The organism is uncultured Amnibacterium sp., from assembly GCF_964250715.1.
In the GTDB taxonomy this organism is placed as follows: Bacteria; Actinomycetota; Actinomycetes; order Actinomycetales; family Microbacteriaceae; genus Amnibacterium.
Genome location: NZ_CAXUGX010000010.1, coordinates 1 through 54496, shown reverse-complemented (window position 1 = coordinate 54496; position 54496 = coordinate 1). Strand labels below are relative to the sequence as shown.

Here is a 54496-nt window from a genome sequence, read left to right as displayed (position 1 = left end):
GGTCGTCCGGGGCCGCTAGCGGCGGTACTACTTGATCGTCTTGGCGGCGGCCTCGGCCTTGGCCAGGAGCGCGCCGGTCATCGGCGCGGACTTCGCCGTGTCGGCGGCGGCCTGCTGGCCGTCGGTGCTCGTCAGGTACTGCGCGTAGGCCGAGACGAGCGCGCCCGTGGTCGCGTCCGTGTAGGTCTGGCAGGCGATCAGGTAGCTGACCAGCGTGATCGGGTACTCACCCGAGTCCGTGGTCGTGCGGTTGATCTTCACGACCACGTCGTTGCCTGTGTGGGTCGTGTCGAGTGGCGACGTCTCGGCGGTCTTGGATGCGACCTCCGCGGACGGCGCCACGTACGTGCTGCCGACCTTGATCTTCGCCACCGACAGCGTGCCCGCGGAGGAGTTGTCCACGTACCCGATCGTGCCCTTGCCGGCGGTGACCGCTGCAACGACGCCGGAGCCCTTGGCGGCGCCCTCACCGGTCTTGTACGGGAACACGTCCGCGGATTCGGGGGTCCAGTCGGACGCCGCGGCCTGGTGCAGATAGTCGGTGAAGTTCGCGGTCGTGCCGGACTTGTCAGAGCGATACACGGGCGTGATGGCCGTGCTGGGCAGCTTCGCGTCCTTGTTGAGGGCCACGATCGCGGAGTCGTTCCACTTCGTGATCTTGCCCGAGAAGATCTTCGCGAGCGTCGACGCGTCGAGGTTCAGGGTCGTGACGCCGGCGAGGTTGTACACCAGCGCGACCGGCGAGATGTACACCGGGATGTCGATGCCTTTGGTACCCGACTTGCAGAGCTTGAAGTCGCCCGAGAGCTCGGTGGACGGGAGGGCCGAGTCGCTGCCGGCGAACTGCGCTCCGCCGCCTTCGAATGCCGTGCGGCCGGCGCCGGACCCGGAGGGGTTGTAGTTGACGGTGACGCCGCTGTTCGTGGTCTGGAAGCCCTTGGCCCACGCGGTCTGCGCGTTCGACTGGGCGGAGGAGCCGACGCCGTTCAGCGTTCCGTTCAGGGTCGCGGCGGCCGACGACGCGCCCGCACTCGATCCGGCGGAGGCCGACGGGGCGGCGGGCTCGTTGGAGGCACACGAGGTGAGGGCCAGGGCCGCGGTGACGGCGGCGCCGATGGCGACGCCTGCGCGAAGGTGGTTCAAGGGGATCCCATCGTCGAGAAATGCTGTGAGGTACGGACATCCGGGCAGGACAAGAGGTGCCTCCCCCGGAACGGGGCTCACGGTAGGGACGCTGTGTGTCCGGGTCCGGGCACGCAGGTGAACGCCAGGTGAACGGGCCGGCCCCAGGTTCCGGCGACGATCAGACGGGTGCGGCGTACGTCTCCATGGCGAGGATCGAGTGCGGCTCCGCGGCGGAGAGATGCACGACCGTGTATTCGGCGGTCGCCAGGATGCCGGCCCTGGTCGTCCGGTTGCCGTTCGGGCTGTGCGTCACCCGCGCGATCTGCTCCAGCAGTTCCGGCAGCACCGGCGCATGGCTGCAGAGGACCGTCGTGCGGCCCTTGCCCACCCGCCGCTGGATCAGCTCACGGATCGCCTTCGGATCGTGGCCTGCCGCCTCCCACCCGTCCTGACTGATCGCGATGTTCTTCTTGACGTTCTTCTCCAGGGCCTTCGCGGTCGCTGCGACGGTGTCGACGCAGCGCGTCGCCGGGCTGCTGATCACGGTGTGCGGCCCCCAGGCGAGCAGTCCCGGCACCACGGCCTTGGCCTGCTCTTCGCCGCGGGCGGTCAGCTTGCGATCCGCATCCCGGCCGGATGCGGAGTCGAACGCCGCCTTGGCGTGCCTCAGCACGATCAGCCGAAAGCTGTCCAGGTCGCCCGACGCCGCAGCAGTCGCGAACCGCTGCAGCACCTCCGCGTCGCGCTCGTAGCTGAGCAGCCGGCGCGCCTTGGCGATGCTGACCCAGTCGAGCCGGTCCACCTCGTCGTTCGGCCGGAACCGGCCCCGCGCCAACTCGGCCAGCGGCACCTCCGCGGCCCAGTAGTACACGGTCTTGTCGCGCCCGTTGGGAAGCACGTACTCGGTCACGCCCAGGGGCAACCCCAGGTGGACGCCGAATCCGGTCTCCTCGCGGATCTCGCGCACGGCGGCCTCGGGCAGCGACTCCGTCTCCTCCACCTTGCCCTTCGGCAGGCTGACGTCCTTGTGCCGGGGGCGCGAGATCACGAGCACCTCGGTGACCCGGCCGCGGCGGCGCCAGCAGACCGCGCCCGCCGCGAGCACCGGAGCGGTCAGGTCAACGGTCATCGGCCGCGCTTGCGGGATCCGGCCGCCTGCAGCTCCACGGTCTGCACGTCGCGGAGCGGCGTGCCGTCCGCGTCCTGCGCCGCACGGGTCCAGGCGCCGTCCGCGGCGAGGTGCCACGAACTGGTCTCGTCGCTCATCGCCAGGTCGAAGAGCGCGTGCAACTCCGCCACGTGCGCCGGCGCCACCAGGCGCACGAGCGCCTCGACCCTGCGGTCCAGGTTGCGGTGCATCATGTCGGCGCTGCCGATGAACACCTGCGGCTCGCCGTCGTTGTCGAACGCGAAGATGCGCGAATGCTCCAGGTAGCGGCCGAGCGTGGAGCGCACCGTGATGGTCTCGCTGAGGCCGGGCACGCCGGGCTTCAGGCTGCAGATGCCGCGCACCCACACCTCCACCGGTACTCCGGCCTGGCTGGCGCGGTACAGGGCGTCGATGATCGTCTCGTCCACCATCGAATTGACCTTGATGCGGATGTGGGCACGCTTGCCGTTCAGCGCGGCCTGCCGCTCCGCCTCGATGCGCTTCAGCAGCCCCTTGCGCAGGTGCAGCGGAGCGACCAGCATGCGGCGGAACTTCTTCTCGATGGCGTACCCGGACAGCTCGTTGAACAGGCGGGTCAGGTCGCGGCCCACCTGGTCGTCGGCGGTGAACAGCCCGAAGTCCTCATAGATGCGGCTGGTCTTCGGGTTGTAGTTGCCCGTGCCGATGTGGCAGTAGTTGCGCAGCCTGCCGTCGGCCTCGCGGCGCACGACCAGGGCCAGCTTGCAGTGGGTCTTCAGCCCCACCATGCCGTAGACCACGTGGGCGCCGGCCCGCTCCAGTTTGCGCGCCCAGTCGATGTTCGCCTGCTCGTCGAACCGCGCCTTGATCTCGACGATCGCCAGCACCTGCTTGCCGGCCTCCGCGGCGTCGATCAGCGCCTCGACGATCGGGCTGTCACCGGAGGTGCGGTACAGGGTCTGCTTGATCGCCAGCACATCGGGGTCCGCCGCGGCCTGTTCCAGGAATGCCTGCACGCTCGTGGCGAAGGACTCGTACGGGTGGTGCACCAGCACCTCGCCCTTGCCGATCGCGCTGAACAGGTCGGGCTTGGCGTTCGGCTCGCCCGGCTGGAAGGCCGGCGGCGTGGTCGGCACCGCGTTCGGGTAGTGCAGGCCGGGCCGGTCGAGCTTGCCGAGCGCGAAGAGGCCGGCCAGATCGAGCGGACCGGGCAGTCGGTACACCTCGTCGTTCGTGATGCCCAGCTCGCCGACCAGCAGCTCCAGGGTCACGTCGTCCATGTCCTCGGTGATCTCCAGGCGGATGGGCGGGCCGAAGCGGCGGCGCAGCAGCTCCTTCTCCAGCGCCTGAATCAGGCTCTCCGTCTCGTCCTCGTCGATCTCGACGTCCTCGTTGCGGGTGAGCCGGAAGATGTGGTGCTCCAGCACCTCCATGCCCGGGAACAGCTCGCCCAGGTGGTGCGCAATCAGGTCCTCGAGCAGCACGTACGACGCCGACTCCGAGGTCTCGGGCTCGGTGGGCACCAGGCGCGGCAACAGGCCGGCCGGCACCTTGAGGCGGGCGAACTCGACCCGGCCGACCTTGGGGTTGCGCACCCGCACCGCGAGGTTCAGCGACAGGCCGCTGATATAGGGGAACGGATGCGCCGGGTCGACCGCCAGCGGCATCAGCACCGGGAAGATCTGGGTGGAGAAGACCTCGTTCAGGCGCTCCTGCGCATCCGTCGGCAGGTCGTCCAGGGCGACGATGCGGATGCCCGCGTCGGCGAGCGCGGGGCGCACGTGCCCGCGGAACACCTCGGCGTGCTCCAACTGCATGCGGTGGGCCGCCTCGTTGATGTCCGACAGCACCTGCGTCGCCGGGCGACCGACGTTGGTCGGCACGGCCAGCCCGGTCAGGATGCGCCGCTTCAGTCCGGCGACCCGGACCATGAAGAACTCGTCCAGGTTGGTGGCGAAGATCGCCAGGAAGTTGGAGCGCTCCAGCACGGGCAGCCGCTCGTCCTCGGCCAGATCGAGCACGCGCCGGTTGAAGGCCAGCCAGCTGAGTTCGCGGTCCAGGTAGCGGTCGCCGGGCAACTCGGCCTCAGCGGTGCCTTCGGACTCCTCGACCTCGGCGGCGCTATCGGGTTCGGCGCTGTCGGGTTCGGCGCTGTCCGGTTCGTCGAGCACGTCGGTGATCGTGCCGGGGGAGTCGATGGTCCCGTTGCCGTCCATATGGCCAGTCTTCCACCGCAGGGTGAACCGTGGACGAACGCGCCGACGCCGACGGCATGCGCGGATGGGGTCAGCGCACGGCGGTGAGCCGCTCGCCCTCCTCCTCGTACACGTTGAAGCGGTAGCCCACGTTGCGCACGGTGCCGATCAGGCTCTCCAGGTCGCCGAGCTTGGCCCGTAGTCGCCGCACGTGCACGTCGACGGTGCGGGTCCCACCGAAGTAGTCGTAGCCCCACACCTCGCTGAGCAGCTGCTCGCGGGTGAAGACGCGCGAGGGGTGCGAGGCGAAGAACCGCAGCAGCTCGAACTCCTTAAATGTGAGGTCGAGCGGCCGGCCATGCACCTTCGCGGAGTAGCTGGCCTCGTCGATCACGACGCCGGAGGTCTGGATCTTCGACGCGTTCTCGGCCTGCGCCATGCGCCCGATCACCAGGCGTACGCGGGCGTCCACCTCCGCCGGTCCGGCCGTGGCAAGTATGACGTCGTTCACGCCCCAGTCGGCGCTGACCGCGGTCAGGCCGCCTTCGGTCAGGATCAGGATGAGGGGGACCGTGATGCCGGTCGTCTGCAGGATCTTGCAGAGGGACTTGGCGCTGGCCAGGTCGTGGCGCGCGTCGACCAGGATCAGGTCGGACGGCGGGGCGTTGATCAGCTGCGCCGGTTCCGCCGGAATGGAACGCACCTTGTGGCTGAGCAGCCCGAGCGCGGGCAACACGTCGGTCTCGACCGCGGAGGTCAGGATCAACAGCTGCGCCACGAATCCTCCTCGAGGGGCTGGATTCGCTCATTGTAGGGGCGAGGAACAGGCCGGGGCGAAGTCGGCCACGACGGAAGCCCTGACCTCGGGCAGAATCGGCTGTCGTGGGTGGGCACTGGTGGTCGGTCGTCACGGTGTGGGTCGCGACCCTGGCCGCGGCACTGGCGCTGGCCCTCGGCGGTCCGGCCGGTGCAAGGCCGGAGCTGGCCACGCTCGTGCTGGCGGTCGCGGTGGTGGTCGCCTTCGTGCTGCAGCTGGTCGTCGCCGACCGGGTCGGATTCGTCGCGCGGCTGACGGCCAGCGTGTGCGGGTCGTTCGTGATCGTGGTGGTGACGACCGCACTCGGCCTGCTGCGCTGACCGCGTGCGGCGGCGCCCGCCTTTAGACTGGCGCGGTGCTGCTGCCGCTCGAGATCTTCTACCTCGGGCTGCTCGGCCTCGCCTCGCTCGCCATCGCGTTCATCTCCGTGGTCGTGCTGTACAACCTCTTCCGCGGCCAGCGCTGACCCGACCCGCCGCCGTCACAGGGCACACGGACTCATGATCGACATCCCCATCGGTTTGCCCGCCGAACTCGTCCCACTCTCCTGGCTCATCGGGGTGTGGGAGGGCACCGGCCTCGTCGAATACGACATCGGCGACACGCTGCGGCGTCACGAGTTCGGTCAGCGCATCAGTTTCAGCCACGACTCGCTGCCGTACCTCAACTACTCCTCCTTCACGTGGCTGTTCGGCGAGCAGCGCGGCACGCCGGAGGAGGGGGCGACGATCCCGCTGGTCAGCGAGTCGGGATACTGGCGGCTCAGCCGGCCGCCGACCGAGGGCGATCCCGGACCGGGCATGCTGCCCGGGCTGGGGCCGCGGCCGTTCGGTACCGCCACCAGCGTCGAGGTCCTGCGCAACGCCTCCGACGGCTTCGACGTGGAGGTGTCGCTGGTGCATCCCACCGGCGTGACCGAGCTGTACCTCGGCCGGGTCAAAGGCCCGCGGGTCGACCTGGCGACGGATGCGGTGCTGCGCACCGAGAGCGCGAAGGAGTACTCGGCGGCGACCCGGCTCTACGGCCTGGTCGAGGGCGACCTGCTGTGGGCGTGGGACATCGCCGCGCTCGGCCAGGAGTTGAAGACGCACGCCTCCGGCCGCCTGCGTCGCGTCGACTGACGGCCGGCGGCGCGTACGGTTGATCACCGGAGAGTGACACCATGACCACAGGTCCGGTACAGACTCAGCAAGCGCCGGCTGACCCGGCGACTGAGGTGCCCATGACCGCGGCGCCCGAGCCGAGCCCGCTGCTCGGGCTGCCCGGTGCCGTCGCCGGCAGGGATGCGGATGCGGGTGTCGCCGCCCACTACGGCGACCCGGTCCGCGAGCAGCGCACCATCGCCGCGGCCGACGCGGTCGTCGACCTGTCCCATCGGGGCGTCATCGCGGTCACCGGCGCCGACCGAGGCTCCTGGCTCGACTCGCTGCTCAGCCAGCGCCTCGGTCACCTGGCACCCGGCGAGGCCGCGGAGGCGCTGCTGCTCGATCCGGCCGGCCGCGTCGAGCATGCCGCGGCGATCGTCGACGACGGGACCACCACGTGGCTCGTCGTCGAGGGCGGCGAGGCTACGGCGTTCACGTCCTTCCTCGACCGGATGCGGTTCATGCTGCGTGTCGAGGTGGCCGACCGCACCGCCGACACCGCCGTGCTCGGCGCGTTCGGGCCGGTCGCGGCGCTCGACGCCGTGCGGCCGCTGATCTGGCTCGATCCTTGGGCGACCGGCTCGGCGGGCGGCGCGACCGCCGCGCGCGGCGAGCATCCCGGCGCCGAGTGGTCGTTCCGCCTGCTGCTCCTGCCCCGCACGGCCCTCGCGCAGGTGGCCGACCTGGCGCGCGCAGGCCGCGTGCGCGTCGCCGGAACCACGGCACTGGAGTCGCTGCGGATCGCCGCCTGGCGGCCGCGCTTCGCCGCCGAGGTCGACGAGCGGACCATCCCGCACGAACTCGACTGGTTGCGCAGCGCCGTGCACCTGAACAAGGGCTGCTACCGGGGGCAGGAGACGGTCGCGAAGGTGTTCAACCTCGGCCGGCCGCCGCGCCGCCTCGTGCAGCTCGACCTCGACGGTTCCGAGGGTGTGCTGCCGGAGCCCGGTGCACCCGTCCTGCTCGGCGAGACGCAGGTCGGGCGGGTGACGAGCGCCGCGATCCACCACGAGCAGGGTCCGATAGCCCTCGCGGTGATCAAGCGGTCGGTGCCGGCCGACGCGGCGCTCACCGTGCAGGCGACCGACGCGCTCGTCGCCGCCGCGCAGATCGCGATCGTGCCGTCGGACGCAGGGCCGGCCGTCGCCGTCCCGCGGCTGCCGCGGCTCGGCGTCGTCAGCCGCTGAGCTCCGCCCCCACTACCCGTTTCGCGACGTCCTCTGCCGCGCGGTGACTCGTCGAGCAGCCGTCAGCCCGCGGGCGCGCTGGGAGCGACCGCCGACCAGGGGAACGTCAGCTCGCCGAGTCGCACTCGTCTCGCCGTGCTGAGGGTCGGCCAGCCGGCGTCGCGCACCGCATCGGCGGTGGCCTGGAATCGCTGCACGGGTCCGTAGGGCGCGAATGCACTGCTTCGCGTCCACGCCGTATCGAGCGCCCGGAGCAGGTCGTGTACCCGCTCGCCGGGCACGTTGCGGTGGATCAGCGCCTTCGGCAACCGCTCCGCGATCACACCCGGACGTTCCAGGCCGGCCAGCCGCAGTGAGATCGTGAAGCGCTGCGGTCCCCGCCGGTCGACGTCGATCCAGGATGCGATGCGGCCCAGCTCGTCACAGGTGCCGTCGACCAGTACGCCGTGGTCGGTCAGGCGGGAGCCCATCCGCGCCCATGCCCCTGCGACCTCGTGCTCGTCGTACTGGCGCAGCACGTTCATCGCTCGCACGATCGTGACGGGCCGTGCCGTCGCCAGCTCGAACCCGCCGAACTCGAACCGAACGCCCGGTACCGCTTCGCCTGCAGCAGCCGAGACGCGCTCCCGATCGATCTCGAGCCCGAGCACCTCCACGTCCGAGCGGACCGACCGCAGCCGGGCACCGAGTTCCAGCGTCGTCCAGGGGCGGGCGCCGAACCCCAGGTCGACCACCAGCGGGTGCTCGTCCCGCCGCAGCGCCGGCAGGGTCTGCAGGTAGCGGTCGACGCGGCGAAGGCGGTTCACGCCGGTCGTCCCTCGGGTCACTCGGCCCTCCGCCACTCGACCAGGGTAGGTACCGTGCCCCGCCCTACACTGACCCGCATGCCGGCTGAACACTCGCTGATCCTGCTGCGCCACGGGTACTCGGACTGGAACGCGAAGGGCCTCTTCACCGGCTGGGTCGACGTGCGGCTGACCGAGCAGGGCATCGCCGAGGGGCGCCGCGCCGGCAGGATGATCCGCGAGGCCGGGCTGCTGCCCGACGTGGTGCACACCTCCGTGCTGACCCGCGCGATCCAGACCGCCGACGAGGCGCTGCTCGCGGCGGATCTGGCTTGGCTGCCGGTGCAGCGCACCTGGCGGTTGAACGAGCGGCACTACGGCGCCCTGCAGGGCAAGGACAAGGCCGCGACGCTCGACCAGTTCGGACCGGATCAGTTCGTGATCTGGCGCCGGTCGTTCGATGTGCCGCCGCCTCCGATCGAGGCGGACGACGAGTTCTCGCAGGCGGGGGACCCGCGGTACGCATCGCTCGGCTCCGACCTGCCGGCCACCGAGTGCCTGGCCGACGTGATCGAGCGGATGCTGCCGTACTGGCACATCGAGATCGTTCCGCAGCTGCGAGCGGGCAAACGGGTGCTGATCGTGGCGCACGGCAACTCGCTGCGCGCGCTCGTCAAGCATCTGGACGGCATCTCGGATGCCGCTATCGCCGACCTGAACATCCCGACCGGCATTCCGCTGCACTACCGCTTGGACGACCACCTGCGTCCGATCGTCCCTGGCGGCGACTACCTCGACCCGGAAGCCGCCGCGGCGGGTGCCGCCGCGGTAGCAGCCCAGGGCCGCCAGTAGCCCTGCCGAGAGCCGTCCGGCTCAGCCGGCCTGCAGGACCCAGTCGCCGGTCTGCAGGTACTGCACCTTCTTGGAGATGGAGACGGCGTGATCGGCGAACCGCTCGTGGTATCGACTGGCGAGCGTCGCGTCGACGGTGTCGTTGGCGGCACCCTTCCACGTCTCGCCCAGCACCTGGTCGAAGACGCTGAGGTGCAGTTCGTCGATGCGGTCGTCGTCGTTGCGGATCTCTTCGGCCAGCAGCGGATCTTCGCTTTCGAGCAGCCGGGTCAGTTTGCGGGCGATCGCGATGTCGAGCCGGCCCATCTCCTTGAACGTCGGCCGCAGCGATTTGGGGACGACCTTCTCGGGGAACCGGTAGCGCGCGAGCTGTGCGATGTGCTCGGCCATGTCGCCCATCCGCTCGAGGGACGCGCTGATGCGCAGGGCGCTGACGACGATGCGCAGGTCGCGTGCGACGGGCTGCTGGCGGGCCAGGATGTTGATGGCCAGCTCGTCGAGGCCGAGCGCCAATTCGTCGATCAGGTGATCGTCGGCGATCACGGATTCGGCGAGCGCGACATCCTGCGTGGTGAACGCCGTGGTCGCCTTGTCGATGGCGTCGGCGACCAGGTCCGCGACCCGCACCAGCCGGTCCTGCACATCGGCGAGCTCCTGCTGGAACACTTCGCGCATGGCGATCCCTCCACGGTTCAGGAGTCGAGCATCCGACGTCCGGATGAACGGTCGGTTCCGCGGTGCTGAACGATGGGCGAACACGCCGCCTGCAGCCGGCCGACGGGCGCGACCCCCGCGAACCCGCACCCCTAGTGTAAGCGCATGACCCCCGGGCAGCTGGTGCTGGTTGCACTGCTGTTCGGCCTGATCACGGGCGGACTCTTCACCTGGCTGCTGCTCGCTGCGGCGGCGCGGGGCCGGGCCGCCACCGAGATCGCGAGCGACCCGCTGCCCGACGGAGTGACGGCCACGATCGCCGCGCTCGACCTGCCCGCCGTGGTGGTGAACGGCTCGAACGTGGTCCTCGACACGACGCCCGCGGCGCGGGCGCTCGGACTCGTGAACGGCCGCATGCTGGCCCACCGCGACCTGGAGGTGCTGGTCGAGCAGGCCCGACGGGACCACGCGGCCATCGACGGCGACTACCACCTGCACCGCAGTGCAGTCGGGGGCGCGACGCTCGACCTGTTCGCCCGTGCGGCACCCATCGGCGCAGTCACGGTGCTGCTGCTCGTCGAGGACCACTCCGACTCCAGCCGGCTGGAGATCATGCGGCGCGACTTCGTCGCGAACGTGAGCCATGAGCTGAAGACGCCCATCGGTGCCGTCGGCCTGCTGGCCGAGGCGATGGAGAGCGCCGCGGACGATCCCGAGCAGGTGCGCCGCTTCGCAAGCCGCCTGACGGTGGAGGCGGCGCGGTTGGGCACCATCACCCGCGAGATCATCGACTTCTCCCGGGTGCAGTCCGTCGATCCTCTGCTGGAGCCGGAGGTCGTCGCCGTCGAGGGCGTGCTGGCGGCAGCGGTGGAGCAGAACCGCGTGCTCGCCGACGCCCGCGGTGTCGAACTCGTGCTGGCACGCAGCAAGGGACTGCAGGTGCTCGGGGACCGGGTGCTGCTGACCAGCGCCGTGCACAACCTGGTCGCGAACGCTGTGCAGTTCTCGCCCCCGCACGGGCGCGTCGGAGTGGGCGCGCGCGTGCGCGACGACGTGGTCGAGATCGCGGTGACCGATCAGGGGGACGGGATCGGGGCCCAGGACCAGCACCGCGTCTTCGAGCGGTTCTTCCGCGCCGACCAGGCGCGCTCCCGAGCGACCGGCGGGACCGGGCTCGGCCTCAGCATCGTGAAGCACATCACGCAGAACCACGGCGGCGACGTGCGGTTGTGGTCGCAGCCCGGCAACGGCTCGACCTTCACGATCCTGCTCCCGTCCTTTGAATCCAGCGACAGCCCGAAGGCGCCGCGGCGCCGTGAACGAGAGACCGTATGACCCGCATCCTGATCGTCGAGGACGAGCCCGCCATCGCGGAGCCGCTCGCCTTCCTGCTGTCCCGCGAGGGGTACGAGGTGACCACGGTCGCCGACGGCCGTGAGGCGTTGACCGTGTTCGCCAAGCAGGGCAGCGACCTGGTGCTGCTCGATCTGATGTTGCCCGGCATCCCCGGCACCGAGGTGGCCAAGCAGCTGGTCGCCGTCTCGTCGGTGCCGATCATCATGCTGACGGCGAAGGACTCCGAGGTGGACATCGTGGTCGGGCTGGAGCTCGGCGCCGACGACTACGTGACCAAGCCCTACTCGTCGCGCGAGCTGCTGGCCCGCATCCGCGCCGTGCTGCGGCGCCGCAGCGAGGGGGAGCCGGCCGACTCGGACGTGCTCGCCTCCGGGACCGTGCGGCTCGACACGGAGCGGCACGCTGTCTTCGTCCGGGGACGCGAGACGCCCATGCCGCTCAGGGAATTCGAACTGCTCGAGCTGCTGCTGCGCAACGCGGGGCGCGTGCTGACCCGCGGCCAGTTGATCGACCGCATCTGGGGCGCGGACTACTTCGGGGACACCAAGACGCTCGACGTGCACATCAAGCGCATCCGGTCACGGATCGAGGACGACCCGGGCGAGCCGCGCATGCTGCTGACCGTGCGCGGCCTCGGCTACCGCTTCGAGGACCTGCCCGTCGGCTGACCTGCCCGTCGGCTGCCCGGGCCGTTATGGCGTCGGTGTCGGCGTCGGGGTGTCCAGCGGGTCGGCGGTGTCGGTCGGTGAGGGCGACTCACCGTCGCTCGGCTTCTTGGTCTTCGTCGGTGTGGGCGTCGGCGTGGGGCTGGGGGTCAGCGTCGCGTAGCCGGGCAGCGTGTTGTCGAGTACCGGCACACCCAGTTGGTCGCTTGTGCCGCCGGAGGAGAAGAAGACCGGCAGTAGGGAGCCGGTCTTCGCCGTGAGGCCGGAGAAGGTGACCGTCACCGGCTCGCCGGGTCGGACCGCCAGCGATGCGTTGGCCGGCACCACCACGGACTGGGTCGTGACGCCGCTTGCGGAGTTGTACTGCATCGACACCGACCGGGCCGTGGCGGAGGAGTTGATCAGGCTGACGATGAGGCTGGCATCGGTGCCGTCGACCGTGACCAGGAACGCATTGCGGATGTCGACGGGCCCGACGCTGCCGTTCACACCGTCGCTGGCGGAGTAGGAGCGGGTCGTCTGCTGGGGGGCGAAGAACTCGCATCCGGTGAGGCCGGTCACGACCGCGCCGACCAACGCGACGCATGCCGCAGCGCGCATTCTCATCCAGCACTCCTTCACAGGCGGCACGCGGTGCGGCGGACCGGGGGCGCGCTCGCGACGTGCAAACCATAGCGGACGAGCCCCGCTGCGGCTCTGCTGCGGCCCTTCCGTGGCACCCTGCCGGCACTCCCGCGACCCCTCGGGGCTGACCTCGCGGGTCAAGCTGAAGGAGTGCTGTGCTAACCTGGGACCCGCTTTTGAGAGGACCCACATGCTGTTCGAGGTCGGCGAGACGGTCGTTTACCCACACCACGGAGCCGCCACCATCATCGAGGTGAAGAAGCGGACCATTCGGGGCGAGGAGAAGACCTATCTCAAGTTGAACGTCACCCAGGGCGACCTGACCATCGAGGTGCCGGCGGACAACGTCGACCTGGTCGGCGTCCGTGACGTCATCGGCCGCGAGGGTCTGGACCGGGTCTTCTCGGTGCTGCGCACCCCGTTCACGGAGGAGCCGACCAACTGGTCGCGCCGCTATAAGGCCAACCTCGAGAAGCTCGCGTCCGGCGACGTCATCAAGGTGTCCGAGGTCGTCCGCGACCTGTGGCGCCGCGATCAGGACCGCGGGCTCTCCGCCGGCGAGAAGCGCATGCTCGCGAAAGCCCGCCAGATCCTGATCTCGGAGCTGGCGCTGGCCGAGAAGACCGACGAGGAGCGCGCCTCCACCGTGCTCGACGAGGTCCTGGCCTCCTGACCGCTGTCGTCGTCGTCGCAGCCGGCGACGGCATCCGACTCGGGTTCGGCCGGCCCAAAGCGTTCGCGCCACTCGGCCGGAGCACGGTGCTCGAGGTCTGCCTGCAGCAGGTGCTCGCGGCCGACGTCGACTCGGTCATCGTCGCCGCTCCGCCGGCCGCGCTCGACGAGGTCGGCGCCCTGGTCCAGACGCTCCGCGCCCGAGTGACGTCGCCGGTGGTGGTGCAGGTCGTCCCCGGAGGCCCGACCCGGCAGGCATCGGTCGCCGCCGCGCTCGCCGCAGTGCCGACCGGGACACAGGTCGTGCTGGTGCACGATGCCGCCCGGCCCCTCACCCCGTCGACGCAGTTCGACGCGGTGGCGGCGAGCGTGGTGGCGTCCGGCGTGGGAGCGGTTCCGGCCCTGCAACCCGCGGACACGATGAAGGCGATCGACGAGCGGGGCGTGGTCGAGCGGACGCTGGATCGGTCTCGCCTGGCCGCCGTGCAGACGCCGCAGGGCTTCCCGTTCGATGCGCTGGTCCGCGCGTACGAGCGTGCCGCCGCCGAGTACACCGACGACGCGGCGCTCTTCGCCGCCGACGGCGGTGAGGTGGTGGTCGTCCCCGGTGATCCTGCAGCCTTCAAGATCACCACCCGCTGGGACCTGGCGCGGGCCGAAGACCTGCACCGACCCTCCGGCGGCGGCCTGCGCACCGGGATCGGCATCGACGTGCACGCCTTCGATCCCGCGGTCGCCCTGCAACTCGGTGGGCTCGGTTGGCCGGGTCCCGGGCTGGCCGGTCACAGCGACGGCGACGCCGTCTGTCATGCCGTCGCGGATGCCCTGCTCTCCGCCGCCGGGCTCGGCGATATAGGCGGCGTGTTCGGGGTGGACCGGCCCGAGGAGGCGGGACGAGCGGGCCCGGACTTCGTCCGCCGCGTCGTCCAGCTGCTCGCCGAGGCCGGTGCGACGCCGGTCAACGTGGCCGTGCAGATCGTCGCGGTCGCGCCGAAGGTCGCCCCGCGGAGGACGCAGATGCAGCAGGTGCTCTCCGAGGCGGTCGGCGCTCCGGTGACCGTCAGCGGCACCACCACCGACGGTCTCGGCTTCGCGGGCCGCGGCGAGGGACTGACCGCCGTCGCCTCCGCCCTGATCGTGGTCGCCTGATGGCCACGATCTAGCATGGGGGCCGTGGTGCGGCTCTACGACTCCCGCACGCAGCAGATCCGTCCGCTCCAGCCGCTCGTTCCCGGCCGGATCGGCCTCTACGTCTGCGGGCCGACCGTGCAGTCGTCGCCGCACGTCGGCCACCTGCGGTCGGCGCTGTCGTACGACCTGCTGCGCCGCTGGCTGGTCCACCGCGGGTACGCCGTGACCATGGTGCGCAACGTGACGGACATCGACGACAAGGTGCTGTCGGGTGCGACGGAGGCGGAGCCGTGGTGGGCGCTCGCCCATCGCGTGGAGCTGGAGTTCCAGGACGCCTACCGGGCGATCGGCATCCAGCCGCCCACGGTCGAGCCGCGCGCGACCGGCAACGTCGATCGCATGCAGGCGCTGATCGCCGAGCTGATCGAGTCGGGCCACGCGTATGCGGCACCCGACGGCTCCGGCGACGTCTACTTCGACACGGGATCGTGGCCCTCGTACGGCGAGTTGACCCGGCAGCGGCGCGAGGACATGGTGGCCGCCGAGGACGCCGACCCGCGCGGCAAGCGCGACGGGCGCGACTTCGCGCTGTGGAAGGGCATCAAATCGGGGGAGCCGGAGTCGGCGGCGTGGCCGTCGCCCTGGGGTCTCGGGCGGCCGGGCTGGCACATCGAGTGCTCCGCCATGGCCGAGCGGTACCTCGGTGCCACCTTCGACATCCACGGCGGCGGTCTGGACCTGCGCTTTCCGCACCACGAGAACGAGCTCGCCCAGTCGTCGGCGGTGGGCCGACCCTTCGCGCGCCACTGGGTGCACAACGGTCTGGTGACGGTCGACGGTCAGAAGATGTCCAAGTCGCTCGGCAACTCGGTGTTCGCCGCCGACCTGACCGCATCGGCGCGGCCCGCCGCGGTGCGGTACGCGCTGACCGCGGCGCACTACCGCTCGTCGCTGGATCTGCAGTCCGGCAGTCTGGGCGAAGCCGAGGAGGCGCTCGGCCGCATCGAGCGCTTCCGGGCTCGCGCGACGCAGGCGGTCGGCACGGCCGGGCCGCAGGTGCTGCCGGCCGCGTTCGAGGCGGCGATGGACGACGACCTGGCGGTCCCGGTCGCGCTCGCAGTACTGCATGAGACCGTCCGCGCCGGCAACGCCGCCATCGACTCGGCGGATGCCGAGGTCGTCCGCCGGGCGCTCGGCGCGACGGCGGCGATGATCGGTGTACTCGGACTGGACTTCGGCGATCCGGCCGGGGCCGAGTCTGCACGCGCTCAGTCTGCCTACTCGGACACGGGACGCCAGAAGGCGCTGGAGACGCTGGTCGGTGGGCTGGTCGAGCAGCGCGCTGCGGCTCGCGCGAGCCGGGACTGGGCCGGGGCCGATCGCATCCGCGATCTGCTCGCCGACGCCGGTGTGCAGGTGGAGGACACCGCCGGGCCTACCCGGTGGAGCATCGTCGGGAGCGAATGATGGCGGGAACGAACGGACGACCGGGGCGAGCCGGCGGAGCGAAGCGCACCGGCTCGGGGGTCGGCACCGGCGGCCACGGCCGCAAGGCGCTCGAGGGCAAGGGGCCCACGCCCCGCGCGGAGGACCGGGAGTACCACCCGGCCTTCAAGCGCAAGCAGGCCGCCGAACGATTGGCCGCCAAGCGGGGCCAACCGGCGGGGCGGCAGGGCAGCGGCTCCGGCGGCGGCAGCCGGCGCCGCACCGCCGGCGACGAGCAGGTGACCGGACGCAACGCGGTACTGGAGGCATTGCGCGCCCGCATCCCGGCGACGACGCTGCACATCGCGACGCGCATCGAAGTGGACGACCGGGTGCGCGAGATCCTGTCGATCGCGAACCGGCGCGAGATCCCGGTGCTCGAGGTGATGCGTCCGGAGCTCGATCGCCTCACCGGTGGTGATCCGCTGCACCAGGGCCTGGCGCTCGGTGTGCGCGAGTACGAGTACGCCCATCCGCTCGACCTGCTGCAGCGCGCGGCGGGCACGGGCGTCCCGCCGCTCGTGGTGGCGCTCGACGGCGTGACCGATCCGCGCAATCTGGGTGCCGTGATCCGGTCCGCCGCCGCGTTCGGCGCGCACGGCGTGCTGCTGCCGCAGCGGCGGTCCGCCGGGGTCACGGCCACGGTGTGGCGATCCTCCGCGGGCGCGATCGCCCGGCTGCCGGTCGCGATGGCCTCGAACCTGGCGCAGACGATCACGGCCTACAAGCAGCAGGGCGTGTTCGTGATCGGCCTGGATGGAGGCGGAGCCGTCGCGCTCCCGGCGCTGGAGCTGGCCGACCGACCGTTGCTCGTCGTCGCGGGCAGCGAGGGCTCCGGCCTCTCGCGGCTGGTCACCACCCTGTGCGACGCGATCGTCTCGATCCCGATCACATCGTCGACGGAATCCCTGAACGCCTCGGTCGCCACCAGCATTGCGCTCTACCAGATAGCGACGAGCCGCTCCGCCGCCGAATAGCGCCAACGAGACAACCACTCGACCCGTCGACGCACACCGTGATGTCACTCCGCCGGCCGACCCTGTGAACGGGAGCCGTGGCCGCCGAGTCGGTCGCATCGGACTGCCCACGACCCGCGCCGCAGTAGCGGCGGCGCGGCGATGCACTCAGACGGTGCTTCGCCAGTCCTCCGGCCCGCTGGAGATGCGGACGGGGAGGGTGATCGCCTCGGTGAGGGGCGCGTCGATGACGGTCGCTTCGTCGCGACGGTGCCGCAGGATCTCGTCGACGTATGCGGTGACCGCTTCGGCGAGTGGGATGTCGCGGTTCTCGCGCTGCGACATGAACCAGCGGTGTTCGAGCAGCTGGTGGAAGATCTCGGCGGGTTCGAGCTTGCCGCGTAGGTCGCGGGGGATCGAGCGGATGACGGGTTCGAAGATGCTGGCGGTCCATTGGTGCGCGGCCGCTTCCTCGCCGATCTCCTTCTTGCCGAAGGTGGTGGACCAGGAGTCGAGGTCGTTCAGCAGGCGGCGGGCCTGGTTCTCTTCGGCGTCGAGGCCGGTGAGGCGCAGCAGGCGTCGGCTGTGATGGCCGGAGTCGACGACCTTGGGCTGGATCACGACGGTGCTCCCGGCCTCGTCGGTGCGGATGGACAGTTCTTCGATGTCGAAACCGAGTGCGTTCAACCGGTCGACGCGCTCGTTGATACGCCAGCGTTCGCTGCTCGAGAAGCTCTCACGGCCCATCAGCTCGTTCCACAGCATGTGGTACTGCGCGACGATGCGTTCGCTCTGGCCGACGGGATCGACGTCATCGTCGACGTGACCGCCGGCGGCCAGATCCATCAGTTCGCCGGCGATGTTCACACGAGCGATCTCCAGGTCGTTCTCGCGCTGTCCTCGGGAGAGCCCTCCAGTGTAGAGCTTGCCGGTTTCGGCGTCGACGAGGTAGGCGGCGAACGCACCGGCATCACGCCGGAAGAGGGTGTTGGACAGGGAGACGTCGCCCCAGAAGAAGCCGGTGATGTGCAGCTGCACGAGCAGCAGAGCGAGTGCATCCGCGAGCCGCGTGGCAGTGTCGGGCCGCAGCGTCTGGGAGAAGAGGGCCCGGTAGGGCAGCGAGAACCGCAGGTGCCGGGTGACGAGCACCGGTGCCAGTTCGTCGCCGTCGTCCGTCGCCCGGCCGGCGATGACCGCGACCGGCTCGACGCACGGCACTTCGAGGCGCTGCAGGGTGCGCAGCATGTCGTACTCGCGGGTCGCGAGCTCGTTCGTGGTCTCCTTGACCGCGATCACGTAGCCGGAGAGGTTGGCGAACCGCACCACATGGCGCGAGAGGCCCTTGGGCAGCGCGGCGATGGCGTCGGCCGGCCACGCTTCCAGCGGAAGCGTCCACGGCAGATCCAGCAGGGCTGGATCCACCGTGGATGCTGTGATGGCGAGCGAACCGCTCACCGAATCCGCCGGCTGGATCAGATGGACACCGCCGCCGAGAGGCGAGCACCGGACTCGACGTCGAACACGTGCAGGTGGCCCTGCTGCGGCGTGAGGTACACCGTGTCGCCGGCATCCGGGTGGATGCGTCCGTCGACGCGGGCGACGATGTCGGTACGTCGGCCGTGCACGTCGGAGTGCCCGTACAGATAGCCGTCCGCGCCGAGCTCCTCGATCAGGTCGACCTCGACCGGCAGGCCCTCGGTGTGCGCGGTGGACACGTCGAGGTCCTCGGGACGCACCCCGACCGTGACCTGCTTGCCGGTGCTGTTCGCCATCACGTCGCGGGAGAGCGAGATGGTCGCGCCCCCGAACTTGACGCCCTGGTCCGTCAGGTCGGCGGGGAACAGGTTCATGGCCGGGCTGCCGATGAAGCCGGCGACGAACACGTTCTGCGGGCGCTCGTACAGCTCGCGGGGGCTGCCCACCTGTTGCAGCAGCCCGTCCTTCAGCACGGCGATGCGGTCGCCCATCGTCAGCGCCTCCGTCTGGTCATGGGTGACGTAGACGGTGGTGACGCCGAGCCGACGCTGGAGCGAGGCGATCTGCGTGCGGGTCTGCACGCGCAGCTTCGCGTCGAGATTGGACAGCGGCTCGTCCATCAGGAACACCTGGGGGGAGCGGACGATGGCGCGGCCCATGGCGACGCGCTGCCGCTGACCACCGGAGAGCGCCTTCGGCTTGCGGGCCAGGTACGGCTCCAGGTCGAGCAGCTTCGCCGCCTCGAGCACGCGATTCGCGCGCTCGTCCTTATTGATCCCGGCGATCTTGAGCGCGAAGCCCATGTTCTCGGCGACGGTCATGTGCGGGTACAGCGCATAGTTCTGGAACACCATCGCGATGTCCCGGTCCTTCGGAGGCATGTCGGTGACGTCACGGTCGCCGATGCGGATGTGCCCGTCGTTGACTTCTTCGAGGCCCGCCAGCATGCGCAGCGACGTGGACTTGCCGCAGCCCGACGGCCCGACGAGCACCAGGAACTCGCCGTCCGCGATGTCCAGGTCGAGCCGGTCGACCGCGGCGCGGGTGCCGCCCGGATACAGCCGGGTCGCCTGGTCGAAAGTGACGGTTGCCATTGTGTTCTCCCTCACCGGCAGGGACGTGCCGGACGATCCAAGTGATGGAATGGCCCGCTGCGGGGTCATGCCGGTCGACGTCGATCGGCCCCCCGAGTATCTCATGCGGATCATCTCGGGGGAACGGCCGGTGTCTCGCGGGGTGGCTGCGGAGGCGGGATAGGGCCGACGGCTACGATTCCACCCGCCTGCCGCCCGGCGGGCAGCGGAAGAGGTGTCATGACGCAGGCCGGACCGAACGGCCGCGGACCGTCGAAGAACGAGCGACGCGACGCGGCACGCGAGAAGGCGCGCCAGCAGCGCGAGCAGCAGCGCAGGCGGGATCGGCGCCGGCGCGTGATCCTGCAGGCCTCGATCGGCCTCGTCATCGTCGCCGTCGTGGTGATCGTCGCGGTCGTCCTGGTCAATTCGGCGCGTCCGCCCGGGCCGGGTCCCAAGAACATGGCGGACGGCGGGATTGTCATCGGCGAGGGGCTGCGGGCGCAGACCAGTGCGGGGGCTGCCGCCGACACGACGCCCACCCAGCGCCCCGTCCAGAAGGGTGTCATCGCGATCCGGGCGTACGAGGACTTCCAGTGCCCCAACTGCAAGGACTTCGAAGAGACGAACGCCGCGTACATCAAGTCGCTGGTGCAGGCCGGCACGGCGACGCTGCAGATCTATCCCGTCGCCATCCTCGACCGCGCGTCGAGCACCAACTACTCGACGCGGTCGGCGAACGCCGCGGACTGCGTCGCGAACTTCTCCCCGAACCAGTTCTACGAGTTCCACCGGCTGCTCTACGCCAATCAGCCGGCGGAGGAGGGCGCCGGCCTGACCGACGCGCAACTGACCGGGTATGCCAAGCAGGCCAAGGTGAGCAACCTCGCCCAGATCACATCCTGTATCAGTCAGCAGACGTACAAGACCTTCGTCGGAGCGGTGACCGACCGCTTCAGCCAGCCCGACCTGCCGCTGTCGGACGTCAAGGGACGCAGCAACGCCTCCCAGACCAACTACATCGGTACCCCGACCGTGCTGATCAACGGCACCTGGTACAAGGGCTCGATCACCGACGCGGCGGCGTTCAAGGCCGCGGTGCTCAAGTCTCAGGCCTTCACCCCGACCCCGACCCCCACGCCGAGTGCGACACCCTCCCTCGACAGCGAGTCCCCGAGCCCGTCGACGACGAAGAAGTGACGAGGAAGTAGCGTCGCCGGCTTCGTAGACTGCAACCGGCGGTTTCGACCACCACGCCGACTTGGCGCAACTGGTAGCGCACCTAACTTGTAATTAGGGGGTTAAGGGTTCGAGTCCCTTAGTCGGCTCCGCCTCCCGCAGTACTCGAGCAGCCTGTCCGATCGGCGCATAACCTGCGCCGATCGGGTTCAAGTCCCGCAGTCGGCTCGGGCTTATTGCTGCGCCGCCGCAACGGCGGCGCAGGTCGTGGGCAGTCCGCTGCGGCGGGACACCCGCCTTCGCTCCCGTTCCCGAGGTCGGCGGTCGGCGGTCGTAGCTGACAGGGTGGGGATGGCGCCCTCCAGTCAGCTGGCGGGCTGCTGCTCGAACTTCAGGGAGACCGAGTTCATGCAGAAGCGGTCGCCCGTGGGGGTCTGCGGGGCGTCGTCGAACAGGTGGCCGAGGTGCGAGCCGCAGCTGGCGCACAGCACCTCGGTGCGGGTCATGCCCCAGGCGCGATCCGACTTCAACTCCACCGCCTCCGGCGAGACCGGCTCGAAGAAGCTGGGCCACCCCGACCCCGAATCGAACTTGGAGGTCGATTTGAACAGGGGCGAGTCGCACGCGCGGCAGCGGAACAGGCCGTCGCGGTGCTCATCCAGCAGGGCGCCGCTCCACGGACGCTCGGTCGCGGCCTCGCGCAGCACCTTGTACTCGTTGGGGTCCAGTGCGGAGCGCCACTCCGTGTCGCTCTTCGTGATGTCGTACGGCATGGGGTCCTCCATCTCGCGGATGGGATTCGGTGGCGCCGACCGGGTTCGTGCTCGGCGGCCTGTCGCATCCCGTTCACTGTGTTCAGCGCTTTTAGGATGGCGCCTATTCCGGCAAGGGGGATCAATGGAGAGCGAAGTCGATGCCGATGCGGCTCCCGAGCGTTCGAACAACGTGCGGCGCGAACTGACCTCGCGCGAAACCGCCATGCTGGCCTTCGAGCGTGCCTGGTGGCGTCGAGGCGGGGTCAAGGAGGAGGCGATCCGCGAGGAATTCGGTATTTCCGCCGCCCGGTACTACCAGCTGCTCGGCGCCCTCATCGATTCACCCGTGGCGTTGATCGAGGACCCGATGCTCGTCAAGCGCCTACAGCGCCTGCGCGACGCCCGAGCGGTCCGCCGGGCCGACCTGCTCCGGGTCCGCCGGTCCAGTTGATCGCTCTCCCGCTGGAGACGATCCCGGTGGGACACGCCTGAAAGAACCATGCCCGACTTCCCCCGAGATAGATTCGACGAGCTTCCAGCCGATCTGACCCGAATCGGCGCGCACCGCGCACCCGCCAGACGCGGGCGGGTGTTCGTGGCGTTCGCCTGGGCGGCGCTCGCCACCGGCGTGCTGGTCGGTGCGGGCGTCGTCGGCCTGCGCGTCATCGACTCCCGGAACGCCGGAGGCACCGGCCCCACGCAGAACACGAGCAGCGCGCCGTCCGTCGTCGCGACCGTCGATCCGAAGGAGCCGGTCGTGCTGCTGAACGCAACGACCACCAACGGGCTCGCAGCCACTGCCGCGGCCGCAGCGAAGGCGGACTCCTGGACCGTGCAATCCACCGCCAACGCCAGCTCCACCGCCGTGAAGACCACCGTCGTGTACTACGCCCGAGCCGGGCAGGCCGGGGCGGCGAAAGGCCTCGCGAAGAGCCTCGGCATCACCCGCACCCAGCAGTCCTCGCAGTTCGCCGCCGGCGGGACCGACCGGCTGACCGTGGTCCTCGGCGCCGACTACGCCAAGGCCCACTGACCGCCCACTCGCAGCCTCCGGGTGCCTCGCAGCGCCCCGCGTGTTACGCCCTCGTTTAATCTGTGTTGAGAACCGGTGCAGACCGCCGATTCCACGCCCGCGCAGCCGGTCCGCGGCCGCCCGCCTCATTAGTGTGAGGCCGAGCCGGGCCGACCTTCCCGCCGGCTGTCGGCATGCGGAGGAGCGGCTGAGACCATGGCCAGCGGAACAGTCAAGTGGTTCAACGCGGAGAAGGGCTACGGCTTCATCACCGTCGACGGCGGCGGGCAGGACGTGTTCGTCCACTACAGCGCCATCGACATGGCGGGCTACAAGGTGCTGACCGAGGGGCAGCAGGTGGTCTTCGAAGTCGGTTCCGGATCCAAGGGCCCGCAGGCCGAGGGCGTGCGCCTGGCCTGAGGCCGCTGGTTCGCGGGAGTCGCCGGCGACCTGTCGCGACCCGACGCCCGGGAAACATGGCCGACGCGAGGCCGACACCCGCTGAAGCGCGCTCCGAGCGTTCGTGTGCGGTTGCACTCGGCAGGGACGACTGCCAAGATGGATTAGCACTCGACTCTGCTGAGTGCCAAGGCGCCGCGGGTACTTGCCGGCGGGCGCCGATCCACCCGTCACCGTCCAGGAGGGACGTTCACCACCTATGGCAAAGATCATTGCCTTCGACGAAGAGGCCCGTCGCGGTCTCGAACGCGGCTTGAACCAGCTCGCCGACGCCGTGCGCGTCACACTCGGCCCGCGCGGCCGCAACGTCGTGCTGGAGAAGAAGTGGGGCGCCCCCACGATCACGAACGACGGCGTTTCCATCGCCAAGGAGATCGAGCTCGACGACCCGTACGAGAAGATCGGCGCGGAGCTCGTCAAAGAGGTCGCCAAGAAGACCGACGACGTGGCCGGCGACGGCACCACGACCTCGGTCGTGCTGGCCCAGGCGCTGGTCCGCGAGGGCCTGCGCAACGTGGCGGCCGGTGCCGACCCGATCAGCCTGAAGCGCGGCATCGACAAGGCCGTCGCGGCCGTGTCCGCCGAGCTCATCCGCAGCGCCAAGGAGGTCGAGACCAAGGAGGAGATCGCCGCCACCGCGTCCATCTCCGCCGGAGACACCCAGATCGGCGAGATCATCGCCGAGGCGATCGACAAGGTCGGCAAGGAGGGTGTCGTCACCGTCGAGGAGTCGAACACCTTCGGCACCGAACTCGAGCTCACCGAGGGCATGCGCTTCGACAAGGGCTACCTGTCGCAGTACTTCGTCACCGACCCCGACCGTCAAGAGGCGGTGTTCGAGGACCCGTACATCCTGATCGTCAACAGCAAGGTCTCGAACATCAAGGACCTGCTGCCGATCGTGGACAAGGTGATCCAGAGCGGCAAGCAGCTGCTGATCATCGCCGAGGACGTGGACGGCGAGGCCCTCGCGACCCTGATCGTCAACAAGATCCGCGGCATCTTCAAGTCCGTCGCCGTCAAGGCCCCGGGCTTCGGCGACCGCCGCAAGGCGCAGCTGCAGGACATCGCGATCCTCACGGGCGGCCAGGTGATCTCCGAGGAGGTCGGGCTCAAGCTCGAGAACGTGACGCTCGACCTGCTGGGCAGCGCCCGCAAGGTGGTCATCACCAAGGACGAGACCACGATCGTCGAAGGCGCCGGCGACGCCGAGCTGATCGCCGGTCGGGTGCAGCAGATCCGCAACGAGATCGAGAACACCGACTCGGATTACGACCGCGAGAAGCTGCAGGAGCGTCTCGCCAAGCTGGCCGGCGGCGTTGCAGTCATCAAGGCGGGCGCGGCGACCGAGGTGGAGCTCAAGGAGCGCAAGCACCGCATCGAGGACGCCGTTCGCAACGCGAAGGCGGCCGTCGAGGAGGGCATCGTCGCCGGTGGCGGCGTCGCGCTGATCCAGGCCGGCAAGGTGGCGTTCGAGTCGCTCGAGTTGATCGGCGATGAGGCGACCGGGGCGAACATCGTCAAGGTGGCCATCGAGGCGCCGCTCAAGCAGATCGCGCTGAACGCGGGTCTCGAGCCCGGTGTCGTGGCGGAGAAGGTGCGCGGCCTGCCGGTCGGGCACGGCCTCAACGCCGCCACCGGCGAGTACGTCGACATGTTGGCCGCGGGCATCAACGACCCGGTCAAGGTGACCCGGTCCGCGCTGCTGAATGCCGCATCCATCGCCGGCCTGTTCCTGACGACCGAAGCGGTCGTCGCGGACAAGCCCGAGAAGACCCCGGCCGCGGCCGGCGGCGACCCCTCGGGCGGCATGGACTTCTGATCCAGCACGGATCGCTGATTCAGCACTGAACGGCAGAGGCCGGGCACTCCACGCGAGTGCCCGGCCTCTGCTGTCTCTGTCGGCCTCGCGCCGCTCGCGGCGGTCACTGGAACAGCCGCGTGTTCGCCAGTTCGATCTCGGCGTACTGCTGGGAGGCGGTGCGCAGGGCGCGATCGATGCCGGCGAGGGCCTGCTCGAGTCCGGCCTGGGCCGTGCGCCACTGCGACACCACCCCTTGGAACGCGATGGCGGCCTGGCCGCTCCAGCTGCCCTGCAGCGCTTCCAGTTGCGCGTGCAGGCTGCCGGCCTCGGTCTGCAGTCGGGCGACCGTGGCCGAGATGGCAGCGGCGGCGCTCACGACCGCCTCGCTGTCGACGGTGTAGCGGGTCATCTGTCTGGTCCTTCCCCGTGGTGGTGGAAGGCCCGACGTTAGGAGCGCGCTGCAGCCAGGGGCGGATCGGCGGCGATCCCGGTCGAATCCTCGTCGGAGCGGTCGTTGTTGAGGAGCGGAAGCGTGATGCGGAACGTCGCACCGCCGCCCGCTGTGGTTGTGATGCCGATCGTGCCCTGGTGGGCGGCCACGATCGCGGCGACGATCGCGAGCCCCAAGCCGCTGCCGCCGGTGTCGCGGGTGCGAGACGAGTCCGCGCGCCAGAACCGCTGGAATATCTTGTCCCGCACCTGCGGCGGAATCCCCTCACCGTGATCGATGACCTCGACGACGGCCTGGTTACGGCTGGCGCTGGCATAGACGGCGATCTCGATCGGCGACTGCTCCGGCGTGAACCGGATGGCGTTGCCGATCAGGTTGGTCAGCACCTGCCGGAGCTTGTCCTCCTCGGCGAGCACCAGAGGGAGCGGTTCGCCCGCGGCGCGCTGCGGCAGTTCGGCCTCGACCGAGTCGGGCTCGCGATCGCGCCGTCTGGAGCGCAGCAGCCTGCCGGCGGCCGACCGGACCGGGCCGCTACCGCCGGCCGTCGCATCGGAGGGGTCGGCTCCGTCGTCGAGCCGCTCGGGGGCGTCGGCCGCGGCAGCGGCCGCCGCGGCGCGAGTGGCGGCCGTGTTGCGCCGGAACAGCCGGGCCGCCGTCGACAGCGCCGCGGAGTCCGTCTCCGCTGCGGGCGGCAGCACGGGGATGGTGCTTGTCGGCGTGCTCGCGTCCCGGCCCACCACGCGGATCATCCGCTTCGGCGCCAGCGCGCGCGCATCCAGGGCGGCGTCGTGCGCCAGAGGAAGCAGCTCCACCGGCTTCTGCGCAAGCGGCCGGGTCTCGTCCAAGCGGGCGAGCGCGAGCAGGTCGGAGACGAGTGCACCGAGCCGGATCGCCTCCCGCTCGATGCGGTCCATCGCCCGGGCCACGTCCTCGTCGCTCTGCAGCGCGCCCATCCGGTACAGCTCGGCGTAGCCGCGGACCGACACGAGGGGTGTGCGCAGTTCGTGACTGGCGTCGCCGACGAACCGTCGCATCTGATCGATGGTGCGGGCTCGGTCGGCCAGTGCGCGGTCGATCCGGTTCAGCATCTGGTTGAGTGAGCGGTTCAGCCGGCCGACTTCGGTGTTCGGCGTCGCGTTGCCGAGCCGCTGACCGAAGTCGCCGTCCGCGATCGCCGCGGCGGTTCGCTCCACCTGTCGCAACGGTCCGAACGTGGAAGTGACGAGCAGCCGCGTCAGTGCGGCGCTCAGGATCACCACGATGAGGCCGAACAGGAAGAAGATCGTGAATAGCCGTGCGATCAGCTGGTTCGTGCTGTCGAGCGAGCGACCGACCACGATGGTGCCATTCGCCACGGGCTTGAAGATCACGCGGTAGGCGGCGGCGCCGTCCTGGTCGCGCACCGTGACGGGGGCGGTCTGGTGCGCCCGGATGAACTGCGCGGATATCCGCCCGAGCACCGGGGGATCGGCCTGCCACACGGAGTTGGGAGTGCCGGTCAGCGTGCCGTTCGGCGTCAATTGTGCGTAGGCGTAGTCGGTGAGCTGCGAGCCGAGATCGTCCGGCGCGGTCTGCACGGTGATCCGATCCGCGACTCGGTCGATGCTCTGATCGAGGTCGCTGATCAGGTAGCCGCGCAGCAGCAGCATCGTGCCGAGGCCGCTGACGACGAGACCGGTGGTCAGCAGCAGCACTGTGACCGCGGTGATCTTGGTGCGGAGCGAGACCCCGTTCCACCACTCGACCAACGATGCGTGCATGGGCGACCTCAGAACGTGCGGCGGGTCGGCGACCGACCGGTCAGACCTTGGCCGCCTTCAGCATGTATCCGAAGCCGCGCTTGGTCTGGATGATCGGCTCCGCGCTGTGCGCGTCGAGCTTGCGCCGCAGATACGAGATGTACGACTCCACGATGCCGGCGTCGCCGTTGAAGTCGTACTCCCACACGTGGTCGAGGATCTGCGCCTTGGACAGCACCCGGTTCGGGTTCAGCATCAGGTAGCGCAGCAGCTTGAACTCGGTCGGCGACAGTTCGATGGACTCGGCGCCGACCGTCACCTCGTGCGTGTCCTGGTCCATGGTCAGCTCGCCGGCGCGGATGACGGCGTCCTCCTCGGCGTGCATCGTGCGGCGCAGGATCGCCTTGATGCGCGCGACGATCTCGTCGAGGCTGAACGGCTTGGTGACGTAGTCGTCACCGCCGACGGTGAGTCCCGTGATCTTGTCCTCGGTGTCGTCCTTGGCGGTGAGGAACAGGATGGGGGAGGTGTAGCCGGATGAGCGCAGGCGTTTGGTGACCCCGAATCCGTTCATGTCGGGCAGCATCACGTCGAGGATGATCAGGTCCGGCTCTTCTTCGAGCACTGCGGAGATGGCTTGCGCGCCGTTGCTGACCGCGCGGACGGCGAATCCCGCGAATCGCAGACTGGTGGTGAGCAGGTCGCGGATGTTGGGCTCGTCGTCGACGATGAGGATGCGCGGTTGGTCGGCCATTTGGACAGTATTTGCGTAGAGGCTGTACGAAGTCTGAGTGTTGATCGAGTGTGGAGGCGGCGTGTCGCGCTGGCCACGACGCCCGGAGCGTGGGGGTGCTCGACTCCTCGGAGGCGCTGCGGAGAGCCCTGTAGGCAGCGCCGTATAGGACTGTAGGCAGCGCCCTATAGGAGAGGAACGCGCTAGCGGGCGGCCCGGGAGCGCTGCACGACGGAGACGACGATCAGCGCGATCGCGAGCAGCAGACCGATCGCCAGGCCGGGCGTCGGGAAGACCGCGGCGAACTGCAGGATCCCGTGGCCGAACGCCTGCTGCGGCACTCCCGCTGCGCGGCAGATGAACAGCGCCGCGATCGCGATCACCGTCAGTCCGATGACCGCGGTCGCCATCGCGGCCAGCGTCCGCTGCAGGCGTGCCAGCCCCGCGGAGGGCGAGTGCTGGCCGTTCGCGGGCAGGCCCGGACCGGGTGAGCGCGAACCGGCAGGCATTGCGTCAGGCTACCGTCCGCCCCGGGTGGCGGCGGGCCGCCACTACACTCGTGGACGCGCTTTCGCGCATTCCGCATGTGTTGACGAGGTCCATTCGATGCCCACCGGCAAGGTCAAGTTCTACGACGACGCGAAAGGCTTCGGCTTCATCAGCGGAGACGACGGGCAGGAGGTCTTCCTGCACGCCTCGGCGCTGCCCTCCGGTACGACGTCGGTGAAGGCGGGGACCAAGCTGGAGTTCGGGGTGGTGGCAGGCAAGCGCGGCACGCAGGCGCTGTCCGTGCGGGTCCTGGAGGCGCCGCCCAGCCTGGCGAAGATGGGTCGAAAGCCAGCCGACGACATGGCGATCATCGTGGAGGACCTGGTCAAGCTGCTCGACAGCGTCGGCGGCAGCTTGCGCCGGGGCCGGTACCCCGACTCGGAGCACGGGCGCAAGATCGCCAGTGTGCTGCGCCGCGTCGCGGACGACCTGGAGGCCTGACCCGGTGGCCGAAACCGTGACGGCGCAGGACACCGCTCCTTCGATGCCGGTCGACACAGCGCTGGATAGCACTGCACCCGTTGACACTGCACCCGTCGACACGGCGGCGCTGCGCGACCTGGCGTTCGATGCTCTGCGTGACGTGGCCCCCGACGGCACGGTCGGCGAGCTGGTCGCGATCACCGGCGACGGCGAGGTGCGCGAGGTGACCTTCGCCAGCCTGCTGCCCGGGTATCGGGCCTGGAAGTGGACCGTCGAGGTCGCCGTGCTGCCGCAGCTGCAGCCGTCGGTGCTGGAGGTCGCACTGCTGCCCGGGGAGGGGGCGCTCATCGCTCCGCCGTGGGTGCCGTGGGCCGATCGGCTGGCCGACTATCGGCGCCTGCATCCGGAGGATGCGCACGACGACGCTGCCAACGACCCGGACGACGAGAACGTCGACGACGAGGACATCCTCGATGACGACGACGCGATGGACGACGACGCCATCGATGATGACGACGAGGTGGACGCGGTCGACGACCACCTGGATACAGACCTCGAGATTGCGGACCCGGACGAGTTCGACATCGTCGACCCGGAGGACGACGACGAGCCTGACGACGGCGTCCCCGAGCCGGACGACGCTACCCGGGCGTGAAGTAGCCCGCCCCGGGCGAGTCCCACCTCAGGGCCGAGCCCGCCTCAGCGCCTGGCCGTCGCGCCCGTGTCGGCCTGAACGTCGGCGTGCTCGATGACATGGTCGATGCTGGCGAGCAGGGCGCGGACGTCGTCGGGTTCGACCGAGACGAACGTGCCGATGCGCAGCTGGTTGCGGCCCAGCTTGCGGTACGGCTCCACATCGACGATGTCGTTGCGCCGCAGAACCGTCGCGATGGCGGCCGCGTCCACGTCGTCGTCGAAGTCGACGGTGACGACCACCGGGGAGCGATCCTCGGGCCGCTGCACGAACGGGGTCGTGTGCGCGCCCCGCTCGGCCCAGTCGTAGACCAGCCCAGACGACTCTGCCGTCCGGGCCGTGGCCCACGGCAGGCCGCCCTGGCCGTTGATCCAGCGCAACTGTTCGTCGAGCAGTACCAGTGTGGTGATCGCCGGCGTGTTCAGGGTCTGGTCCAGGCGCGAGTTCGCCACCGCCTGCGACAGGCTGAGGAACTCCGGAATGTACCGGCCGGAAGCGGCGATGCGCTCCGTGCGCTGCAGGGCGGCCGGGGACAGCAGGGCCAGCCAGAGGCCGCCGTCCGAGCCGAGGTTCTTCTGCGGAGCGAAGTAGTACACGTCCGTCTGCGCCGCGTCGACCGGCACGCCGCCGGCGGCGCTCGTAGCGTCGACCAGCATCAGGGCGCCGTCGTGCGCCAGTCGGCGCACGGGAGCGACCACGCCTGTGGAGGTCTCGTTGTGCGGCCAGGCGTACGCGTCGATGTCGGACTCGACCGCGGACTCCGCACGGCTGCCGGCCGGCGCGGTGATCACGGTGGGTGCCTGCAGCCAGGGGGCCGCTGCCGCCTTGGCGAACTTCGCCCCGAATTCGCCGTGGCTGAGGTGCTGGCTGCGACGCTCGATCAGCGAGAACGCCGCAACGTCCCAGAACGCGGTCGATCCGCCGTTGCCGAGCACGACCTCGTACCCGTCGGGCGCGCCGAGCAGGGCGGCGATGCCCTCGCGGACGCTGTGGACGAGCGACTTGACCGGCGCCTGCCGGTGAGAGGTGCCGATGATCGTGCGACCGGCTCGCTCGAGCGCCGCGAGCTGCTCCGGCCTGACCCGCGCCGGGCCGGACCCGAAGCGCCCGTCCGCAGGCAGCAGGGAATCCGGGATGCGCAGCTCGTTCACGTCGGCCAAGCATACGAGGGCTCGGGGCTCGGGGCTCGGGGCTCGGGGACCGGGGACCGGGCGCCCGTTTGTGCGGGGTGTGCCTCCGCCGTCCGTCCGGGTCGGTCCCTATGCGCGGATAGGATCCGATCCGTACCTGGACGCGGGAAGGAGCCGGTGCCGTGACGGACCTCGTCGACACGACCGAGATGTACCTGCGCACCATCCTCGATCTGGAGGAGGAGGACATCGTCCCCCTGCGTGCCCGCATCTCGGAGCGGCTCGGCCACTCCGGTCCCACGGTGTCGCAGACGATCGCACGCATGGAGCGCGCAGGCCTCGTGGTGCTCTCGGGCGACCGGCACCTGGAGCTGACCGAGCAGGGGCGGTCCAAGGCCGTGCATGTGATGCGCAAGCACCGGCTGGCGGAGCGGCTGCTGAGCGACGTGATCGGCCTGGACTGGGAGTACGTGCACGAGGAGGCATGCCGCTGGGAGCACGTGATGAGCGAGCACGTGGAGCGCCGGCTGGTCGCGATCCTCGGCAACCCAACCGAATCGCCCTACGGCAATCCCATCCCCAGCCTTGATGCGCCGGTCGTCTCGCCGTCCGCGGCGTTCCTGCACGGCGTCGTCTCTCTGGTGCCCCATGTGCGCGCGAACCCCGGACGCAGTTCCGTGGTCATCCGGCGGCTGGGGGAGCCGGCCCAGTTCGACCCCGAGCTGCTCGGGCAACTGAAGGAGACCGGCGTCCTGCCGGGTGCCAAGGCCACCGTGGAGGCGCGGGGCGGCGGTGTCCGCATCGACGTGGACGGCTTCGAGGACGTGCTCGACCTGCCGGCCGACGTGGCCGCGCACGTGTTCGTCGCGGTCTGAGAGACCCGCTTCTCGGGATCCGCGGACGGTGGGTGCCCCCCACGATCGGCTTCCCTCGACGGCGGGTCCGAGCGCCGGTGGCCGGGCTGCGCCACGCCGCGCGTCGCTTCTGGCAAACGAGTTCTCGGCCCCTAGCCTGAACCGGTCCCGCCGTCCGTCGACATCGAGGTGGGACAGGAGTGCACGTCCGAGCGGCGCGCTGCATCGGAAGCCCGTGGGGGGCGAAGGAGGCCAGAACCGCGTGATCGATCCTGTTCCCGGTGCGCCGACGGTGACCTATCCGACCAGGCGCGACCTGCGCGACGCCCGGAACGGCCTCCGCCCCGATGCTCGCGCCGCCAAGCCGGCACCCAAGCCGTCCCCGGTCCCGCTGGCGGTTGCGCCCGAAGCGCCGAGCCGACCGCGCGCCACGATGCGCGCCGCAGCCTCACCCGTGCGGCCTGCACCCGCGCGCCCGGCATCCGCACAGTCGGCGCCCGCAAGGCCGGCTCGGGCGGTGCCCGCGCCACGGCGTTCTGCGCCACGCGGCCGCTCCACCTCGCGGACGGTGCTGTCGGTCGTGGTGATGACCTTCGCCGCCGCGCTGGTCGCGACGATCGCCCTGCCCTCCTACGCCTTCGACCCCAAGTCCGCCGCCACGGTGAGCGCCGGCGGTGCCCGCAGTGACGTGCTCGGCCACTCCCAGAACCTGGCCGTCGACGAGGGTGTGCAGGAGCAGCACGCGGCAGCCGATTCGTTGAGCGCCACCCTGCCGGCGGTTCTGAAACGGCAGGCGTACGCGCAGAAGTTCAGCGCCTACACCGGCCCGTCGGCGGCGGATTACGCGAAGAACCCTGCGCATCCGTCGTTCAGCCTGGACGCGGTGTACAACACCGCGCTGCAGTATCGCGGGGTTCCCTATGTCTTCGGCGGGGCGAACCCGAGCGGCTTCGACTGCTCCGGGTTCACCATGTTCGTGTATGCCCAGTACGGCATATCGCTGGCGCACTCCGTGCACATGCAGGATGCGGTCGGCACGCCGATCTCGCCGGCGGATGCGCAACCGGGCGACCTCGTGATCTTCAACGACGAGTCGCACGAGGGCTTCTACGCCGGCGACGGCAACATCCTGCACGCGCCGAACACCGGTGGCCGGGTGCGGGTGCAGCCGCTGTGGAGCACGGCGGTGCATTTCGTCCGCCTCGGATTGAAGTAGCGCACTCCTCCATCAGCTGACCGGCGGCCGCCCGCACGACACCCATCGACGCGGCGACTGCGTGCACGACACCTGCCCGCACGGATGGTCCTCGGCGGTACCGGGGTGGACGGTCGGCTGGGTTAGCCTGAAGCCGACCACGGCCTTGAGGTGCTGGTGCACCTCCCGAAGGAGCCCACCATGACGCATGCGGCGCCGCACCGGCAGCCGGGCGGTCGTGGGTGCGTCGCGGAGGGGATACGTCCGCTGCAGCTCGATCCCGTCAGGGTGCCGTCCGTCGGGCGGCACCCTTTCTTGTCCCCGGCCGGCACCATCGTTCCGACGGCTGCGCTCGCCCCCGAGGGCGACATCCTGCGCCGGGTCCGGACCGCTCGAAGGGGGACGTGATGCGCACGCTCGTGCTGAACGCCGGGTACGAACCGCTTGCCGTCATCTCGTTCAAGCGGGCGATCGTGCTCGTGCTGAACGGCAAGGCGACCGTGGTGTCGGCCGACGCCGACAATCCCGTCTTCGGCTCCTCCGGGGCCTGGGACCGCCCCTCCGTCATCCTGCTGACGCGCTACGTGCGCATGCCGGGTTCGCGGCGCGTGCCGGTGACCCGGCGCGGGGTGCTGCGCCGGGACGATTTCCGCTGCTGCTACTGCGCGCACGGCGCGACCACGATCGATCACGTGCTGCCGCGCTCCCGCGGCGGGGCGGACAGCTGGGAGAACCTGGTGGCCTGCTGCCTGGCCTGCAACAACACGAAGGGCGACCGCACGCCGGGCGAGATGGGCTGGTCGATGCGGGTGACGCCTCGCGTGCCGCACGGCACGACCTGGCTGGTGCGCGGCGTGGAGCGCCCGCAGCCGGACTGGCGCGATTACCTCGCGCCCGCGGCGTGATCCGTCGCGGTCCGTCGTGATCCCGGTCTTCCTCGACTGCGACACCGGCATCGACGATGCCCTGACCATCGCGTACCTGCTGGCGAGGCCGGAGGTCGACCTGGTGGGGGTGGGCTCGGTGATGGGCAATGTGAGCGCCGAGCTGGGTGCGCGCAACACCCTCGACCTGCTCTCGCTCGCCGGTCGGGCGGACGTGCCGGTCGCCGTCGGTACCGCCGATCCGCTGGTGGGGCGGTTCGACGGCGGGTCACCGGAGGTCCACGGGGAGAACGGCATCGGCGGCGTGCGGCTGCCCCGGGCCGAGAGCGAGCCGACCGGCGAGACGGCTGCGGCGATGCTCTCCCGGCTGGCGCGGACGCACGAAGGCCTCCGCGTGCTGGCGGTCGGCCCGCTGACGAATCTGGCGCTGGCGCTGCAGGCCGATCCCGAACTGCCGTCGCTGGTGCACGACGTGACGATCATGGGCGGGGCGGCGATGGTCCCCGGCAACCTGTCGCCGGCGGCGGAGGCGAACATCGGGCACGATCCGGAGGCCGCGGCCGCCGTCTTCGAGGCACCATGGCGCGTCACCGTGGTGGGTCTGGATGTGACGATGGGCTGCGTGTTCGAGGAGCGGCATCGCAGCGCGCTCGCCGAGGCGGCCGGTGCGGTGCCGCGGGCGCTTACGGCGATGCTCGCCACCTATTTCGCCTACTACCGGCCCGTGTTCGGCAGGGCCTCTTGCGCGCTGCACGATCCCCTCGCGGCGGCGATCGGCATCGGAGCGCTCGCGACGCCGCTGGCGCCGACGGTTCCGATCGTGATCGACGCGACGGACGGCCCGAACCGCGGCCGCACCACCGCCGACCTGCGCGGCCGCTTCGCGGGCTACCCGCCGATCGATGGCGCCCGCCACCGCGTGGTGCTGCAGGTGGCGGAGGGCTTCCCCGACGATCTGCTGGCGGCTCTGCTCACCTGAGCCGAGCGGGCCTTCTCTCGTACACTTTCGGGACCAGGCCTCTGTAGCTCAATGGAAGAGCAGTTCCGTCCTAAGGAAAGGGTTGGGGGTTCGAGTCCCTCCAGGGGCACTGCGCTCCGAGCCGTCCGAAGGCGGGTCGGGGCGCAGTTCGTCTGGAGGATCGAGAACGTCTTCGTGGGGTGGGCCCCGCTGGCCGGTTCCGGCGTGCCGCGGAGCGGCGTGACGGCCGTGCCGGTGGGATCGAGTCCCTCCAGGGGCACTGCGCTCTGAGCCGTCCGAAGGCGGGTCGGGGCGCAGTTCGTCTGGAGGATCGAGAACGTCTTCGTGGGGTGGGCCCCGCTGGCCGGTTCCGGCGTGCCGCGGAGCGGCGTGACGGCCGTGCCGGTGGGATCGAGTCCCTCCAGGGGCACTGACCGCCTGCGCCGGGGTCTCGTCAGCAGGACCAGGTCCCGAGGGCAGGTCCCTGGTCGACCAGCAGCCTGCTGTCGGGACCCTGTCCTGCTCACGTGCTCGGCCGCTCGGGCGGGGGAGGAGCAGCAGAGCCTCAGCTCTCGCAGCGTTCGGGGTGGCGGGCGGCCCGGCGCAGGTCGCGGACGGCGATGATCATCGCCGACGGGATCGCGATCAGGTCGCCTTGACGCAGGTCTGCGGGCAGGAAGACGGTGCGTTGCGGCTCCGAGGCGGGCCGGAGGTGGGTGGACACCGCGTGGGCGGTGGAGACCCGGCCGATCATCCGGGCCTCCTGCCACGTCGCGTCGCAGTGGGCGAGTTCGGCATCGACCCAGACGTCGACGCGGCCCTCGGCGTCGATTTCGACGGTTTCGACTCGTGTCACGATCACGCAGCCCGTGTCGGTCGTGTGCACGCAGGGGGTGCCGCACCAGTCCACCAGGCAGTCGAGCGAGACGCCGGCGACCACGACGTCGTCGATGCTCGTCACGGTGTGGGCGGGCCACTTCCGGGTGTCGAGCGGGTCGGCGATCGAACGGCGAAGGGACGGGATGAGCTGGGTCAAGGTCACCCATCCGGTACTACCCGCCGCTGCAGAAGAAGCGGACGATCCTGACGGTCCCCTCACGCCCGCCACCGGAATCCTCACGACGATCACTCGCGCCACCGGCCGCGGAAGGTGCGCCCGTGCGCGGCCGGCTCAGGAGGCTGCGGGCGGGGTCGGCTCGCCGAGCGACAGCATCAGCCGGTTGGCCCAGTTGAAGAACGCCGCCCCGTGGATGGCGTCCGCGATCGCGAGGTCGTCGAGCCCCGCCTCTCGCAACTGCCGCACCTGCTCGGCGCCGAACTCGCTCGGCGTCCTGGTGAGCGCCACCGATGCGTCGATCACCGCTCGCCACCGCGGATCCTGCTGCACCGCGGAGGTGCCGTCGTCCAGCAGGCGCTGCACGTCGTCGCGGCGCTTGGAGTAGTGACTGGCGAAGCGGGAGTGCACCGAGGCGCAGAAGATGCAGCCGTTCGTGCGCGACGCGCTCGCCGCGGAGAGTTCCCGCTCGGCCCGGGGCAGACCGCCCTTCTCGTTGTAGAAGATGTCGTTGTCCGTGCGGGTCCGGGCGCCGAGGATCTCGGGGTCGCGCACGAGCAGCCTGAAGTACGGGCTATTCGCCCTGCCCTTATCGACCAGGCCGGCGTAGTGCCGCTCGGTGAGTTCGTCGATCGGCAGCGGCGCCAGCCATGCCTCCCAGCCGATCTCGGCCTGGGTGAAGGCGTTGGGGGACTCGAATGTGTGACGGGTGACCTGGTCGGACATCACAGTTCTCCTTTCAGGACGGTCAGCCCCGCGACCACGCGCAGCTGGAAGTGCAGGAACGCCACCAGCTGCGAGAGCGTGACGATGCCGGTGGTGGACCAGCCGGCGTCGAGCAGTGCCTGCAGCGCATCCGCGGAGGAGTCCCGCGGCCGGTAGGTGAGCAGGTGGGTGTGCGCGAGGGCGGCGGCGAGCTTGACGCCCACGACCGCGCTGAGCTCTGCCGGCGGCGCCCACTGGAGTCCGGGCGCGTTCTCCGCCGTCAACGGGCCTTCCGGATAGTCGCCGTACGGGCCGCTGGTGACCGCCCGGGGGAGTTCGAAGTCCAGTGCCGAGAGCGTCTCGGCCGACTCGGCCGCGAGCAGATCGCGGTAGAACGACGCGGTCGGGCTCTGTGCGAGCGCGACCGCCCAGTAGGCGACGGCGAGCCGCTCGAGGCGGCCGGCGTGCTGCAGATCGTCGGAGGCGAACAGCGCGTCGTAGCTCGCCTGTGCGTTCCTCTTCGCTTCCGGGCGCTGTGTGCGCAGGTCGAAGAGGGCGTCCCCTTCGCGAGCGCCGACCAACTGGTCGATCACATCGGTGGCCATCGGGTTCCTTTCTTTCAGTGGAGCGCAGCCAGTCGGGCTGATGCCGGTGGTGCGGATGCCGGTCGGCCGGAGGCCGGTGGTGCGGAGTCGGTCCTTCGGGACCAGCCGAGCGCCGGAGCCACCTGCGTGGCGACGAGTTCGAGCGACCGCAGCGCGACCTCGTGCGGCGGATCGAACGGATGCGGCTGGAACACGATGTCGGTCGCGCGCGGCAGGATCGGATCCTCGGCCAACGTCGCCAGCACCTGATCCGGCGTGCCCACGTGCAGGTCCAGGAATGCGGCCAACTCGCTGTCGGCGCGGTCCGGCACCGTCACGCCCTGTGCCGCGAGCATCTGCCGGGCGCGCTCGATGCCTCTGTCCCGTAAGTGTCGTGCCTGCTCGTCGGTGTCGACCACCAGCACCGACCGTGATGCCATCACCCGCGGCGCGACACCGGCGGGCAGGGCCGCGGCATGGGCGTCCACGATCGCCACCTGGTCGTCTGCGGAGCCACGGCCGGTGTACTCGTGCCGCGGCTGGGTGCGCGAGAGCATCAGCCCGTGCCCCTCGCGGCCGATTCGCGCGCCGCCCTCGGCGGAGAACGTCGCCTCCCAGAGGCTGTCGACCAGGTCCGGGGCGGGCGGGTAGAGCGCTCCTCCGTCGGAGGTGAGCACATCGCCCCGCAATGCCCGTAGCACCGTCTCCTTCTGGGCGGCGTAGACGGCGGACCGATCGCGTGCGTCCTGGCCGAAGGGCGGGAACGAGCTCGCGGTACCACCGGAGCCGATGCCCAGCTCGAACCGGCCGTCGGCGAGCAGCCACAGCACGGCGGCATCCTCCGCGACCCGCAGCGGGGCTTCGAGCGGAAGGGTGATGATGCCGGTGACGAACGTGATGCGCGATGTCGTCGCAGCCGCCTGCGCAAGGAAGACGAACGGAGCGGGAAGGCCTCCCTCGTCACGGTGGAAGTGGTGCTGAGCCACCCAGGCGGTGTCGAAACCGAGCTCCTCGGCACGGATGAACTGCGCGAGCGCGTTGCGGTAGCGCTCCCGTGGAGCCGTGTCGTCGAGCAGCCGGGTGAAATAGCCGAGCCGTGGGGCGGTCGTGCGCTGCTCTGGAATGCGCTGCTCTGGAATGCGCTGCTCTGTGATGCGCTGACCGGTCATGTCGGTGTCGCCTTTCCGAGGTACGCCTCTTGGATCTGTGGGTCGTCGAGCAGCTCGCGGGAGGTCCCCTGCAGCACGATCGCTCCGGTCGTGAGCACATAGCCGCGAGCGGCGATGGAGAGGGCGAGTTCCGCCTGCTGCTCGACGAGCAGCACGGCCACCCCGAGTTCCCGGTTGATGCGCACGATCTCGTCGAGCACCTGATCGACCAGTTTCGGGGAGAGCCCCATGGTGGGCTCGTCCATGCAGATGAGTTTCGGACGGCTCATCAGCGCGCGGGCGAACGCCAGCATCTGCTGTTCGCCGCCCGAGAGCGTGCCGGCCTCCTGACGCCGCCGCTCGGCGAGCCGCGGGAAGCGATCGCGCATGCGCTCGAGGTCGTCTGCAATGCCCGCCTTGTCGCTGCGGATGTACGCCCCGGCGAGCAGGTTCTCGTCCACGGTCATCTGGGGGAAGACGCGGCGGGCCTCCGGGACGGAGGCGATGCCCGCCTTGATCCGATTCCCGGTGGAGGCGCCGGTGACGTCCTTCCCGGCGAACCGGACGGTGCCGGACGTCACTTTGATCAGCCCGAGAATGGTCTTCATCGTCGTCGACTTGCCGCTGGCGTTGCCGCCCAGCAGGGAGACGATCTCGCCCTCCTGAACGATGAGGGTGTTGCCGCGCAGTGCGTGGAACGGGCCGTAATGGACGTGGACATCATCGAGTGCGAGCAGTTCGGTCATGCGGACACCGCCCCGTGCTGTCCCCGACGACGGCCGAGGTACGCCTCGATCACGGCGGGGTCGCGGCGGATCTGCTCCGGCCGCCCCTCCGCGATGATCTTGCCGCCGTCCATGACGATGATCCGGTCCGAGACGGACATCACCAGGTCCAGCTTGTGCTCCACCAGAAGGATGGCCTGCCCCTCGGCCTTGAGGTCGAGCAGCTGTGCGAGCACCTCGGCCGTCTCGGACTGGTTCATCCCTGCGGTGGGCTCGTCGAGAACCAGCAACTTGGGTGCCAGCGCCAGTGCCCTGGCGATCTCGGTGCGTCGGCGGTTGGCGTAGCTGAGCGAGTACGCCGGATCGTCGCGACGGGGTCCGAGACGTGCCTCGAACCGATTGATCTCCGAGGAGACGGTGGCGTCGATCTGCGTGCGCTCCCGGCGGGCGGCCGGCGTGCCGACGATCGCGATGAACAGCTCCCCGAGCAACGGGATCCAGCGCAGCAGGAACACGTGCGGCACCCGGCTGAACGGCCGGTTCGCACGCAGGGTGGAGTGGATGCCCACCTCGATGTTGTCCGCCACCGACAGGGTCGCGAAGACGCGACCGTTCTGGAAGGTGCGCGCGATGCCGTACTCGGCGATGCGCGCCGTGTCCGCCCGATCGATGCGCGTGCCGTCCAGCACGATCGAGCCGCCGTTCGCCCGGATGGTGCCGGTGACCAGGTTGAGGGTCGTGGTCTTGCCCGACCCGTTCGGCCCGATGATCGACACCACTTCTCGCGGAGCCACGGTGAACGAGATGCCGTCCACCGCCTTCAGGCCCTCGAAGTGGCGCTCGAGGTTCACGACCGTGAGCAGATCGTCGCTCACGTGTTCCTCACCAGGATCCCGCCAGGACGGAACCGCACCACGAGGATCAGCACCAGCCCGTAGACGATGATCCGAAGTTCGGGAGTGAACCTGAGCAGCTCCATGGCGCCGATGAGGATGATCGACCCGACGACGGCGCCGTACGGCAGGCCGACTCCGCCCATGATGACGATGGTGACCACGAGCAACGACATCAGCAGGGTGAAGATCGTCGGGTCGATGTAGGTGTACTGGTGCGCGAGCAGTGAGCCTCCGACGCCGGCGAAGAACGCCGAGACGGCGAAGGCCAGGGCTTTGTAGTCGCGAACGCGGACGCCCGACGCCAGGGCGGCGACCTCGTCGGAGCCGACCGATGAGATGACCTTGCCCAGGTGCGAACGACGGATGCGCCACATCACGAGCAGGGTGATGACGAGCACTCCGAAGTCGATGGAGTAGTACGCCGTCGGCGTCGACAGCGCCGTGCCACCGATCTGCGGGACGGGGATGCCGTAGATGCCTTGCGGCTGGACCAACTGGATGATCGCGACGATCACGGTGCCGATGCCCAGGGTGGCGATGGAGACGTAGTGCCCTTTCACGCCCCAGATCGGCGAGGAGAGGATCGAGGCGATGATCGCGCCCGCGAGCCCGGCGACCGGCAGTGCGAGCCAGAACGAGAAGTGCAGCTGCAGGGTCAGCAGGGCGGAGGTGTAGGCGCCGATGGCGATCGGGCCGGCCTGACCGAGCGCGAGCACCCCCGCCTGGCCTGCCGTGATCGTGAACCCGGCGGCGATGATCGAGTAGATCAGCACCTGGGTCCCGGTCGTGAGCACGTAGTCATCCGCCACCAGGGGGATGACGATGCCGCCCACGACGAAGGCGGCCGGCCAGACCCAGCGGGGGATCCGCAGCGGCCGGCCCTTGCCGAGGAAGGTGCCCGTCAGCGGTTCGCTGGAGATCAGCGGCACTCGGCCGAGCAGCCCGCCCGGCCGGACGATCAGGACGACGATCAGGACGACGAAGATGATGATCTGGCGGGCCGTGTCGCCGAAGAAATGGATGCCGAACGCCTCCAGGATGCCGAGGACGAAGCCGCCGACGACCGCCCCGACCAGGGAGCCGAGCCCGCCCAGGGTGGCCGCGACGAAGGCGGTGAGGCCGATGTTGAGACCCGAGGTCGGGTTCGCGATTCCGACGTAGAGGGCGATGAACACGCCCGCGAGTCCGCCGAGCGCGGAGGCGATCACGAATGAGACGTGCTGCACCAGCGCCACCGGGATGCCCATCTGCAGCGCGGCCTCCTGATCCTGCGCGGTCGCGCGGATCGCCCGGCCGATCTTGCCGTACTTGAGGAACAGCGACATGACGACCATCACGACGGCGGTGGTACCCAGCATCACGACGTCCGACGTGCCGAACCGCATGGTGCCGATGTGCAGGTTCGACGTGGGCAGCACCTGAGGGAACACCCGGAACTGCGCGGTGAACGCGATCTGCGAGACGTTGTCGAGGATCTGCGACACCGCGTAGGTGGACAGCATGGCCGCAAGAGGCAGGAACTTCGCCAACGGCCGGACCACGGAGATGTTGATGATCAGGCCCAGGGCCGCGCAGATGATGAGGACCAGGGGCAGCGCCAGCCAGAACGGCAGGCCGACCTGTGCGACGAAGAACCACGCCAGCATGGAGCCGAGTCCGAAGAACGAGAACTGGGCGAAGTTGACGACGTTCATGACGCCGAAGACGAGGGAGATGCCGACCGCTCCGAGGGCGTAGACGTTCCCTCGGAGCAGGCCGGCGATCAGGGTGTCGAGCATGATGCGCGGCTGCGGATGCCGATCAGCCGTTGTAGACGACCCACTTGCCACCCTTGAGGATGGTCGGAGTGAGTGTGGGTGAGGCGACTCGACGCGTCGACTGGTCGAAGGTGATCTTTCCGTACACCGTGCTCGGGACGTCCTTGACCTTCTTGAACCCGGCGAGGATGCCCTCGCGGGTGATCCCGCCGGCCTTCGCGGCCGCGACCGCGACGTTCAGCGCGTCGTAGGCGCCGGCCTCGAAGCCGGTGACGTCCGTCTCCTTCGGGTACTTCTTCTTGAAGGCGGACACGAAGGCCTGCACGGTCGGATCCGTGCTCGTCTCCACGAACTCCGCCCCGTTGATGGCCCCCTCGGCGTCTTTCGTCCCGTCGAACGACGGCTCGTCCTGGCCGCCGTAGAAGGTGCCCTTATACCCGATCGCCCGCAACTGGGTGACGATCTTCGCCGCATCCGGCCCGTAGCCGACGTGCACGAAGGCATCGGGCTTGCCTGCGACCGCTTTGGTCAGCGACGGCCGGTAGTCGTCGGAGCTGTCGAGGATCCCCTCGGCGTCGGTGATCTTCAGGCCGATCGCGTCGGCCTCCGCCTTGAAGGCGGCGTACGCGGGGATGCCCCAGTCGGCAGTGTCGAGGTACGTCACGCCGACGGAGTTCACACCCTGCTTCTTGATGTAGTCGGCGGTCCACTTATATGTGGCGCTCGTGGTGATCGACGTCGACCACTGGTATTCGGACCCCTTCGCGGTGAAGTCCGGGTTCGAGTTGTTGAAGCCGTACTGCAGCAGCTTGCCTGCGGTGTAGATCGGCGACGCGGGAATCGAGGCCGCCGACGAGAAGTCGCCGAAGACCAGCGACACGCTCTTGTCGCCGACGAACTTCTGCGCCACCGACACGGACTGCTTCGGGTCGGACTGGGAGTCCTCGTACTTGAGTGCCACGGGGTGCCCGTTGATGCCCCCCTTGGCGTTCACCTCGTCGAGCGCCAGGTCGAACGCCTGCTTGAACTGCTCCCCGTACTGCGCGTACGGGCCGGTCTGCGCCGCGGACACGCCGAAGTACACCGTGCTGTTCTTCGCGGAGCCGCCGGAGGAGGGAGCGTTGCTGCTGGCGCAGGCGGCGAGACTCACGGCCACGAGCGCGGCGGTCGACGCCCATGCTGCTCGTCGAATCGACTTCTTCATGGTGATCCACTTCTCTTGGGTCTTCGGCGGCGCGTGCGGAACGGTGCCGGCTTGTGAGGGCTTGCCCTCGGCACGTCGGTGACGCTATCGGCCCTCGTGAACGCGTCGCGTGGGGGCCGTAACACGGCTTCACAGGCGGTCATAGTTCGCCGCAATCGGCGTGTTCGGGAGCGCTCCGCGGGGACTACGGCCTGCGGAGGAATGCGAGCACGGCCGCGACCCTTCGGTGCAGCGCCGGTTCCGCCGCCAGCCCCAGCTTGGTGAAGATGGCGCTGATGTGCTTCTCGACCGCCGACGTGCTGAGGAACAGCGTGTCGGCGATCCCGGAGTTCGTCCGCCCCGCGGCCATCTGCTCCAGCACCTGCCGTTCTCGCGCGGACAGCTCCTCGAGTGGTGTGGTCCGGCGACGCCGCAGCATCGCGTCCACGACGAGGGGGTCGATGACGCTGCCGCCCGCCAGCGTCGTGCGGACCGCGCGGGCGAGCTCCGCTCGATCCCCGACCCGGTCCTTCAGCAGGTAGGCGAGCCGCTCCGCTCCCGCGTCGAACAGCGCGGTCGCATAGCTCTCGTCCGCGAAGGCGGAGAGCACGACGACGGCGATCTGCGGGTGCTGCCGGCGGACCTGCTGCGCGGCCTCGATCCCGTCGGACGCCGAGCCCGGCCCCATCCTGCAGGTCGAACCGACCGCCGAGGGCCTCGACCCGGTCGCGCAGGCCGCGCAGGCCGCCGGACTCGCTCGCGCCGCCGTTGCCGTCGTCGACGACCGCCACTCGCAGACAGTCCGGCAGTCGCCAGGGGCTGGGTCCCGAGGGGCTGGGCCGCGACGTACAGAGTCCCGACGTGCAGAGTCCCGACTGGCAGGGACGTGGATCGAGCGCTCCGGTTGGGTGCTGATCGGCGTGTGGTTCGTGGTCCTCATCCTCTTCGCGGTCACGAACACCGGCGCCGGCACCCGGACCGACCGCATCGACGGGTCGGGCTGCTGCAATGGTCACCGCTACAGCGAGGCGCCGCTCTGGGCGTTCCAGTACGCGAACGAGACCTTCGGCTACCAGGCGACCTTCGAGTTCGGGATGGCCTGTTCGGCCTGCTCGTCGTGGTCGTCGCGCTGCGCACCGGGCGGCGGTGGGCGTGGGCGGCCTGCTGGTACGTCCCCGTCATGTTCGCAATCCACTCCGTCGTGCTCGGTTCCGGGCTCTTCGACGTGATCACCGGCTCCATCGCCATCCTGGGCCAGCTGCTGATGATCCGGCCCGTCTTCGGCGCCCGGCGAGGGGCGACCGCCCCGCCGTCCGCCGAGAACCTGATGCCGGCCCGGTAGGGGTCGCGGGCGCAGCGCGACGTCCGTGGGCCTGTGGAGAAGCGACTGTGCGGGCGTCTTGTGGAGGAGTCGACGCACCGCTGCGTTGAGTGGGGTTTCGCTGGTCCGGAGGGCTTCTTCGTCTCGGAGGGAGTGTCGGTGGTGGGTGGTTGAGTGCAGGTATGCAGTCAGTCACCGAAACCCGCGAAGCGCTCGACAGCGCACTCACCGCGGTGCTCGCTGCTCCGATGCTGTCTCGGAACGCGACCGATTCGGAAGTCCTCGCTGCGGTGGAGGGGTGGGAGGCGATCGGTCGGGTCGTCGATGCCCGCCGGGTCCGTGCCGCCGCGGAGGTGGAGTGGCGGTCCCGGGTGCAGTTGAGCCCGAATGGTCTCGCCGAGCAGTACGACGCCCGCGATGGCGCGGACCTGGTCTCCACGGTCGCCCGGATCGGGACGAAGGAAGCCAAACGCCGCATCGGCGTCGGGACGGCGCTGCTGCCCCGCCTGGGACTCACCGGCGATGAGCTGCCCGGCCGGTACCCGGTGATGACCGCAGCGGTGAACGCCGGCGAGGTGGGGGTCGAAGCGGCCCGTCTGGTGGTGGAGACCCTGAACTCGGTGCGGAAGCGGACCACGATCGAGAGCCTCGAGATTGCGGAAGCCGAACTGACCGAAGCGGCCGGGATCCTGACTCCGGACCTGCTGTCGGTGCAGACCGCGACGTGGGCGGAGTACTTGGATCCCGATGGGACCGAACCCGCCGACGAAGCACGACGACAGAAGCGTGCCTTCCGGCTCGGACGACTCGGGGTGGACGGGTTGACGTCGTTCACTGGACGCGCGACCCCGGAAGTTGCCGCCCTCCTCCGCGAAGCACTCCAAGCACACCGGCGTGGTGTGCGGATGACGTACCAGCCACCCGGCGGCGAGGACGCCGAAGACCTGGAGTCCACCTGGCGCGAAACCGACGGCGACCAGCGCACCACGACGCAGTACGACTTCGACACCTTCGCCGCCGTCGTGACAGCGGGCGTGCAAGCAGAGCACGACGGGACCGTCGGGACGAAGGCCGTTCACGAGGTCGTCGTCCACGTCACCGCGGACGACCTCGAACACCGTTCTGGTGGTGGCTGGCCGGAGGGGATCCTCGCCCGACTCCCCATCCCGACGGTGGAACGGATCGCCTGCGACGGACGGACACGACTCCTGGTCACCGGGGAGCAGGGCGAACCCCTCCACTTAGCTCTCTCGAACCGCCTGTTCACGCCGGCGCAGAAGAAAGCGCTCGCCGCCCGTGACGGCGGCTGCGCCTGGCCCGGGTGCACCGCACCAGTCGCGTGGACCGACGCGCACCACATCGCCTGGTGGCATCGCGACCAGGGACCCACCGACATCGACAACGGGGTACTGCTCTGCAGCCACCACCATCATCTGATCCACAACACCGACCGGCACGAGATCCGGCTCCACGCGAAGCAGCCACACCTGGTACCGAAAGGCTGGAAGGGACCACCGCTGCCCCGACACCGCATGCAACGACACCCGATCAAGCAACTCCCCGGCGGATCACCACGACGGATGTGACCGGCGGGCGCCCTTCGTCAGGCCGCGAGTCACTGGAAGGTCGCGGTCACCGGAAGGTGGGTGCGCTGCGGACGGAGGCGAAGATCGCGGCCGCCTCGGTGCGCGATCGGGCCCCGAGCTTGGCCCGGATGTGCTCGATGTGCTTCTCGACGGTGCGGGCGTTGATGAACAGCGCGGCGCCGATCTGCCGGTTCGTGCGGCCGTCGCTGAGGAGCGCGAGCACCTCCTGCTCCCGGGTGGTCAACGTGCCGAGCGAGGCGTCCGTCGCGCGCCGGGACGATCGAAGCCGGACGTGATCGACCGCGGGCGCGAGGTGCGGTCGCAGGAGCGCGACGAGGTCCACCTGACGGTCGCCGAAGGAGCCGTGCCAGCGGGTGCAGCCGATCGCTGCGACGAGGCCCATGCCGATCTGCGCCGTCATCGTGAGGCGATGGTCGCCGTCCAGGGTCGGCAGTCGCGCGTGCCAGACGGACACGTCCACGGCGGCACCCGGCGGGACCGGTATCGCGAAGCGGCGGCGCGGCGCGGGCAGTGCCATGGCGGCGGGCACGAAGACGGTGCTCGTGCCGGTACCCGTCTGCGGATCGAGCTCGTTCCAACTGACCGAGTCCGCCGCGACGAGCGGACCGAGTCCGGTCAGGACCCGGGCAGCCAGATCCTGCAGGTCAGCGGCCTCGTGCATCGACGCGACGAGGTCCAGCACCGAGCGCGCCCCGGCCTCGACGTCGGCCTCGGCCTCGACCTCGTGATCGATCCGGTCGCCCGTGGCGGGCGCCACCAGCACGCTCATCGGTTCGTCCTCACGCCGCGGGCGGGGGATCGCGGCGATTCGCAGCGTATTCCCGCACACCCTTCGCCGTCCTCCCTCCCGGGGATGAGGACGACCCTGCTGAGGGAGGAGATCGGTGTGCAGCGGGGAAGACCTGCAGCGGGGAAGACCTGCAATGGAGGAGACCTGAGCGGACAGAGACGTGCAGCGGAGAGATACGTGATCTCCCGTATGGCAGCGGACTCGAACCCGGAGCACCCTGGCACCGCCGGCGTGCTCCGCGCGGCACTCCCCGCGAAAGGCCGCCATGCGCACCCGCTCCCGAATCGTCCTGGCCGCAGCCGCCGGCCTCTCCCTGGCCGTCACGACCGGCGCCGGCGGCGCCTCCGCCTCCGCGCCCTCTTCGGCGCTGCATGGTCTGCGCGTCATCAAGACGCTGTCGAGCTCCTACGCCGGACCCCTGCAGTTCGCGATCCACGGCAGGACGGTGCTCGTGGCGGACAGCTTCACCGCCACGCTGAACCGGATCGGCAGCAGTACGCCGCTCGCCACCGGGCCCGACGCCGGCAGCGGCGGCGACATCGCCGGGGTCGACTTCACGTCTTCGGCCATCGCGTACACGTCGAGCTCCGCCGACCATTCCGTGACGACGCTCACCATCCTGCGGAAGGGCCACAAGACGGTCGTCGCGGACCTCGCCGGCTTCGAGAAGAAGCGCAACCCGGACGGAGCGATCCACTACGGGGTGAGCGACCCCGCCACCGTGACGCAGGCGTGCTCCGACGAGCTGGCGAAGGCCGAGGTTCCCGTCAGCTACTCCGGCCAGGTCGACTCCCACCCGTACGCGGTCGCCGCGCTCGGGAACGGCGCCTGGGCCGTCGCCGACGCCGGCGGCAACGACCTGCTGAAGGTGGACAGCCGCGGGCGCGTCTCGGTGATCAGCGTGCTGCCGGCCCAGCGGGTCACGATCTCCGCGGCCTCCGCCACCGCGAACGGCATACCCGACTGCGGCGGGGTCACCTACGCGTTCGAGTCGGTGCCGACCGACGTGGAGGTCGCCTCCCACGGTGGCCTGTGGGCGACCACGCTGCCGGGCGGTCCGGAAGGACCTGACAGCGGCAACCCGGGCAGCCTGTACCGCATCGACCGGCACGGTCACCCCAGCCGGGTCGCCACCGGGTTCGCCAGCGCCACCAACCTGGCGGTCGACTCCCGAGGGCGCGTCTTCGTCGCCGAGCTGGGCTCCGGCACCATCGCGGTCGTCGGCCACGGCGCGGGGCGCACTGTTGCCACCCTGCCCGGGGTGGTGGGGGTGGAGTGGTCGAGCGGCCACCTGTATGCCTCGACGGCACCGGGTGCGACCGGCGGCGACGGCCCCGGCACGATCGTCGAGCTGGGCTGAGGCCGAGCTGGACTGAGGACGAGCTGAGCTGAGGACGAGTTGGGCCGAGCACGCTCTGGCGCCCTGAGCGGCGTGTCGCCGACCAGGCTCGCGATCGGTGTGCAAGAGCCCGGCGCGTCCCCCCGGTTCGAGGGGCACGGTGCCTAGGGTTGTCACCGTGTGGCGTGCCGAGAATCGCGTGGACGGCGCCGGGTCGGCGGCCGAGCTGCCCGTCTCGGCGCCGATCGACCTGGTTCCGCCCGTCACCTCGCCGCAGGCGTTGAGCTTCGGCGACAACCGCTTCACCCCGGTGAACGTCGCCGCCCCGTCGTGGGAGCGGTGGCGGGACGAGCTGGCGCACCTGGGTGGCCGCTCGCCGCTCATCCACTTCGAGGACTCCATCCGGACCCGGATCGAGCTCTCCACCACCCACCCCGGCGGGCTCGCCCAGTTCATCACCGGCAAGACGACGCAGTTGTCCAACCTGATCCGCGACGACATCGCCTTCCGCACCGCCAGCACGGCCGCCTCCACCCTGACCGCCAAGGCCGTCGAATTGGCTGCCACCCGGGGCATCGACGCGATGCACCTGGCGATCGGCCTGGCGGAGTGGCGGTTCGAGAAGCAGGACCATCGCGGTCCGGTGCTGCTGCGCCCGCTCACCATCCGCCGGATCGGCCGCGACTTCGAGTTGCGGCTGAAGGGCGCGCTGCGCCTGAACCCGGCCCTGGTGCGCGCGATGCGCGAGCAGTACGGCATCGTGCTCGACCCGAAGGCGTTCGTCGCGCTGGCCCTGTCGGCGGGCGCGTTCAAGCCGCAGCCGGTGATCGACCGACTGCGGGAGATCACCGCCCACCTGCAGCGCTTCGACGTGCAGCCGCGGCTGCTCATCTCCTCCTTCGCCGAGCTGGGTCCCGACCTGCTTGTCGACGCGACCGACCTGGACCACCCGGTCATCGACGCGGTCGCCGGCAACCCGACCGCCCGGACGATGCTCGCCGCCGGAGTCGTGCACGCCGACGTGGTCGGGCAGGACGAACGCCCGCCGTCCGGCGACGTGCTGCTGCTCGACGCCGACGCCGAGCAGGAGGACGTCGTCGCGCAGATCGCCGCCGGCAACTCCCTGGTCGTGCAGACCCTGCCGGGAACCGGTGCGACCCAGACGATCGTGAATGCGCTCGGCGCCCTGGTGTCGCAGCACAAGCGAGTGCTCGTCGTCAGCCCTCGGCACGCGACGCTGGCCGGTGTCGCGGGCCGTCTGGCGGATTGCGGGCTGGTCGGCACGGCGGTGTCGGCGCGCACCCTGCGGCGCGACCTGTACCACTCCATCGGCCGCAACGAGAAGGCGACCCCGCCTGATACCGGCGAGGTCGACGAGGCCCTTGTGCGGCTGCGCTCGGTGCTGCTCGACTACCGCTCCGCGCTCGCGCGCCGTCATCCGGTGCTGCGGGTCAGTGTGCTCGACGCGCTCGGCGAACTGTCCCGGCTCGCCCTGCTGCCCGACCCGCCGGCGACGACCGCCAGGCTCTCCTCCCGGGCGACGGAGGCACTCGCGGCGGACCGGGCGCAGATCTCCGCGATGCTGCGTCGCGTCGCGGCGCTCGGCGAGTTCCGGTTCGGGCCCGGCGACTCGCCCTGGTACGGCGCGAACTTCTCCGGCGCCCCCGCGGCGCTGCACGCCCACGCGCTCGCGCAGCGGCTCGCGACGACCGACGTGCCGCGCCTGCTCGACCGCGCCGTGACGCTGGTCGCCGGCACCCGGCTGCGCCCGTTCCAGACCGTCGCCGAGCTCGGCATCTACCTGCGCATGCTGCTCGACATCCGCGAGACGCTGGACAAGTTCGTGCCCGGGGTGTTCGACCGCTCGCTCGGCGAACTGATCGTGGCCACCGGCCCCAGGCGCGAGGCGCGCGAGATGTCCAGCGTCAACCGCCGGCGGCTTCGCCGGCTGGCCCACGAGTACGTGCGGCCCGGCGTGCACGTGGCCGACCTGCACGACTGGCTGGTGCGCATCCAGCAGCAGCGCGTGCTGTACCAGCGCTTCGTCGTCGCGGGCGTCACCCCCGACGTACCGACCGGGATCAGCGACGTCTATGTCGCATACGAGCGCACCGCCGCCGATCTGGCGTCGCTCGATGAGCCCCTCGGCCTGACCAACACGCCGGATTCGCTGCTGCAGGTGGGCGTGGAGCACGTGGTCGACCGCCTGGCGGCGCTCGCGGCCGACAGCGAGGTGCTCGCCAACCTGCAGGATCGCACCGAGCTGATGGTGCAGCTGCGCGACCAGGACCTGGCTCCGCTGCTGGAGGACCTGGCCGCGCGGCACGTGCCGCAGGACCAGGTGGGCGTGGAGCTGGAGCTCGCGTGGTGGAAGAGCGTGCTGGAGCGGATGCTGGCCGAGGACACGGCCCTGCTCGGTGCGAACACGTCTGTGCTCGACCGGCTGGAGGAGGACTTCCGCCTGGTCGACGAGGCGCACGCCGCGTCGAACGCGAAGCGGCTGGCGTGGCAGCTGGCCGACGCCTGGCGGCTCGGCGTCAGCGACTGGGGCCACGAGGCCGACGCGCTGAAGCAGTTGCTGAAGGGCGGCATCGACGACGCTACGACCCTGCACCGTGAGGCGCCGCACCTGATGAAGCTGCTCGCGCCCGTCTGGCTGGCCTCGCCGTACGAGTTGCACACCCTCGGCTCCCACGTGCCCTTCGACGCGGTCTTCGTCGTCGACGCCGGAGCGCTCAGCTTCGCGGAGGGGCTCGGCGCGGTCCGCCGCGCCGCGCAGATCGTCGCGTTCGGCGACCCGGTCACCCAGACGCCGATGCCGTTCGAGATCGCGGTCCGCGAGGCCGAGCCCGATACCGCGGGGGAGACGCAGCGGCGCCTCGACGAGCGGCACGGCGACTCCGTCTTCGCGCGGCTTGCCCAGCTGCTGCCGACCCTGGAGCTGACGCGCAGCTATCGGGCTGGCGGTGAGGATCTGGCCGAACTCGTGAACCGGCGGTTCTACGAGGGGCGCATCGAGAGCGTGCCGTGGGCCGGCACGTTCCTCGGGCACGGCAGCCTGGCGCTCGACTACGTGGACAACGGCCACGGCATGCCCGACGCCGAAACCGGCACGGTGGAGGCGGTGGAGCCGGAGGTGCAGCGCGTGGTCACCCGGGTGCTCGACCACGCGACCAACCGCAGCCGCGAGTCGCTGATGGTCGTCTCCGGCAGCGCCAAGCACGCCATCCGCGTGCAGCAGGCGGTCGTGAAGGCGCTCACCCGGCGCGGCGACCTGAGTGACTTCTTCCAGCGCGAGAACCCCGAGCCGTTCATGGTCGTGACGCTCGGCGAGGCGGTCGGCCACAGCCGCGACCGGGTCATCCTGAGCATCGGCTACGGCCGCACCCCGCACGGGCGCACGCTCTCCAGCCTTGGGCCGCTCGCCAAGCCCGGCGGGGACCGGCTGCTTGCGGCCGCGGTGACGCGAGCCCGGCGGTCATTGGCGATCGTGTCCTGCTTCCGCCCCGACGACCTGGACGCCGAGCGCATGCCGCCGGGGGTGCTGGCGCTTCGGCGGCTGCTCTCCGACGCGGAGGCGCGGGTGGGCGAGGACTCGATCGACGACGACCGAGACGCGATGCTCGTCGACCTGGCGCGCCGGCTGCGCTCGCTCGGGATGAAGGCAGCCCTGGGCTATCACGGCAAGCTCGGCCTGGTCGCCTCGTTCGGGCCCCGCGCGATCACCGTGGAGACCGATCCTGCGCTCGCCGCCGGGACGCTGCGGGGCAGCCTGCGACTGCGGCCGGACATGCTGAAGCGGCTGGGCTGGCACTACCTGCGGGTGCACAGCTTCGATCTGTTCTCAGACCCCGACGCGGTCGCCGCCCGCATCGGCATCGCGCTCGGCGCGCGCGAACCGTCCCCGCTGACGACGACCATCCCGATCATCCCGGTCGCCCCCTGACCGCTTCGGCGTGCGTCAGGATTCGACCATGACCGAGCGCCGGCACCGGCGCGTGCGCACGCCACCGGCTCCCGGCTCCGACCCGCTCCCCGGGGGCGAGCCCGAGCAGTCCGATAGCACCGACTCGAACGACGAGCAGTTGCGACGGGACGTGCCGCCCCACTGGCACGCGGGCGACGAGGATTGATGGCGGCGTGTGACGGCGGCGTGTGACGGCGACCGGTGTCAGGCGGGCGGCTGGCTTCGCAGCGCGTGGTCGCCCTCGGCGCTGGGGGTGGCGGCGAGCAGGTCGCGAATCTGGATGAGCAGCTCGGTCTCGGTCGGCGGGGTGTCGGCCGGCGTCGCGGTGGGTTCGGCTTGCTTGCGCTCGAACGCCCGCTTCAGCAGGTAGTTGACCGGCAGCACGAAGACGAAGTAGACGACTGCGGCGATGATCACGAAGTTGATGACCGCCGCGAGCACCGCCCCGAACTTCAGATCGGCTGTGCCGGCGGTCAGCGGGATGTGGACGACGAACGCCGTGCTCAGGTCCTTCGCGTTGAAGATCGCACCGATCAGCGGCGTGAAGATGTTGGTGACGAGCGAGGTCACGATCGCCGTGAACGCGGCGCCGATGACCACCGCGACGGCCAGGTCGATGACGTTGCCGCGCAGGATGAACTCTCGAAAACCCTTCATGCTGCCTTCCTATCAGGCAGTGCGCGGAGAGGCTGTGCGGGGAGAGGCAGTACGGGGACAGGCGGTGCGGGGAGAGGCGGTGCGGGGAGAGGCGGTGCGGGGATAGGCGGGGCCGCCAGCGATCAGGACGACGTGGTCGTCGATCCCGATCCCGATCCCGATCCCGATCCCGAACTCGCGCCCGCGGTGCTCGGCTTGGCGCTTCCACCCCCGTCGCCGGATCCGCCGGATTTGGAGCCCGTCGCTGCGCCGGAGGACTCGCTCGATTTGCCGGAACCGCCGTCGCCGCCCTTGGACTCCCCGCCCTTGGATTCGCCGCCCTTCGCATCCCCGGCCTTCGACTCCGCCTTGGCGCTCTCGGCGCGGGAGTCGGTGCGATAGAAGCCGCTGCCGTTGAACGTGACGCCCACCGACCCGTACTGCTTGCGCAGGCGGCCGCCGCAATAGGGGCATTCGGTGAGGGAGGCGTCCGTGAACGCCTGCACCGCCTCAACCGATCGCCCGCAGTCGCGGCACGTGTATGCGTAGGTGGGCATGGATCAGATCCTTCGTCGGCGGGCCGTGCGGGTGGCGAACTGCAGCGTGCGGGTCGGGGTGACGACACCGTCCACGCGCTGGTCGTGCCGCTCGCTCGGCACCGAATCGACCACCTCGCTGTCGAACACGACAGCGTAGACGGGCGGGCACCGCTCCATGGATCCCAGGGTCTTGTCGAAGTAGCCGCGGCCCCAGCCGAGGCGCATGCCGGTCCAGTCCACCGAGGCGGCCGGCACCAGGATCAGGTCGACGTCGTTGATCGCGATGGGCCCCAGCATCTCGCCGAGCGGCTCCGGCATGCCGAACAGCCCGATCGTCTCCTGCTCGTCGGGAGTCGCGGCCGTCCAGTCGAGCAGCCCGTCCGCACGGGAGATGGGGAACAGCACGCGCAGCCCCTGCTCGCGCGCCCAGTTGATGAACGGGCGGGTGTCCGGTTCGTCCACGGCCGACAGGTAGCAGGCGACGCTGCGCGCGCCCACCTCGCCGGTGAGCGAGACCAGCCGCTCGGTGAGCCCGGCTGCCGCCCGCGCCCGCTCCGACGCGGTCAGATTGCGGCGCCGCTCCCGCAGCTCGGCCCGCAGCGCACGCTTGGGGTGGCTCTGGTCGACGGCCATGGGCAGCAAGTGTAGGAGGGAGCCTCGACGGATAGCCTTACCGGCATGGCGCACCACATCACCAAGGCGGTTATCCCGGCCGCCGGTCTCGGCACCCGGTTCCTGCCTGCGACCAAGGCCATGCCGAAGGAGATGCTGCCGGTCGTGGACAAGCCGGCCATCCAGTACGTGGTGGAGGAGGCGGTCGCGGCGGGGCTGCACGATGTGCTGATGGTCACCGGGCGCAACAAGTACGCGCTGGAGAACCACTTCGATCGCGTCTACGAGCTGGAGGCGACGCTCGAGCGCAAGGGCGATCACGCGCGACTGCAGAAGGTGCACGAGTCCACGAACATCGCGGACATCCACTACTTCCGGCAGGGCGATCCGCACGGGCTCGGCCACGCCGTGCTGCAGGCGCGCATGCACGTCGGTGAGGAGCCGTTCGCGGTGCTGCTCGGCGACGACCTGATCGACGAGCGCGACCCGCTGCTGCAGCGCATGATCACGGAGCAGGGCAAACGCAACGCGTCCATCGTCGCTCTGCTCGAGGTGGAGCCCGACCAGATCCACCTGTACGGGGCGGCGGAGTTCGAGCCGACCGACGACCCGGACGTGGTGCGCATCACCGGGCTGGTGGAGAAGCCCTCCGTCGAGTCCGCGCCCTCCAACCTGGCGGTCATCGGCCGGTACGTGCTGCGCCCGGAGGTGTTCCAGGTGCTGGAGCATACGGACCCGGGTATGGGTGGCGAGATCCAGCTGACCGACGCCCTGCAGCAGATGACCTCCGCGGAGTGGACCGGCGGCGTCTACGGGCTGATCTTCCGCGGCCGCCGGTACGACACGGGCGACAAGATCGACTACATCAAGGCGATCGTGCAGCTCGCGAGCGAACGCGACGACCTCGGCCCCGAGTTGCGGCCGTGGCTGCGGCAGTTCGTCGCCTCGATGCACTGATCGAACGCCTGCACCCCCGTGTCCGTCCCCATCCCCTCACTCGCCAGCGGCGATGTCGGCATCCGTCCCATCCGGCTGCGTGATGCGCGCGCGATGGAGCGCGAACTGATCGAAGGGCGCGCGTGGATGCGTCAGTGGGAGGCGACCAGCCCCCGCGGCGCGCTCAGCTTCGACACCCGCTCCAGCATCCGTGCGCTGCAGCAGAACGCCCGCAACGGGCAGGGGTTGCCGTTCGTGATCGAGGTCGGCGGCGAGCTGGCCGGGCAGTTGAACGTCACTTCGATCGCCTACGGGTCGCTCTCCAGCGCCACCATCGGGTACTGGATCGCGGAGCGGTTCGCGGGCCGCAACGCGACGCCGGTCGCGGTGGCGCTCGCGACCGACCACTGCTTCACCGCGATCGGACTGCACCGCATGGAGATCTGCATCCGGCCCGAGAACCTGAAGTCGTTGCGGGTGGTCGAGAAGCTCGGCTTCCGCTACGAGGGCCTGAAGCGCCGCTACATCCACATCAACGGCGACTGGCGCGA

56 protein-coding genes and 2 tRNA genes are annotated in these 54496 nt (G+C 70.2%); 30 read left to right on the top strand and 28 right to left on the bottom strand.

Annotated features, from left to right (window positions below; translation table 11 throughout):
* Nucleotides 1-27: 27 nt before the first annotated feature.
* The 4 genes from ACFE7H_RS10725 to ACFE7H_RS10710 all read right to left on the bottom strand — a co-directional run bounded on the left by ACFE7H_RS10725 (nucleotide 28) and on the right by ACFE7H_RS10710 (nucleotide 5227).
* Nucleotides 28-1143: a phosphate ABC transporter substrate-binding protein PstS gene (locus ACFE7H_RS10725; RefSeq protein WP_375401227.1), complete on the bottom strand. Its 1116-nt coding sequence runs from the start codon at nucleotides 1141-1143 to the stop codon at nucleotides 28-30.
* 160 nt (nucleotides 1144-1303) lie between these two features.
* Complete coding sequence (locus ACFE7H_RS10720; protein WP_375401226.1) at nucleotides 1304-2254, bottom strand: NUDIX domain-containing protein; 951 nt, start codon at nucleotides 2252-2254, stop codon at nucleotides 1304-1306.
* Complete coding sequence (locus ACFE7H_RS10715; protein ID WP_375401225.1) at nucleotides 2251-4470, bottom strand: RNA degradosome polyphosphate kinase; 2220 nt, start codon at nucleotides 4468-4470, stop codon at nucleotides 2251-2253. Before ACFE7H_RS10715 ends, ACFE7H_RS10720 begins: the two co-directional genes overlap by 4 nt.
* A 70-nt stretch (nucleotides 4471-4540) precedes the next feature.
* Complete coding sequence (locus ACFE7H_RS10710; protein ID WP_375401224.1) at nucleotides 4541-5227, bottom strand: winged helix-turn-helix domain-containing protein; 687 nt, start codon at nucleotides 5225-5227, stop codon at nucleotides 4541-4543.
* Between the two features lie 104 nt (nucleotides 5228-5331).
* Here ACFE7H_RS10710 and ACFE7H_RS10705 point away from each other — a divergent pair, with 104 nt between their 5' ends.
* The 3 genes from ACFE7H_RS10705 to ACFE7H_RS10695 all read left to right on the top strand — a co-directional run bounded on the left by ACFE7H_RS10705 (nucleotide 5332) and on the right by ACFE7H_RS10695 (nucleotide 7598).
* Entirely contained in the window at nucleotides 5332-5586 is a 255-nt protein-coding gene (locus ACFE7H_RS10705; protein ID WP_375401223.1) for a hypothetical protein, read from the top strand.
* 180 nt (nucleotides 5587-5766) lie between these two features.
* The gene (locus ACFE7H_RS10700; protein WP_375401222.1) at nucleotides 5767-6387 is read left to right on the top strand and encodes an FABP family protein; all 621 of its coding nucleotides are present in this window, start codon (nucleotides 5767-5769) and stop codon (nucleotides 6385-6387) included.
* A 101-nt stretch (nucleotides 6388-6488) separates the two neighbouring features.
* Nucleotides 6489-7598, top strand: coding sequence for a YgfZ/GcvT domain-containing protein (locus tag ACFE7H_RS10695; RefSeq protein WP_375401221.1), 1110 nt, complete (start codon nucleotides 6489-6491; stop codon nucleotides 7596-7598).
* 62 nt (nucleotides 7599-7660) lie between these two features.
* Here the strand turns inward: ACFE7H_RS10695 and ACFE7H_RS10690 are convergent, their stop codons facing one another.
* Complete coding sequence (locus tag ACFE7H_RS10690) at nucleotides 7661-8440, bottom strand: class I SAM-dependent methyltransferase (RefSeq protein WP_375401220.1); 780 nt, start codon at nucleotides 8438-8440, stop codon at nucleotides 7661-7663.
* Nucleotides 8441-8482: 42 nt separating this feature from the next.
* Between ACFE7H_RS10690 and ACFE7H_RS10685 the strand changes: the two genes are divergently transcribed.
* Nucleotides 8483-9235 carry a phosphoglyceromutase gene (locus ACFE7H_RS10685; protein WP_375401219.1) on the top strand — a complete coding sequence of 251 codons (753 nt, stop codon included), beginning with the start codon at nucleotides 8483-8485 and terminating at the stop codon, nucleotides 9233-9235.
* A gap of 21 nt (nucleotides 9236-9256) precedes the next feature.
* Here ACFE7H_RS10685 and phoU read toward each other — a convergent pair whose 3' ends face one another.
* Nucleotides 9257-9910 (bottom strand): phosphate signaling complex protein PhoU, encoded by a 654-nt coding sequence (gene phoU / locus ACFE7H_RS10680; RefSeq protein WP_375401218.1) that lies wholly within the window; start codon nucleotides 9908-9910, stop codon nucleotides 9257-9259.
* A gap of 144 nt (nucleotides 9911-10054) precedes the next feature.
* On the opposite strand from phoU, the gene ACFE7H_RS10675 reads away from it, so the two are divergent.
* Nucleotides 10055-11224, top strand: coding sequence for a sensor histidine kinase (locus tag ACFE7H_RS10675; protein ID WP_375401217.1), 1170 nt, complete (start codon nucleotides 10055-10057; stop codon nucleotides 11222-11224).
* Nucleotides 11221-11913: a response regulator gene (locus ACFE7H_RS10670; protein ID WP_375401216.1), complete on the top strand. Its 693-nt coding sequence runs from the start codon at nucleotides 11221-11223 to the stop codon at nucleotides 11911-11913. The genes ACFE7H_RS10675 and ACFE7H_RS10670 overlap by 4 nt, the downstream gene beginning before the upstream one ends.
* Nucleotides 11914-11937: 24 nt before the next feature.
* On the opposite strand, the gene ACFE7H_RS10665 is transcribed toward ACFE7H_RS10670, so the two are convergent.
* Nucleotides 11938-12516, bottom strand: a complete 579-nt coding sequence (locus tag ACFE7H_RS10665; RefSeq protein WP_375401215.1) for a DNA modification methylase — start codon at nucleotides 12514-12516, stop codon at nucleotides 11938-11940.
* Between the two features lie 208 nt (nucleotides 12517-12724).
* Between ACFE7H_RS10665 and ACFE7H_RS10660 the strand changes: the two genes are divergently transcribed.
* From ACFE7H_RS10660 to rlmB, 4 genes are read left to right on the top strand one after another with little or no spacing between them, the layout of a single operon-like run.
* Nucleotides 12725-13207: a CarD family transcriptional regulator gene (locus ACFE7H_RS10660; RefSeq protein WP_375401214.1), complete on the top strand. Its 483-nt coding sequence runs from the start codon at nucleotides 12725-12727 to the stop codon at nucleotides 13205-13207.
* Nucleotides 13204-14355, top strand: a complete 1152-nt coding sequence (gene ispD, locus ACFE7H_RS10655) for a 2-C-methyl-D-erythritol 4-phosphate cytidylyltransferase (protein WP_375401308.1) — start codon at nucleotides 13204-13206, stop codon at nucleotides 14353-14355. Before ACFE7H_RS10660 ends, ispD begins: the two co-directional genes overlap by 4 nt.
* A 15-nt stretch (nucleotides 14356-14370) precedes the next feature.
* Nucleotides 14371-15804: a cysteine--tRNA ligase gene (gene cysS, locus ACFE7H_RS10650; RefSeq protein WP_375401213.1), complete on the top strand. Its 1434-nt coding sequence runs from the start codon at nucleotides 14371-14373 to the stop codon at nucleotides 15802-15804.
* Nucleotides 15804-16799, top strand: coding sequence for a 23S rRNA (guanosine(2251)-2'-O)-methyltransferase RlmB (gene rlmB, locus ACFE7H_RS10645; protein WP_375401212.1), 996 nt, complete (start codon nucleotides 15804-15806; stop codon nucleotides 16797-16799). Before cysS ends, rlmB begins: the two co-directional genes overlap by 1 nt.
* 147 nt (nucleotides 16800-16946) lie before the next feature.
* Here the strand turns inward: rlmB and ACFE7H_RS10640 are convergent, their stop codons facing one another.
* Both ACFE7H_RS10640 and ACFE7H_RS10635 read right to left on the bottom strand, forming a co-directional pair.
* Complete coding sequence (locus ACFE7H_RS10640) at nucleotides 16947-18233, bottom strand: DUF4032 domain-containing protein (RefSeq protein ID WP_375401211.1); 1287 nt, start codon at nucleotides 18231-18233, stop codon at nucleotides 16947-16949.
* Between the two features lie 17 nt (nucleotides 18234-18250).
* On the bottom strand, nucleotides 18251-19348 hold the full coding sequence (locus ACFE7H_RS10635) for an ABC transporter ATP-binding protein (RefSeq protein ID WP_375401210.1): 1098 nt from the start codon (nucleotides 19346-19348) through the stop codon (nucleotides 18251-18253).
* Nucleotides 19349-19567: 219 nt separating this feature from the next.
* Between ACFE7H_RS10635 and ACFE7H_RS10630 the strand changes: the two genes are divergently transcribed.
* Both ACFE7H_RS10630 and ACFE7H_RS10625 read left to right on the top strand, forming a co-directional pair.
* Nucleotides 19568-20527, top strand: a complete 960-nt coding sequence (locus tag ACFE7H_RS10630; RefSeq protein WP_375401209.1) for a DsbA family protein — start codon at nucleotides 19568-19570, stop codon at nucleotides 20525-20527.
* Nucleotides 20528-20582: 55 nt separating this feature from the next.
* Nucleotides 20583-20655 (top strand) — tRNA-Thr (locus ACFE7H_RS10625).
* A gap of 216 nt (nucleotides 20656-20871) precedes the next feature.
* Here the strand turns inward: ACFE7H_RS10625 and msrB are convergent.
* Entirely contained in the window at nucleotides 20872-21279 is a 408-nt protein-coding gene (gene msrB, locus ACFE7H_RS10620; protein ID WP_375401307.1) for a peptide-methionine (R)-S-oxide reductase MsrB, read from the bottom strand.
* A gap of 124 nt (nucleotides 21280-21403) precedes the next feature.
* Between msrB and ACFE7H_RS10615 the strand changes: the two genes are divergently transcribed.
* From ACFE7H_RS10615 to groL, 4 genes are all read left to right on the top strand, one after another.
* Nucleotides 21404-21712 carry a DUF3263 domain-containing protein gene (locus ACFE7H_RS10615; RefSeq protein ID WP_375401208.1) on the top strand — a complete coding sequence of 103 codons (309 nt, stop codon included), beginning with the start codon at nucleotides 21404-21406 and terminating at the stop codon, nucleotides 21710-21712.
* Between the two features lie 48 nt (nucleotides 21713-21760).
* Complete coding sequence (locus ACFE7H_RS10610; protein WP_375401207.1) at nucleotides 21761-22294, top strand: LytR C-terminal domain-containing protein; 534 nt, start codon at nucleotides 21761-21763, stop codon at nucleotides 22292-22294.
* A gap of 195 nt (nucleotides 22295-22489) precedes the next feature.
* Entirely contained in the window at nucleotides 22490-22693 is a 204-nt protein-coding gene (locus ACFE7H_RS10605) for a cold-shock protein (RefSeq protein WP_375401206.1), read from the top strand.
* 238 nt (nucleotides 22694-22931) lie between these two features.
* Complete coding sequence (gene groL / locus ACFE7H_RS10600; RefSeq protein ID WP_375401205.1) at nucleotides 22932-24554, top strand: chaperonin GroEL; 1623 nt, start codon at nucleotides 22932-22934, stop codon at nucleotides 24552-24554.
* A 103-nt stretch (nucleotides 24555-24657) separates the two neighbouring features.
* Here groL and ACFE7H_RS10595 read toward each other — a convergent pair whose 3' ends face one another.
* The 4 genes from ACFE7H_RS10595 to ACFE7H_RS10580 form a co-directional block, all read right to left on the bottom strand.
* Entirely contained in the window at nucleotides 24658-24945 is a 288-nt protein-coding gene (locus tag ACFE7H_RS10595; RefSeq protein ID WP_375401204.1) for a WXG100 family type VII secretion target, read from the bottom strand.
* A 38-nt stretch (nucleotides 24946-24983) separates the two neighbouring features.
* Nucleotides 24984-26747 carry a sensor histidine kinase gene (locus tag ACFE7H_RS10590; RefSeq protein ID WP_375401203.1) on the bottom strand — a complete coding sequence of 588 codons (1764 nt, stop codon included), beginning with the start codon at nucleotides 26745-26747 and terminating at the stop codon, nucleotides 24984-24986.
* Between the two features lie 40 nt (nucleotides 26748-26787).
* Nucleotides 26788-27480: a response regulator transcription factor gene (locus ACFE7H_RS10585; RefSeq protein ID WP_375401202.1), complete on the bottom strand. Its 693-nt coding sequence runs from the start codon at nucleotides 27478-27480 to the stop codon at nucleotides 26788-26790.
* Nucleotides 27481-27662: 182 nt separating this feature from the next.
* Complete coding sequence (locus tag ACFE7H_RS10580; RefSeq protein ID WP_375401201.1) at nucleotides 27663-27968, bottom strand: hypothetical protein; 306 nt, start codon at nucleotides 27966-27968, stop codon at nucleotides 27663-27665.
* A 97-nt stretch (nucleotides 27969-28065) separates the two neighbouring features.
* Between ACFE7H_RS10580 and ACFE7H_RS10575 the strand changes: the two genes are divergently transcribed.
* Both ACFE7H_RS10575 and ACFE7H_RS10570 read left to right on the top strand, forming a co-directional pair.
* A complete protein-coding gene (locus tag ACFE7H_RS10575; protein ID WP_375401200.1) occupies nucleotides 28066-28449 on the top strand; it encodes a cold-shock protein in 384 nt (127 codons plus the stop codon).
* A 4-nt stretch (nucleotides 28450-28453) separates the two neighbouring features.
* Nucleotides 28454-29086, top strand: a complete 633-nt coding sequence (locus tag ACFE7H_RS10570; RefSeq protein ID WP_375401199.1) for a DUF3027 domain-containing protein — start codon at nucleotides 28454-28456, stop codon at nucleotides 29084-29086.
* Nucleotides 29087-29130: 44 nt separating this feature from the next.
* On the opposite strand, the gene serC is transcribed toward ACFE7H_RS10570, so the two are convergent.
* Complete coding sequence (gene serC / locus ACFE7H_RS10565; protein WP_375401198.1) at nucleotides 29131-30276, bottom strand: phosphoserine transaminase; 1146 nt, start codon at nucleotides 30274-30276, stop codon at nucleotides 29131-29133.
* A gap of 161 nt (nucleotides 30277-30437) precedes the next feature.
* On the opposite strand from serC, the gene ACFE7H_RS10560 reads away from it, so the two are divergent.
* The 5 genes from ACFE7H_RS10560 to ACFE7H_RS10540 all read left to right on the top strand — a co-directional run bounded on the left by ACFE7H_RS10560 (nucleotide 30438) and on the right by ACFE7H_RS10540 (nucleotide 34276).
* A complete protein-coding gene (locus ACFE7H_RS10560; protein ID WP_375401197.1) occupies nucleotides 30438-31130 on the top strand; it encodes a metal-dependent transcriptional regulator in 693 nt (230 codons plus the stop codon).
* A 565-nt stretch (nucleotides 31131-31695) separates the two neighbouring features.
* The gene (locus tag ACFE7H_RS10555; RefSeq protein ID WP_375401306.1) at nucleotides 31696-32325 is read left to right on the top strand and encodes a C40 family peptidase; all 630 of its coding nucleotides are present in this window, start codon (nucleotides 31696-31698) and stop codon (nucleotides 32323-32325) included.
* Nucleotides 32326-32711: 386 nt separating this feature from the next.
* Nucleotides 32712-33209, top strand: coding sequence for an HNH endonuclease (locus tag ACFE7H_RS10550; protein ID WP_375401196.1), 498 nt, complete (start codon nucleotides 32712-32714; stop codon nucleotides 33207-33209).
* 16 nt (nucleotides 33210-33225) lie between these two features.
* On the top strand, nucleotides 33226-34167 hold the full coding sequence (locus ACFE7H_RS10545; RefSeq protein ID WP_375401195.1) for a nucleoside hydrolase: 942 nt from the start codon (nucleotides 33226-33228) through the stop codon (nucleotides 34165-34167).
* Between the two features lie 37 nt (nucleotides 34168-34204).
* Nucleotides 34205-34276: transfer RNA gene (locus ACFE7H_RS10540), tRNA-Arg, on the top strand.
* A 435-nt stretch (nucleotides 34277-34711) separates the two neighbouring features.
* On the opposite strand, the gene ACFE7H_RS10535 is transcribed toward ACFE7H_RS10540, so the two are convergent.
* The 9 genes from ACFE7H_RS10535 to ACFE7H_RS10495 all read right to left on the bottom strand — a co-directional run bounded on the left by ACFE7H_RS10535 (nucleotide 34712) and on the right by ACFE7H_RS10495 (nucleotide 42886).
* Nucleotides 34712-35188, bottom strand: a complete 477-nt coding sequence (locus tag ACFE7H_RS10535) for a hypothetical protein (protein WP_375401194.1) — start codon at nucleotides 35186-35188, stop codon at nucleotides 34712-34714.
* 129 nt (nucleotides 35189-35317) lie between these two features.
* Nucleotides 35318-35926 (bottom strand): alkylhydroperoxidase domain protein, encoded by a 609-nt coding sequence (locus ACFE7H_RS10530; protein ID WP_375401193.1) that lies wholly within the window; start codon nucleotides 35924-35926, stop codon nucleotides 35318-35320.
* Nucleotides 35926-36510, bottom strand: a complete 585-nt coding sequence (locus tag ACFE7H_RS10525) for a CMD domain protein (RefSeq protein ID WP_375401192.1) — start codon at nucleotides 36508-36510, stop codon at nucleotides 35926-35928. The genes ACFE7H_RS10530 and ACFE7H_RS10525 overlap by 1 nt, the downstream gene beginning before the upstream one ends.
* A gap of 14 nt (nucleotides 36511-36524) precedes the next feature.
* Nucleotides 36525-37658: a putative FMN-dependent luciferase-like monooxygenase gene (locus ACFE7H_RS10520; RefSeq protein WP_375401191.1), complete on the bottom strand. Its 1134-nt coding sequence runs from the start codon at nucleotides 37656-37658 to the stop codon at nucleotides 36525-36527.
* A complete protein-coding gene (locus ACFE7H_RS10515) occupies nucleotides 37655-38383 on the bottom strand; it encodes an ABC transporter ATP-binding protein (protein ID WP_375401190.1) in 729 nt (242 codons plus the stop codon). The genes ACFE7H_RS10520 and ACFE7H_RS10515 overlap by 4 nt, the downstream gene beginning before the upstream one ends.
* A complete protein-coding gene (locus ACFE7H_RS10510) occupies nucleotides 38380-39237 on the bottom strand; it encodes an ABC transporter ATP-binding protein (RefSeq protein ID WP_375401189.1) in 858 nt (285 codons plus the stop codon). The genes ACFE7H_RS10515 and ACFE7H_RS10510 overlap by 4 nt, the downstream gene beginning before the upstream one ends.
* Nucleotides 39234-41036, bottom strand: a complete 1803-nt coding sequence (locus tag ACFE7H_RS10505; RefSeq protein ID WP_375401188.1) for an ABC transporter permease — start codon at nucleotides 41034-41036, stop codon at nucleotides 39234-39236. Before ACFE7H_RS10505 ends, ACFE7H_RS10510 begins: the two co-directional genes overlap by 4 nt.
* 22 nt (nucleotides 41037-41058) lie before the next feature.
* Nucleotides 41059-42219, bottom strand: a complete 1161-nt coding sequence (locus ACFE7H_RS10500) for an ABC transporter substrate-binding protein (RefSeq protein WP_375401187.1) — start codon at nucleotides 42217-42219, stop codon at nucleotides 41059-41061.
* Nucleotides 42220-42403: 184 nt separating this feature from the next.
* Entirely contained in the window at nucleotides 42404-42886 is a 483-nt protein-coding gene (locus ACFE7H_RS10495; RefSeq protein WP_375401186.1) for a LuxR C-terminal-related transcriptional regulator, read from the bottom strand.
* A gap of 429 nt (nucleotides 42887-43315) precedes the next feature.
* Here ACFE7H_RS10495 and ACFE7H_RS10490 point away from each other — a divergent pair, with 429 nt between their 5' ends.
* Together ACFE7H_RS10490 and ACFE7H_RS10485 are read left to right on the top strand one after the other, a co-directional pair.
* Entirely contained in the window at nucleotides 43316-43540 is a 225-nt protein-coding gene (locus tag ACFE7H_RS10490) for a hypothetical protein (RefSeq protein ID WP_375401185.1), read from the top strand.
* A 161-nt stretch (nucleotides 43541-43701) separates the two neighbouring features.
* Complete coding sequence (locus tag ACFE7H_RS10485; protein WP_375401184.1) at nucleotides 43702-45105, top strand: DUF222 domain-containing protein; 1404 nt, start codon at nucleotides 43702-43704, stop codon at nucleotides 45103-45105.
* Between the two features lie 46 nt (nucleotides 45106-45151).
* Here ACFE7H_RS10485 and ACFE7H_RS10480 read toward each other — a convergent pair whose 3' ends face one another.
* Nucleotides 45152-45895, bottom strand: a complete 744-nt coding sequence (locus ACFE7H_RS10480) for a LuxR C-terminal-related transcriptional regulator (RefSeq protein ID WP_375401183.1) — start codon at nucleotides 45893-45895, stop codon at nucleotides 45152-45154.
* A gap of 286 nt (nucleotides 45896-46181) precedes the next feature.
* On the opposite strand from ACFE7H_RS10480, the gene ACFE7H_RS10475 reads away from it, so the two are divergent.
* The 3 genes from ACFE7H_RS10475 (at nucleotide 46182) to ACFE7H_RS10465 (ending at nucleotide 51388) form a co-directional block, all read left to right on the top strand.
* Complete coding sequence (locus tag ACFE7H_RS10475; RefSeq protein WP_375401182.1) at nucleotides 46182-47276, top strand: ScyD/ScyE family protein; 1095 nt, start codon at nucleotides 46182-46184, stop codon at nucleotides 47274-47276.
* A gap of 157 nt (nucleotides 47277-47433) precedes the next feature.
* Nucleotides 47434-51201 (top strand): DUF4011 domain-containing protein, encoded by a 3768-nt coding sequence (locus ACFE7H_RS10470; RefSeq protein ID WP_375401181.1) that lies wholly within the window; start codon nucleotides 47434-47436, stop codon nucleotides 51199-51201.
* Nucleotides 51202-51229: 28 nt separating this feature from the next.
* Nucleotides 51230-51388, top strand: a complete 159-nt coding sequence (locus ACFE7H_RS10465) for a hypothetical protein (RefSeq protein WP_375401180.1) — start codon at nucleotides 51230-51232, stop codon at nucleotides 51386-51388.
* A 38-nt stretch (nucleotides 51389-51426) separates the two neighbouring features.
* Here the strand turns inward: ACFE7H_RS10465 and mscL are convergent, their stop codons facing one another.
* The 3 genes from mscL to ACFE7H_RS10450 all read right to left on the bottom strand — a co-directional run bounded on the left by mscL (nucleotide 51427) and on the right by ACFE7H_RS10450 (nucleotide 53030).
* Nucleotides 51427-51879: a large conductance mechanosensitive channel protein MscL gene (gene mscL, locus ACFE7H_RS10460; RefSeq protein ID WP_375401179.1), complete on the bottom strand. Its 453-nt coding sequence runs from the start codon at nucleotides 51877-51879 to the stop codon at nucleotides 51427-51429.
* A 122-nt stretch (nucleotides 51880-52001) separates the two neighbouring features.
* Nucleotides 52002-52415 (bottom strand): FmdB family zinc ribbon protein, encoded by a 414-nt coding sequence (locus tag ACFE7H_RS10455; RefSeq protein WP_375401178.1) that lies wholly within the window; start codon nucleotides 52413-52415, stop codon nucleotides 52002-52004.
* 3 nt (nucleotides 52416-52418) lie between these two features.
* Complete coding sequence (locus ACFE7H_RS10450) at nucleotides 52419-53030, bottom strand: 5-formyltetrahydrofolate cyclo-ligase (protein WP_375401177.1); 612 nt, start codon at nucleotides 53028-53030, stop codon at nucleotides 52419-52421.
* Nucleotides 53031-53075: 45 nt separating this feature from the next.
* Here ACFE7H_RS10450 and galU point away from each other — a divergent pair, with 45 nt between their 5' ends.
* Entirely contained in the window at nucleotides 53076-53966 is an 891-nt protein-coding gene (galU, locus tag ACFE7H_RS10445; RefSeq protein ID WP_375401176.1) for a UTP--glucose-1-phosphate uridylyltransferase GalU, read from the top strand.
* 93 nt (nucleotides 53967-54059) lie between these two features.
* Nucleotides 54060-54496, top strand: a 437-nt coding sequence (locus ACFE7H_RS10440; protein ID WP_375401305.1) for a GNAT family N-acetyltransferase, incomplete at its 3' end; no start/stop codon positions are given.

What these genes read in the sequence shown, in the direction of transcription:
- ACFE7H_RS10720 (WP_375401226.1), bottom strand. Translation starts at nt 2,254, where the DNA reads ATGACCGTTGACCTGACCGCTCCGGTGCTCGCGGCGGGCGCGGTCTGC.
- ACFE7H_RS10715 (WP_375401225.1), bottom strand. Translation starts at nt 4,470, where the DNA reads ATGGACGGCAACGGGACCATCGACTCCCCCGGCACGATCACCGACGTG.
- ACFE7H_RS10700 (WP_375401222.1), top strand. Translation starts at nt 5,767, where the DNA reads ATGATCGACATCCCCATCGGTTTGCCCGCCGAACTCGTCCCACTCTCC.
- ACFE7H_RS10695 (WP_375401221.1), top strand. Translation starts at nt 6,489, where the DNA reads ATGACCGCGGCGCCCGAGCCGAGCCCGCTGCTCGGGCTGCCCGGTGCC.
- ACFE7H_RS10685 (WP_375401219.1), top strand. Translation starts at nt 8,483, where the DNA reads ATGCCGGCTGAACACTCGCTGATCCTGCTGCGCCACGGGTACTCGGAC.
- phoU (WP_375401218.1), bottom strand. Translation starts at nt 9,910, where the DNA reads ATGCGCGAAGTGTTCCAGCAGGAGCTCGCCGATGTGCAGGACCGGCTG.
- ACFE7H_RS10675 (WP_375401217.1), top strand. Translation starts at nt 10,055, where the DNA reads ATGACCCCCGGGCAGCTGGTGCTGGTTGCACTGCTGTTCGGCCTGATC.
- ACFE7H_RS10670 (WP_375401216.1), top strand. Translation starts at nt 11,221, where the DNA reads ATGACCCGCATCCTGATCGTCGAGGACGAGCCCGCCATCGCGGAGCCG.
- ACFE7H_RS10665 (WP_375401215.1), bottom strand. Translation starts at nt 12,516, where the DNA reads ATGAGAATGCGCGCTGCGGCATGCGTCGCGTTGGTCGGCGCGGTCGTG.
- ACFE7H_RS10660 (WP_375401214.1), top strand. Translation starts at nt 12,725, where the DNA reads ATGCTGTTCGAGGTCGGCGAGACGGTCGTTTACCCACACCACGGAGCC.
- cysS (WP_375401213.1), top strand. Translation starts at nt 14,371, where the DNA reads ATGGGGGCCGTGGTGCGGCTCTACGACTCCCGCACGCAGCAGATCCGT.
- rlmB (WP_375401212.1), top strand. Translation starts at nt 15,804, where the DNA reads ATGGCGGGAACGAACGGACGACCGGGGCGAGCCGGCGGAGCGAAGCGC.
- ACFE7H_RS10635 (WP_375401210.1), bottom strand. Translation starts at nt 19,348, where the DNA reads ATGGCAACCGTCACTTTCGACCAGGCGACCCGGCTGTATCCGGGCGGC.
- ACFE7H_RS10630 (WP_375401209.1), top strand. Translation starts at nt 19,568, where the DNA reads ATGACGCAGGCCGGACCGAACGGCCGCGGACCGTCGAAGAACGAGCGA.
- msrB (WP_375401307.1), bottom strand. Translation starts at nt 21,279, where the DNA reads ATGCCGTACGACATCACGAAGAGCGACACGGAGTGGCGCTCCGCACTG.
- ACFE7H_RS10615 (WP_375401208.1), top strand. Translation starts at nt 21,404, where the DNA reads ATGGAGAGCGAAGTCGATGCCGATGCGGCTCCCGAGCGTTCGAACAAC.
- ACFE7H_RS10610 (WP_375401207.1), top strand. Translation starts at nt 21,761, where the DNA reads ATGCCCGACTTCCCCCGAGATAGATTCGACGAGCTTCCAGCCGATCTG.
- ACFE7H_RS10605 (WP_375401206.1), top strand. Translation starts at nt 22,490, where the DNA reads ATGGCCAGCGGAACAGTCAAGTGGTTCAACGCGGAGAAGGGCTACGGC.
- groL (WP_375401205.1), top strand. Translation starts at nt 22,932, where the DNA reads ATGGCAAAGATCATTGCCTTCGACGAAGAGGCCCGTCGCGGTCTCGAA.
- ACFE7H_RS10595 (WP_375401204.1), bottom strand. Translation starts at nt 24,945, where the DNA reads ATGACCCGCTACACCGTCGACAGCGAGGCGGTCGTGAGCGCCGCCGCT.
- ACFE7H_RS10590 (WP_375401203.1), bottom strand. Translation starts at nt 26,747, where the DNA reads ATGCACGCATCGTTGGTCGAGTGGTGGAACGGGGTCTCGCTCCGCACC.
- ACFE7H_RS10585 (WP_375401202.1), bottom strand. Translation starts at nt 27,480, where the DNA reads ATGGCCGACCAACCGCGCATCCTCATCGTCGACGACGAGCCCAACATC.
- ACFE7H_RS10580 (WP_375401201.1), bottom strand. Translation starts at nt 27,968, where the DNA reads ATGCCTGCCGGTTCGCGCTCACCCGGTCCGGGCCTGCCCGCGAACGGC.
- ACFE7H_RS10575 (WP_375401200.1), top strand. Translation starts at nt 28,066, where the DNA reads ATGCCCACCGGCAAGGTCAAGTTCTACGACGACGCGAAAGGCTTCGGC.
- ACFE7H_RS10555 (WP_375401306.1), top strand. Translation starts at nt 31,696, where the DNA reads ATGACCTTCGCCGCCGCGCTGGTCGCGACGATCGCCCTGCCCTCCTAC.
- ACFE7H_RS10550 (WP_375401196.1), top strand. Translation starts at nt 32,712, where the DNA reads ATGCGCACGCTCGTGCTGAACGCCGGGTACGAACCGCTTGCCGTCATC.
- ACFE7H_RS10530 (WP_375401193.1), bottom strand. Translation starts at nt 35,926, where the DNA reads ATGTCCGACCAGGTCACCCGTCACACATTCGAGTCCCCCAACGCCTTC.
- ACFE7H_RS10525 (WP_375401192.1), bottom strand. Translation starts at nt 36,510, where the DNA reads ATGGCCACCGATGTGATCGACCAGTTGGTCGGCGCTCGCGAAGGGGAC.
- ACFE7H_RS10520 (WP_375401191.1), bottom strand. Translation starts at nt 37,658, where the DNA reads ATGACCGGTCAGCGCATCACAGAGCAGCGCATTCCAGAGCAGCGCATT.
- ACFE7H_RS10515 (WP_375401190.1), bottom strand. Translation starts at nt 38,383, where the DNA reads ATGACCGAACTGCTCGCACTCGATGATGTCCACGTCCATTACGGCCCG.
- ACFE7H_RS10505 (WP_375401188.1), bottom strand. Translation starts at nt 41,036, where the DNA reads ATGCTCGACACCCTGATCGCCGGCCTGCTCCGAGGGAACGTCTACGCC.
- ACFE7H_RS10500 (WP_375401187.1), bottom strand. Translation starts at nt 42,219, where the DNA reads ATGAAGAAGTCGATTCGACGAGCAGCATGGGCGTCGACCGCCGCGCTC.
- ACFE7H_RS10495 (WP_375401186.1), bottom strand. Translation starts at nt 42,886, where the DNA reads ATGGGGCCGGGCTCGGCGTCCGACGGGATCGAGGCCGCGCAGCAGGTC.
- ACFE7H_RS10485 (WP_375401184.1), top strand. Translation starts at nt 43,702, where the DNA reads ATGCAGTCAGTCACCGAAACCCGCGAAGCGCTCGACAGCGCACTCACC.
- ACFE7H_RS10480 (WP_375401183.1), bottom strand. Translation starts at nt 45,895, where the DNA reads ATGAGCGTGCTGGTGGCGCCCGCCACGGGCGACCGGATCGATCACGAG.
- ACFE7H_RS10475 (WP_375401182.1), top strand. Translation starts at nt 46,182, where the DNA reads ATGCGCACCCGCTCCCGAATCGTCCTGGCCGCAGCCGCCGGCCTCTCC.
- ACFE7H_RS10465 (WP_375401180.1), top strand. Translation starts at nt 51,230, where the DNA reads ATGACCGAGCGCCGGCACCGGCGCGTGCGCACGCCACCGGCTCCCGGC.
- mscL (WP_375401179.1), bottom strand. Translation starts at nt 51,879, where the DNA reads ATGAAGGGTTTTCGAGAGTTCATCCTGCGCGGCAACGTCATCGACCTG.
- ACFE7H_RS10455 (WP_375401178.1), bottom strand. Translation starts at nt 52,415, where the DNA reads ATGCCCACCTACGCATACACGTGCCGCGACTGCGGGCGATCGGTTGAG.
- ACFE7H_RS10450 (WP_375401177.1), bottom strand. Translation starts at nt 53,030, where the DNA reads ATGGCCGTCGACCAGAGCCACCCCAAGCGTGCGCTGCGGGCCGAGCTG.
- galU (WP_375401176.1), top strand. Translation starts at nt 53,076, where the DNA reads ATGGCGCACCACATCACCAAGGCGGTTATCCCGGCCGCCGGTCTCGGC.